The organism is Tenuifilum sp. (genome assembly GCF_037481895.1).
Classification (GTDB): domain Bacteria; phylum Bacteroidota; class Bacteroidia; order Bacteroidales; family Tenuifilaceae; genus Tenuifilum; species Tenuifilum osseticum.
This window is the reverse complement of record NZ_JBBFKU010000006.1, coordinates 1-57,671: the sequence shown is the minus strand read 5'-3', so window position 1 is coordinate 57,671 and position 57,671 is coordinate 1. Positions and strand designations below refer to the sequence as shown.

At 41.5% G+C, this 57,671-nt stretch carries 44 protein-coding genes, 1 tRNA gene and 1 riboswitch (1 of these 46 running past the window's edge); of the genes, 26 read left to right on the top strand and 19 right to left on the bottom strand.

What is annotated here, in order from left to right:
* From rpoC to WHS63_RS02945, 3 genes are all read left to right on the top strand, one after another.
* Nucleotides 1-859, top strand: partial view of a DNA-directed RNA polymerase subunit beta' gene (gene rpoC, locus WHS63_RS02955; protein WP_445203825.1) — the end only. Its footprint begins 3,416 nt before the window's first position; the window shows 859 of its 4,275 coding nt (coding positions 3,417-4,275); its start codon lies off the left edge, out of view; the stop codon is at nt 857-859.
* 114 nt (nt 860-973) lie between these two features.
* Entirely contained in the window at nt 974-1,291 is a 318-nt protein-coding gene (locus WHS63_RS02950) for a DUF3467 domain-containing protein (protein ID WP_369489636.1), read from the top strand.
* A gap of 15 nt (nt 1,292-1,306) precedes the next feature.
* A complete protein-coding gene (locus WHS63_RS02945; RefSeq protein WP_445203824.1) occupies nt 1,307-3,373 on the top strand; it encodes a glycoside hydrolase family 97 protein in 2,067 nt (688 codons plus the stop codon).
* Between the two features lie 36 nt (nt 3,374-3,409).
* Here the strand turns inward: WHS63_RS02945 and WHS63_RS02940 are convergent, their stop codons facing one another.
* Nucleotides 3,410-4,828, bottom strand: a complete 1,419-nt coding sequence (locus tag WHS63_RS02940) for a carbon starvation CstA family protein (RefSeq protein ID WP_445203823.1) — start codon at nt 4,826-4,828, stop codon at nt 3,410-3,412.
* 148 nt (nt 4,829-4,976) lie between these two features.
* A riboswitch (cobalamin riboswitch) is annotated at nt 4,977-5,160 on the top strand.
* 100 nt (nt 5,161-5,260) lie between these two features.
* Between WHS63_RS02940 and WHS63_RS02935 the strand changes: the two genes are divergently transcribed.
* Genes WHS63_RS02935 through WHS63_RS02925 form a run of 3 tightly spaced genes read left to right on the top strand, consistent with a single transcriptional unit; the run spans nt 5,261 to nt 9,681 of the window.
* Nucleotides 5,261-7,387 (top strand): ribonucleoside triphosphate reductase, encoded by a 2,127-nt coding sequence (locus WHS63_RS02935; RefSeq protein WP_445203822.1) that lies wholly within the window; start codon nt 5,261-5,263, stop codon nt 7,385-7,387.
* 9 nt (nt 7,388-7,396) lie between these two features.
* Nucleotides 7,397-8,017 (top strand): anaerobic ribonucleoside-triphosphate reductase activating protein, encoded by a 621-nt coding sequence (locus WHS63_RS02930; RefSeq protein ID WP_445203821.1) that lies wholly within the window; start codon nt 7,397-7,399, stop codon nt 8,015-8,017.
* 11 nt (nt 8,018-8,028) lie between these two features.
* Nucleotides 8,029-9,681: a putative transporter gene (locus WHS63_RS02925; protein ID WP_445203820.1), complete on the top strand. Its 1,653-nt coding sequence runs from the start codon at nt 8,029-8,031 to the stop codon at nt 9,679-9,681.
* A 45-nt stretch (nt 9,682-9,726) separates the two neighbouring features.
* Here the strand turns inward: WHS63_RS02925 and WHS63_RS02920 are convergent, their stop codons facing one another.
* On the bottom strand, nt 9,727-11,847 hold the full coding sequence (locus tag WHS63_RS02920; protein WP_445203819.1) for a M3 family metallopeptidase: 2,121 nt from the start codon (nt 11,845-11,847) through the stop codon (nt 9,727-9,729).
* 253 nt (nt 11,848-12,100) lie between these two features.
* On the opposite strand from WHS63_RS02920, the gene WHS63_RS02915 reads away from it, so the two are divergent.
* The 6 genes from WHS63_RS02915 (at nt 12,101) to trxB (ending at nt 17,687) form a co-directional block, all read left to right on the top strand.
* Nucleotides 12,101-13,447 (top strand): phosphomannomutase/phosphoglucomutase, encoded by a 1,347-nt coding sequence (locus WHS63_RS02915; protein WP_445203818.1) that lies wholly within the window; start codon nt 12,101-12,103, stop codon nt 13,445-13,447.
* Nucleotides 13,448-13,462: 15 nt separating this feature from the next.
* Complete coding sequence (locus tag WHS63_RS02910; RefSeq protein ID WP_445203817.1) at nt 13,463-14,374, top strand: serine/threonine protein kinase; 912 nt, start codon at nt 13,463-13,465, stop codon at nt 14,372-14,374.
* 74 nt (nt 14,375-14,448) lie between these two features.
* Nucleotides 14,449-14,525: transfer RNA gene (locus WHS63_RS02905), tRNA-Pro, on the top strand.
* A gap of 688 nt (nt 14,526-15,213) precedes the next feature.
* Entirely contained in the window at nt 15,214-15,825 is a 612-nt protein-coding gene (locus WHS63_RS02900) for a hypothetical protein (RefSeq protein ID WP_445203816.1), read from the top strand.
* Between the two features lie 348 nt (nt 15,826-16,173).
* Complete coding sequence (locus WHS63_RS02895) at nt 16,174-16,413, top strand: hypothetical protein (RefSeq protein WP_445203815.1); 240 nt, start codon at nt 16,174-16,176, stop codon at nt 16,411-16,413.
* 278 nt (nt 16,414-16,691) lie between these two features.
* Complete coding sequence (gene trxB / locus WHS63_RS02890; RefSeq protein WP_445203814.1) at nt 16,692-17,687, top strand: thioredoxin-disulfide reductase; 996 nt, start codon at nt 16,692-16,694, stop codon at nt 17,685-17,687.
* Between the two features lie 72 nt (nt 17,688-17,759).
* Here trxB and WHS63_RS02885 read toward each other — a convergent pair whose 3' ends face one another.
* A complete protein-coding gene (locus WHS63_RS02885) occupies nt 17,760-18,971 on the bottom strand; it encodes an aminotransferase class I/II-fold pyridoxal phosphate-dependent enzyme (RefSeq protein WP_445203856.1) in 1,212 nt (403 codons plus the stop codon).
* Between the two features lie 287 nt (nt 18,972-19,258).
* On the opposite strand from WHS63_RS02885, the gene WHS63_RS02880 reads away from it, so the two are divergent.
* Genes WHS63_RS02880 through WHS63_RS02855 form a run of 6 tightly spaced genes read left to right on the top strand, consistent with a single transcriptional unit; the run spans nt 19,259 to nt 25,124 of the window.
* Entirely contained in the window at nt 19,259-20,074 is an 816-nt protein-coding gene (locus WHS63_RS02880) for an outer membrane protein assembly factor BamD (protein WP_445203813.1), read from the top strand.
* 14 nt (nt 20,075-20,088) lie between these two features.
* A complete protein-coding gene (locus tag WHS63_RS02875; protein WP_445198629.1) occupies nt 20,089-20,427 on the top strand; it encodes a DNA-directed RNA polymerase subunit omega in 339 nt (112 codons plus the stop codon).
* Nucleotides 20,417-21,625 carry a bifunctional phosphopantothenoylcysteine decarboxylase/phosphopantothenate--cysteine ligase CoaBC gene (gene coaBC / locus WHS63_RS02870; RefSeq protein ID WP_445203812.1) on the top strand — a complete coding sequence of 403 codons (1,209 nt, stop codon included), beginning with the start codon at nt 20,417-20,419 and terminating at the stop codon, nt 21,623-21,625. Before WHS63_RS02875 ends, coaBC begins: the two co-directional genes overlap by 11 nt.
* Nucleotides 21,626-21,630: 5 nt before the next feature.
* Complete coding sequence (porD, locus tag WHS63_RS02865) at nt 21,631-22,542, top strand: type IX secretion system protein PorD (RefSeq protein WP_445203811.1); 912 nt, start codon at nt 21,631-21,633, stop codon at nt 22,540-22,542.
* Nucleotides 22,543-22,555: 13 nt separating this feature from the next.
* Nucleotides 22,556-24,226: a DNA repair protein RecN gene (gene recN, locus WHS63_RS02860; protein ID WP_445203810.1), complete on the top strand. Its 1,671-nt coding sequence runs from the start codon at nt 22,556-22,558 to the stop codon at nt 24,224-24,226.
* A 58-nt stretch (nt 24,227-24,284) separates the two neighbouring features.
* Nucleotides 24,285-25,124: an enoyl-ACP reductase FabI gene (locus WHS63_RS02855; RefSeq protein ID WP_445198625.1), complete on the top strand. Its 840-nt coding sequence runs from the start codon at nt 24,285-24,287 to the stop codon at nt 25,122-25,124.
* A 51-nt stretch (nt 25,125-25,175) separates the two neighbouring features.
* On the opposite strand, the gene WHS63_RS02850 is transcribed toward WHS63_RS02855, so the two are convergent.
* The 5 genes from WHS63_RS02850 to WHS63_RS02830 form a co-directional block, all read right to left on the bottom strand.
* Complete coding sequence (locus WHS63_RS02850; RefSeq protein WP_445198624.1) at nt 25,176-26,036, bottom strand: sigma-70 family RNA polymerase sigma factor; 861 nt, start codon at nt 26,034-26,036, stop codon at nt 25,176-25,178.
* A 157-nt stretch (nt 26,037-26,193) separates the two neighbouring features.
* Nucleotides 26,194-27,639, bottom strand: a complete 1,446-nt coding sequence (locus WHS63_RS02845) for a Do family serine endopeptidase (protein WP_445203809.1) — start codon at nt 27,637-27,639, stop codon at nt 26,194-26,196.
* A gap of 176 nt (nt 27,640-27,815) precedes the next feature.
* Nucleotides 27,816-28,190 carry a DUF1987 domain-containing protein gene (locus WHS63_RS02840; protein ID WP_445203808.1) on the bottom strand — a complete coding sequence of 125 codons (375 nt, stop codon included), beginning with the start codon at nt 28,188-28,190 and terminating at the stop codon, nt 27,816-27,818.
* A gap of 81 nt (nt 28,191-28,271) precedes the next feature.
* The gene (gene dapF, locus WHS63_RS02835; RefSeq protein WP_445203807.1) at nt 28,272-29,048 is read right to left on the bottom strand and encodes a diaminopimelate epimerase; all 777 of its coding nucleotides are present in this window, start codon (nt 29,046-29,048) and stop codon (nt 28,272-28,274) included.
* A gap of 89 nt (nt 29,049-29,137) precedes the next feature.
* Complete coding sequence (locus tag WHS63_RS02830; protein ID WP_445203806.1) at nt 29,138-31,006, bottom strand: tetratricopeptide repeat protein; 1,869 nt, start codon at nt 31,004-31,006, stop codon at nt 29,138-29,140.
* Nucleotides 31,007-31,292: 286 nt separating this feature from the next.
* Here WHS63_RS02830 and WHS63_RS02825 point away from each other — a divergent pair, with 286 nt between their 5' ends.
* Nucleotides 31,293-32,144 carry a hypothetical protein gene (locus WHS63_RS02825; RefSeq protein WP_445203805.1) on the top strand — a complete coding sequence of 284 codons (852 nt, stop codon included), beginning with the start codon at nt 31,293-31,295 and terminating at the stop codon, nt 32,142-32,144.
* Nucleotides 32,145-32,150: 6 nt separating this feature from the next.
* Nucleotides 32,151-33,314, top strand: a complete 1,164-nt coding sequence (locus WHS63_RS02820) for a toxin-antitoxin system YwqK family antitoxin (protein WP_445203804.1) — start codon at nt 32,151-32,153, stop codon at nt 33,312-33,314.
* A gap of 25 nt (nt 33,315-33,339) precedes the next feature.
* Here the strand turns inward: WHS63_RS02820 and gyrB are convergent, their stop codons facing one another.
* The 3 genes from gyrB to WHS63_RS02805 form a co-directional block, all read right to left on the bottom strand.
* Entirely contained in the window at nt 33,340-35,319 is a 1,980-nt protein-coding gene (gyrB, locus tag WHS63_RS02815; protein WP_445203803.1) for a DNA topoisomerase (ATP-hydrolyzing) subunit B, read from the bottom strand.
* 219 nt (nt 35,320-35,538) lie between these two features.
* Nucleotides 35,539-37,209: a hypothetical protein gene (locus WHS63_RS02810; protein ID WP_445203802.1), complete on the bottom strand. Its 1,671-nt coding sequence runs from the start codon at nt 37,207-37,209 to the stop codon at nt 35,539-35,541.
* A gap of 10 nt (nt 37,210-37,219) precedes the next feature.
* Nucleotides 37,220-40,267: a tetratricopeptide repeat protein gene (locus WHS63_RS02805; RefSeq protein ID WP_445203801.1), complete on the bottom strand. Its 3,048-nt coding sequence runs from the start codon at nt 40,265-40,267 to the stop codon at nt 37,220-37,222.
* A gap of 172 nt (nt 40,268-40,439) precedes the next feature.
* Between WHS63_RS02805 and WHS63_RS02800 the strand changes: the two genes are divergently transcribed.
* Entirely contained in the window at nt 40,440-41,282 is an 843-nt protein-coding gene (locus WHS63_RS02800) for a pirin family protein (RefSeq protein ID WP_445203800.1), read from the top strand.
* A 5-nt stretch (nt 41,283-41,287) separates the two neighbouring features.
* Nucleotides 41,288-41,830, top strand: a complete 543-nt coding sequence (gene idi, locus WHS63_RS02795) for an isopentenyl-diphosphate Delta-isomerase (protein ID WP_445203799.1) — start codon at nt 41,288-41,290, stop codon at nt 41,828-41,830.
* Here the strand turns inward: idi and WHS63_RS02790 are convergent.
* The 3 genes from WHS63_RS02790 to WHS63_RS02780 all read right to left on the bottom strand — a co-directional run bounded on the left by WHS63_RS02790 (nt 41,827) and on the right by WHS63_RS02780 (nt 45,282).
* Nucleotides 41,827-44,004 carry a heavy metal translocating P-type ATPase gene (locus WHS63_RS02790; RefSeq protein WP_445203798.1) on the bottom strand — a complete coding sequence of 726 codons (2,178 nt, stop codon included), beginning with the start codon at nt 44,002-44,004 and terminating at the stop codon, nt 41,827-41,829. The genes idi and WHS63_RS02790 overlap by 4 nt on opposite strands.
* A 397-nt stretch (nt 44,005-44,401) precedes the next feature.
* Complete coding sequence (locus tag WHS63_RS02785) at nt 44,402-44,689, bottom strand: GroES family chaperonin (RefSeq protein WP_445198612.1); 288 nt, start codon at nt 44,687-44,689, stop codon at nt 44,402-44,404.
* An 11-nt stretch (nt 44,690-44,700) separates the two neighbouring features.
* Entirely contained in the window at nt 44,701-45,282 is a 582-nt protein-coding gene (locus tag WHS63_RS02780) for a glutaredoxin domain-containing protein (RefSeq protein ID WP_445203797.1), read from the bottom strand.
* Nucleotides 45,283-45,538: 256 nt separating this feature from the next.
* Between WHS63_RS02780 and WHS63_RS02775 the strand changes: the two genes are divergently transcribed.
* A complete protein-coding gene (locus WHS63_RS02775; RefSeq protein WP_445203796.1) occupies nt 45,539-47,263 on the top strand; it encodes an ATP-binding protein in 1,725 nt (574 codons plus the stop codon).
* A 112-nt stretch (nt 47,264-47,375) separates the two neighbouring features.
* Nucleotides 47,376-48,071, top strand: coding sequence for a cytidylate kinase-like family protein (locus tag WHS63_RS02770; RefSeq protein ID WP_445203795.1), 696 nt, complete (start codon nt 47,376-47,378; stop codon nt 48,069-48,071).
* A gap of 8 nt (nt 48,072-48,079) precedes the next feature.
* Here the strand turns inward: WHS63_RS02770 and WHS63_RS02765 are convergent, their stop codons facing one another.
* The 4 genes from WHS63_RS02765 to WHS63_RS02750 form a co-directional block, all read right to left on the bottom strand.
* A complete protein-coding gene (locus tag WHS63_RS02765; RefSeq protein WP_445203794.1) occupies nt 48,080-48,637 on the bottom strand; it encodes a manganese efflux pump MntP in 558 nt (185 codons plus the stop codon).
* Nucleotides 48,638-48,884: 247 nt separating this feature from the next.
* Nucleotides 48,885-52,361, bottom strand: coding sequence for an OmpA family protein (locus tag WHS63_RS02760; RefSeq protein ID WP_445203793.1), 3,477 nt, complete (start codon nt 52,359-52,361; stop codon nt 48,885-48,887).
* 64 nt (nt 52,362-52,425) lie between these two features.
* Complete coding sequence (locus tag WHS63_RS02755) at nt 52,426-52,872, bottom strand: hypothetical protein (RefSeq protein WP_445203792.1); 447 nt, start codon at nt 52,870-52,872, stop codon at nt 52,426-52,428.
* A gap of 163 nt (nt 52,873-53,035) precedes the next feature.
* Nucleotides 53,036-53,629 carry a hypothetical protein gene (locus WHS63_RS02750; protein ID WP_445203791.1) on the bottom strand — a complete coding sequence of 198 codons (594 nt, stop codon included), beginning with the start codon at nt 53,627-53,629 and terminating at the stop codon, nt 53,036-53,038.
* Between the two features lie 797 nt (nt 53,630-54,426).
* On the opposite strand from WHS63_RS02750, the gene WHS63_RS02745 reads away from it, so the two are divergent.
* Nucleotides 54,427-54,609 (top strand): hypothetical protein, encoded by a 183-nt coding sequence (locus WHS63_RS02745; protein ID WP_445203790.1) that lies wholly within the window; start codon nt 54,427-54,429, stop codon nt 54,607-54,609.
* A 171-nt stretch (nt 54,610-54,780) separates the two neighbouring features.
* Here WHS63_RS02745 and uvrB read toward each other — a convergent pair whose 3' ends face one another.
* Complete coding sequence (gene uvrB, locus WHS63_RS02740; RefSeq protein ID WP_445203789.1) at nt 54,781-56,787, bottom strand: excinuclease ABC subunit UvrB; 2,007 nt, start codon at nt 56,785-56,787, stop codon at nt 54,781-54,783.
* A gap of 352 nt (nt 56,788-57,139) precedes the next feature.
* Here uvrB and WHS63_RS02735 point away from each other — a divergent pair, with 352 nt between their 5' ends.
* Nucleotides 57,140-57,304 carry a hypothetical protein gene (locus WHS63_RS02735; protein ID WP_445203788.1) on the top strand — a complete coding sequence of 55 codons (165 nt, stop codon included), beginning with the start codon at nt 57,140-57,142 and terminating at the stop codon, nt 57,302-57,304.
* The last annotated feature ends 367 nt before the right edge of the window (nt 57,305-57,671 follow it).

The window sequence follows — 57,671 nt, the reverse complement described above, 5'->3', positions numbered from 1 at the left end:
GGCTCGTAACCCATCGAACCCTGCAATTGTATCGGAAATCGACGGTGAAGTATCGTTTGGTAAGGTTAAGCGTGGTAATCGAGAAATTAAGGTTACCTCTAAGACCGGTGAGGTTAAGAACTACCTCGTGCCCCTTTCCAAGCAAATACTTGTTCAGGAAAACGATTACGTAAAGGCTGGTACACCCCTCTCGGACGGTGCAATTACCCCTACCGATATTCTTGCAATCAAGGGCCCTACCGAAGTGCAGGAGTACATTGTTAACGAGATTCAGGAAGTTTACCGCATGCAGGGTGTAAAGATCAACGATAAGCACTTTGAGGTTATCGTTCGCCAGATGATGCGTAAGGTTGAAATACTTGATCCGGGCGATACACGCTTCCTTGAAGGACAACTTGTTGACAAGTGGGAGTTCATTGAGGAGAATGATAATATCTTCGAAAAGAAGGTTGTTGTTGATGCTGGCGATGCAACCCACCTACGTCCAGGTATGATTATTACAGCCCGTCAACTTCGCGATGAGAACTCAAAGCTGAAACGTAAGGATATGAAGCTGGTTGAAGCTCGCGATGCAGTTCCTGCAACATCCAATCAGGTGCTTCAGGGTATTACCCGCGCTGCGCTGCAAACCAACAGCTTTATGTCGGCAGCATCGTTCCAGGAAACCACAAAGGTGCTTAACGAAGCAGCCATTTACGGCAAGGTTGACACCCTTGAGGGATTGAAAGAGAACGTTATTTGCGGTCACCTCATTCCAGCAGGTACTGGTCTCAGAGAGTTCGATAAGCTTGTTGTTTACTCAAAGGATGAACATCAGCTTATTGAAAAATCAAAGAGTTCAACAGCTACTGTTAAGTAAATCAGATAGATTATAAGAAGGAGCCGGTGAATGCCGGCTCTTTTTTTTGCTCATAATCGTTAATTAGCAAACAAATTCATAACTTAGCCGTGAAAACATTAAAACCGTCCAGTTATGAATGACAAAGTAAATCCAATCAATATTGAACTTAGCGACGAGGTAGCTCAGGGTATCTACAGCAATCTTGCCATTATTACCCATTCATCGTCGGAGTTTATCATTGATTTTGTGCGTATAATGCCCGGAATGCCCAAGGCACAGGTAAAAACCCGTGTTATTCTAACGCCCGACCATGCTAAAAGGCTCTTGTTAGCTTTACAGGATAATATGGCTAAGTTTGAGGCTAATATGGGTACAATAAAGTTACCCGAAGGAAGCGAGGGAATGCCTCCATTTCCCATGAATTTTGGCGGTAAAGGTGGTGAAGCGTAAAATACTTTTTTTGCCATGAACAGAGTTTTTACCATTACAATGGCTTTTGCTCTTGCCTTTGTTTCGTGCAACAAGAGCGATAGTTTAGTTGTTCTATCACCTTCAGGCATGGTGTCTATTACATTTCAGATAAATGGTAAAGGGCAACCCTCTTACAGCTTGCTTTTTGACCAAAAAACAATAGTTAAACCTTCAACGCTGGGTTTTGAGTTTAAGGATATGCCACCTTTATCGGATAATATTAAGGTTGACAGTTTCAAAACCAGATCATTTAGTGAGAAATGGGAAATGCCCTGGGGCGATCAGCGATGGGTTGATAATACCTACAATGAGCTTAAGGTTTTCCTATCGGAGCGAAAATCGCCTTACCGCAATTTTGCTGTTACTTTTAGGGCTTTTAACGATGGTGTAGGATTTCGCTACGAGTTCCCTGAGCAGCCCGGAATGGATAGCGTAATCATACTAGCCGAAAATACTAACTTCAACCTAACCGGTGACCACACTTGCTGGTGGCAGCCCGGCGACTGGGATATTTACGAGCATCTATACAGGACAACCCCATTAAGTAAGATTGATGCTGTAAATAGCCAGAGCAAGAACCCTTTGGCTCAAACCTATATCCCTGAGAATGCGGTAAATACCCCTGTTACCATGAAAACATCCGATGGGGTTTACCTATGCTTTCACGAGGCCGATGTAAATAACTATGCCGGTGCAACCCTAAGGGTCGATACGGTTAACCTATCGCTTCAAACAGCGCTTGTTGGAAACGATTCAGGCGTGAAGGTTAAAACTAAAGTCCCCTTTAACTCGCCCTGGCGAACCATAATAATTACCGATAAACCAGGCGATATTGTAACATCAAAGCTAGTGCTAAACCTTAACGAGCCCAATAGAATTGGCGATGTATCGTGGTTTAAACCCATGAAGTATGTGGGTATATGGTGGGAAATGCACCTTGGCAAGTCGTCGTGGGATATGGCCAGCGGTAAGCATGGAGCCACAACGGCAAACGCAAAGCGCTACATCGATTTTGCTGCGCGTAATGGCATAAAAGGTTTACTGGTTGAGGGTTGGAACACCGGCTGGGAGCATTGGATTGGTTTTGAAGAACGCGAAGGAATTTTCGATTTTGTTACTCCCTATCCTGACTATAATTTAAGAGAGGTTGTGCGCTATGCCAAGAGTAAGGGTATAAGCCTAATCATGCATCACGAGACATCGGCTGCACCCCGTACCTATGAACAGCAACTCGATTCTGCTTATAGATTGATGCAAAGCCTTGGCATACATTCAGTAAAGACTGGATATGTAGGAAAAATTATTCCCAAAGGTGAATACCACCAGGGGCAATGGATGGTTAACCACTATCGCAAGGTGATTGAAACGGCTGCCAGAAACCAAATTGCTGTTGATGCCCATGAGCCCTTTAAAGGTACTGGTGAGTGGCGAACCTATCCCAATGTTATTGCTCGCGAGAACTTTAGGGGACAGGAGTTTAATGCCTGGTCAGTTGATGGCGGAAATCCCCCGGAACACCTTACAATTCTACCCTTTACCGCACAGCTTGCTGGGCCAATGGATTACACTCCGGGCATTTTTAACATCAAGCTAAAACCCTATAAACCCGATAATCAGGTAAATTCAACCTTAGCTTACCAGCTTGCTCTTTACGTGGTGATATACAGCCCTATTCAAATGGCTGCCGATTTGCCTGAAAACTACGAAGGTCACCCTGCCTTCCAGTTTATGCGCGATGTTGGGGTTGACTGGGAGCAAACGGTGATATTGGATGCTGCCATAGGCGATTACATTGCCATTGCCCGCGAGGAGCGTGGTTCAGGACGATGGTTTATTGGAGCAATTACCGATGAGAACCCTCGAGACCTTAGCTTAAAACTTGATTTTCTGAAACCAAACGTTAAATACAAAGCAACTTTGTACCTTGATGGTCCTGATGCTCATTGGGATAAAAATCCTACATCGTATAGAATAGGGACCCGCGAGGTGGATAGCAACACTGTTATTGACCTTAAACTTGCCCCTGGCGGCGGCGCTGCTATTTCGCTTTTCCCATTGTAATAAATAGTTAAGGCTGCCATTTGGCAGCCTTTTTCGCTATCTTTTCAGGTATTTAGCAAATACGTATAAACAAACTGTTGGTGTTAAAACGCCAACAACGTAGCCAACCCAGTGTGAAAGTTTAAAACCCTCAGGAGCAATAATAATGTAGTTGCTAACAACTGCTGTCATAAATAAAGCTGGCAGCAGTGTTATAACGTAGGGTTTCTTTTCCTGTGCTAAATAAACAGTTATTGCCCACAGCACTACTGTGGCAAGCACCTGGTTACTCCAGAACATGTATCGCCAAATTATATCAAACTTTACCTGAGTAAGCGTAAATCCAATAATAAAAAGCGGTAAGCTCACCAAAACTCTATTCGATAGACTTTTCTGCGAGAACTTTAAAAAATCTGCAACAATTAGTCGTGCGCTCCTAAATGCAGTATCGCCAGTAGTTATTGGTGCGGCTACAACTCCCAGAATGGCAAGTATTCCGCCAATAGCGCCAAGTGTAGTATTGGAAATTTCCCTTACAATAATGGTGGCTTCACCATTGTAACCGGCAATGGCTGAGTTTAGCCCCTGCGCTCCCCCATAAAAACTCATTCCTATTGCAGCCCAAATCAGTGCAATAATACCTTCGGTTACCATTGCCCCATAGAATACCTTTCGTCCCTCCTTTTCGTTTTTTAGGCAGCGCGCCATCATGGGGCTTTGGGTGGAGTGGAAGCCGCTTATTGCTCCACAGGAGATTGTTACAAACAGCATTGGGAATAATGGGAACTTATCGGCATTGGCTTTCATGTTGTGCATGTTGTTCCATATTTCAGGAATATCGTAAAGGTAGCCACCAGTAAATATGGCAATGGTGATTCCAACAGCCATTATGATGAGGGCTAGACCAAAAATGGGGTAAAAACGACCAATTATCTTATCGATAGGAAGCAGCGTTGCCAGAATGTAGTATGTGAGAATAATAAACACCCAAACATTTTTGGTAAGATAGTCAGGGGTTAACGATGCCATAAGGGCTGCTGGGCCTGAAATGAATGCTGCACCAACAAGAATCATTAGTATTAGCGTAAATACTCGCATGAATTGTTTTACACTAATGCCGAGGTACTTCCCAATGATTTCAGGAATACTAAGCCCGCCCATGCGTATGGAAATCATTCCCGAGAAATAATCATGAACAGCTCCGGCCAGGATATTACCTAGTACTATCCATAAAAATGCCACTGGTCCGTAGGCTGCCCCAAGAACGGCACCTACAATGGGGCCAAGACCAGCAATATTAAGGAATTGAATAAGGAATGCTTTCCACCAGGGCATGGGAATATAGTCAACGCCATCCTGCATGGTGTAGGCGGGGGTTTGACTTTGGCTGTTTGCCCCAAATACCCTTTCAACAAACCTGCCATATAGGAAATAACCTAATAGTAAGCCCAAAACTGCTAGAATGAATGAGTACATTTTGTTTAAAATTTATTCAACTTCAAAATTATACATTTTGCCTCATCAATTTCTTAATCACATGACCATTTCTTCAGTGTTGATAAAAATAAGTCAGTTGTTAAAAAGATATCTCAATAAACTAAACAATCACTTTAACCATTCACTACATTTGTTGTCGCAAGCAGGCCCCTTTGGGTTAATAGGGAACCCGGTGAAAGTCCGGGGCTATCCCCGTAGCTGTAAGCTCATTAACATGATGCCCATTATTTATGCCACTGTAACATTTATGGTTATGGGAAGGCTATGGGCATTGAGTAAGCCAGAAGACCTACCTGCTTGATGTATTTCTTGTAGCCTTCGGGTGAAAGGCCAGAAGATATCGGTTATTAAACCCTCATCTTCAGTTTTTCTATTCCGGGCTACCATTTGTTAAACTTAAATTTCAATAAAATGAATGGTAGGCATTTCCCCAACGAAATTGAAAAGCGCGATGGTTCAATCGTTCCCTTTGAGCCAAGTAAAATCACATTTGCTATTTATCGAGCCCTTAAAGCAGTAGGAAAAGGCTCTTGGACTTATGCTGAAGAATTAACAGGCGAAGTTCTGCAAGAACTGGCAACGTTGAAGCATCGTCCCAAAGTGGAACAGGTACAGGATATTATTGAAAACCTGCTTATGCGGATACATTTAAATGATGTGGCCAAAGCATACATCCTGTACCGTAAACAACATGAGCACCTGCGTAACGAGAATTTACTTTTGAATAACTCCAAGTTAATTGATGATTACCTTGAATTTACCGATTGGCGCGTTAAGGAAAGCGCAAACTCTTCCTACTCCCTACAAGGTTTAAATCAACACATTGTAACCAAAATCTGCTCCAATTACTGGCTCGATAGAATTTACCCTACTGAAGTAACCCAGGCGTACAGGAATGGCGATATTCACATTCATGACCTTGGTTTCTTAAGTGTTTACTGTGTTGGCTGGGATTTACATGATTTACTCATTTCAGGCTTTCGGGGTGTTTCTGGAAAAGTGGAGAGTAAACCCGCTCGCCATTTACGTACTGCTTTGGGTCAAATTACAAACTTCTTTTATACGCTCCAGGGCGAGGCTGCAGGCGCTCAGGCTTTTGCCAATTTTGACACTTACCTGGCTCCTTTTATTTACTACGATAAACTGTCATATTCCGACGTTAAGCAGGCATTACAGGAGTTTCTTTTTAATTTAAATGTACCTACACGTGTGGGTTTTCAAACGCCTTTCACAAATATCACCCTTGATTTGAAAGTGCCTGATTTCATGAAGAACCAACCAGTAGTATATGCAGGTGAGTACCAAAACAAGCTATACGGAGAGTTTCAACATGAAATGGATATGTTCAACAGGGCATTTACCGAGGTAATGCTTGAGGGCGATGCTGCCGGACGCTTGTTTTCATTTCCCATTCCAACCTATAACGTTACTAATGATTTTGATTGGGAAAATCCCCTTTACGATGGTATTTGGGAGATGACTGCAAAGTACGGCGTACCCTATTTTAGCAATTTTATTAATTCAGACCTTCACCCCGATGATGTAAGGAGCATGTGCTGCAGGTTACGTATCGATAAACGTGAACTCTCGCGCCGCGGTGGTGGGCTTTTTGCTTCAAACCCATTAACTGGAAGCGTTGGGGTGGTTACAATTAACCTTCCTCGAATAGGTTACCTTGCAAAAAACGAAGATGAATTCATGGCAATGCTCTCACATCTGATCGATATTGCTGTAACAAGTCTCGAAGTAAAGAGGAAAGTGATTGAGAATCTAACAGAAAAAGGGTTATATCCATACTCCAAGTTCTACTTACGTGATATTAAAAAAAGGTTTGGAAAGTACTGGGCAAATCATTTTTCCACTATTGGCATAGTTGGGATGAATGAGTGCTGCTTGAATTTTTTGGATACCGATATTACACAACCCAAGGCTTACGAGTTTAGCTTAAAGGTGATGGATTATATTCGCCAAAAGCTTTCAGTTGTTCAGGAACAAACTGGAAATATCTATAACCTGGAGGCCACCCCTGCTGAAAGTACTTCATATAGGTTAGCACGGATCGACCGTGAACTATTCCCCGATATTAAAGTTGCAAATAACGATAAAATCCTTAAAGGTGCTAAACCATACTATACAAACTCAACACAGCTACCAGTTTCAAAAACAAGTGATTTGTTTCAAGCCCTGAAACACCAGGAAAGGCTTCAGGAAAAATACACCGGGGGTACTGTGTTTCATATCTTCCTTGGTGAGAAACAACCGGATCCAAAGCAGGTCAAAATGATGATAAAAAAAGTCATGAGCTCATTTAGGTTGCCCTACATTACTATTTCACCCACTTTTAGTATTTGCCCGTCGCATGGGTACCTTTTTGGGGAGCATGAAACGTGTCCTAAATGTATGGAGGTTGGGAAAACCAGCCATTGTGAAGTTTTTTCAAGGATTGTTGGTTACATTCGTCCTGTTGACCAATGGAACGATGGTAAACAATCGGAATTTGACGATAGAAAACTTTTTGATCATGCTTTTAATTGTTGATTGGTAGAAATGCAATTTGCCACAATTCAACATCAAAGTTTAATTGACTATCCTGGTAAAATCTCATGTGTTTTATTTACCGCCGGGTGTAATTTCCGTTGCTGGTATTGCCACAATTTTTGGCTAGTTCTACCCCATAAAACCAGAAAAATGGTTGATGAAGCAAACGCTTTATGTTTTCTGGAAGAACGAATAGGGTGGCTCGATGGAGTGGTAGTATCGGGTGGGGAGCCAACCATCCATCAAGATTTACCTGATTTTTTATTGAAGGTAAAAGCCCTTGGATACTCAGTCAAGTTAGATACCAATGGCTCAAATCCTGTGATGGTTGAGCATTTATTGAAAAATTCTTTGGTCGACTATATTGCACTTGATGTTAAAGCTATACCTGAACCCGGTTTTTATAGCAAAATAATTGGAATGCCTGATACAGAAATGGTTAAAAATGTAAATGAAACTATAAGCATTATTCTGAAGTCAGGCATTAATTATCAGTTCCGGATAACTTGGCTTCCTGATTATCACTCTAAGAAAGATATTGATATAATAAGAAATAGATTTCTTAGAGGTTCGGAGTTAGTAATAAATACTTTAAGAACTCAAAATGGGATACTTGCTAACTATATCTAAATTAATTGTTTATGTTAACTTTTTTTGAGGGATTACTTAATAGTTCTAGCATTATTGGCAGCTTAATAACCTTATCTGCTGCCGCTGCTTTGGGGATTTTAATTGGTAAAGTTGAGGTTAAAGGCGTAAAGCTTGGTAGTTCAGGTGCTCTTTTTGCAGGTTTGGTTGTTGCAAACCTTGGCATGGGTATGAACCATGAGATGTTGCATTTTGTAAAGGAGTTTGGGCTTATTCTATTTGTTTATGCCCTTGGAATAGATATTGGCCCCCGTTTTATTTCCACATTTCGGAGTAGCGGTTTAAAACTAAATATTTTGGCAACAAGCATAGTTTTTTTAGGTTTTTCTATTGCTTTAGTAGTAAAATATTTTGGTGGTGTATCTCCACAGCAGTCGGTTGGATTAATGAGTGGTGCTGTAACAAACACACCAGGACTTGGAGCAGCCCAACAAGTACTTAATGAGTTGGGCATTGCTTATGGTTCAAACGAAGCTGGTATGGCTTACGCTCTTACTTATCCCTTTGGGGTTATTGGGTTAATTCTTGGAATTACCCTATTACGCTTTCTTTATAAGGTCAACTTAAGTGTGGAAAGCGAAAAGTATGCTGCTAAGCACAAGATCAGCAATAAACGAATAATGAGCATTAAGGTTGAAGTTGCCAATGAAAACATTGCGGGCAAAACTATCGGGTTTATTAAACAGAAACTACACGGGGAAATGGTTATTTCACGTCTTGGACGGAACGCTGATATGATGATTGCATCCGATAGGCTGGTTATTGAAAAGGGTGATATTATTTATGGTGCAGCACCTGAAACTTTTTTCGATGATATTGAACTCAAAGTTGGAAAAGTATCGCTACAAGAAAAGAGAAGTCTCCCCGGAAACCTTGCTATGTTTCACGTACTATTCACTAACCGGAAATTAGCTGGTAAAACAATTGAGCAGATTGGAATATACCGCCGTTATGAGGCAAACATCACCCGCATTTTTCGCTCAGGTATTGAAATTCTACCAACACCTGATACTGTGGTTGAAATGGGCGATTTGTTAAGAATTGTTGGTAAGCGCGATTTGCTTGAAGAGATTCGTAGTGAACTTGGGAATTCAGTCCGTGAGCTTACTACACCAAATACATTCCCTATCTTTTTAGGCATTTTGTTAGGTGTTTTAGTGGGTAGCATACCCATATTTATACCTGGCCTACCTTCGCCTGCTAAACTAGGTCTTGCAGGTGGGCCTTTGCTTATAGCAATCTTTTTTGGGTATAAGGGACGTATCTGGAGGCTACATACCTACATAAGCCCAGGAGCAAACGCTTTTCTCCGAGAATTTGGCATTATACTTTTCCTTGCTTGCGTGGGAATTGGATCTGGCGCAGGCTTTGTTGATGCTTTTATGGCAGGGGGATTAAGGATTATGGGTTATGGAGTGTTAATCACTATTATCCCAGTATTACTTGTTGGGAGTATTGCAAGGATGATAGGAATTAATTTTTTGGAAATAATGGGAGCCCTTGCCGGTTCTATGACCGATCCTCCAGCATTGGAGTTTGCTAACGGAATGTACCCTTCCAATGCACAATCAGCAGCTTATGCTACTGTTTACCCCCTTACTATGATTTTGCGAATTGTGCTGGCGCAGGTTTTAATCTTCCTATAACAAAAAAGCAGCCATTCACGGCTGCTTTTTCTCATTTATCACAGTTTACTTTAAACCCCTATTCTTAAGAAGAGGTTCAATGCTAGGCTCTTTACCACGGAAATCCTTATACAGCTCCATGGCATCCTTTGAACCACCCTTTTCAAGAACGCAAGTGCGGAACTTGCCAGCAATTTCTTTGTTGAAAATATCGCCGCTTTCAACAAATGCTTCAAAAGCATCGCTATCGAGTACCTCAGCCCAAATGTATGAGTAGTAACCGCTTGAGTAACCCATAACATCGCTAAATATATGTGCAAAGTATGTGCTGCGGTAACGGGGCCATATCTCTGGTATCAGCCCGATCTTGTCCATAGAGGCTTTTTCAAAGGCTACTACATCTTCAATCTTTGCCTTATCAGCCGTTAGGGTGTGGTAATCCATGTCGAGGATCGATGCTGCTAAATACTCGGTTGTGGCAAAACCCTGGTTAAAATGTCCGCTAGCTTCAATCTTATTGATTAGCTCATCGGGCATGGGCTCTCCGGTTTGGTAGTGGCGTGCATACTCTTTCAGGTATTGTTTATGGCCAGCCCAATGTTCCATGATCTGGCTAGGTAACTCAACAAAATCGCGGGGCACGTTGCGTAGGCCAGGGTACTGCACCTTACTAAAAAGCGCATGTAATGCATGCCCAAACTCATGGTAGAAGGTTTCAGCTTCGTCATAGCTGAGGAGTGCTGGTGTGTTTCCTGTTGGTTTGCTAAAGTTACATACTATCGATACTACCGGTGAAATAAACTTACCATCGGGCATTATACGTTGGCTGCGGTACTCGGTACACCAAGCTCCAACCGATTTGCTTTCACGGGGGAAGAAGTCGAGGTATAGTATGCCAACATGCTTACCATCGGCTTCCTGAACCTCGTAAACCTCGCATTCAGGGTGATATACTGGTAGGTCGGTACGCTTTACATACTTCAAGCCGTAAAGTTTTTCAGTGAGGTTGAAAATCCCTGAACGAACAGCATCGAGCGATAGGTATGGGCGGAGCATTTCTTCGTCCAAATCATATTTTGCCTTACGCACCTTTTCGGCATAGTACCACCAATCGGCAGGACCAATTTTAAATTTTGCACCTTCGGCTTTGGCTAGTTTCTGCATATCGTCACGCTCAGCTTTAGCTCTTTTAAGTGCTGGTTCCCAGAGTTTGTTCAAGAGGTTATAAACATTTTCAGGTACTTTGGCCATGTTAACATCTAAAACGTAGTGAGCATGGGTAGGGTAACCTAAAAGTTCTGCTTTTTTCTGGCGTAACTCCACTATTTGCTTTATTATATTCTTATTATCGTGAGCATTGTTGTTGTTACCACGCATGTAATAGCCATAGTACAGCTTATCCCTTAACTCTTTGCTCTGTGCATAGGTTAGGAAAGGTATCATGCTGGGTTTGTAAATGGTATAAACCCATTTGCCTTCCATTCCCCTCGATTTGGCTTCCTCTGCACCCATCGCTTTTACCGATTCGGGTAATCCAGCCAAATCCTCTTCCTTATCAATCACAATAAAGTAATCATTGTTTTCTGCTAAAAGGTTCTCATTGAACTGAAGGGCAAGCAGTGAGAGCTTCTGGTTAATATCACGGAGTTCGGCTTGCTTAGCTGAATCAAGGTTTGCACCACCTCGAACAAACGATTTGTAAGTTTTTTCAATCAGCAACTTTTGTTCAGGGGTGTAATTGTTTTGGGCCATGTTCTCGTAAACGACTTTAACCCTTTCAAATAGCTTGGGATTCATGCTGATATCATCCCGATGTTTCGAAAGCATGGGCGATACCTTTTTAAGAACCTCCTGTAGTTCATCGCTGGTATTGGCAGAGTTGATATTTTCCATGGTTAAAACCACTCGTTCAAGCAGTTCTCCGCTGTAATCAAGCGGTATGATGGTATTTTCAAAGGTAGGAGCTTCAGCGTTAGCTGTTATTGCATCAATTTCGCTCAGCTGCTGCTTAATGCCCTCAGCAATAGCAGGCTCATAGTGTTCTACTTTAATTTTATCGAATGGCGGAACACCAAAGGGGGTTTTGTACTCGTCAAGGAAAGGATTCTCTGGACCTTTCTTTCCGGTGCATGCCATTATTGTTCCCATTAAACCAATGGTTAGAATTAGTAAACCTTTTCTTTTCATCGTTAAAAAGTTTAAGTATTGATAGTCAGATTTTTAGGTTTGATTTTAATTTCCCGAAAGTTAGCAATAATGATTATATTTTTATCAACCCAGGTAATGTTTCGATTTAATATCACCCATAAAGTTTACTTTGTCTCTAATTTTTTAATTTTTGGGTTGATGATAGTTGATACTATTTTTATGAATTGGTTTAGAATATTATTTTACTTTTGCACTCTGTGAATAGATGTTTAACAGGTAAAAATGATGTATTATGGGAGCATTTCATGCCTACGACATTAGAGGCATATACAACAAGGATTTTAATAAAGACGATGCCTATAAGGTTGGATTCTTTTTGGTTGACCTGCTAAAAACTAACCGTGTACTGGTTGGTCGCGATGCACGCGAATCGTCCGATGAAATATTCGAGTACCTCACCCGTGGTATCACCGATGCAGGAGCCGATGTATACGATCTTGGCTTGGCAACAACACCTATGGTTTACTATGCCACTGCAAAGGGTAATTTTAATGCATCGGTGCAGATTACTGCCTCGCACAATCCCCGCGAGTATAATGGAATGAAGGTTTCCCGGGAGAATGCTGAACCTGTTGGATACGATACCGGCCTTAAGGTAATTGAGGAAAAGATTAAAAACGGTGAGCCTATTGTTCCTGCTTCAAGCAAAGGGAAGGTTATTGAGCATAACATTAGAGCAGAGTATATCCAATTCCTAAACGGCTTTAAACGCGATTATTCCAACCTCAAAATCGGGATTGATTGCTCCAATGGAATGGCTGCACTTATCATTAAGGATATTCTTGGCACAAGCCCAATTTACCTGTACGATGAGCTCGATGGCACTTTCCCTAATCACGAGGCCAACCCCCTAATCCCAGAGAATGTGGTTGACCTGCAGAATTTGGTTAAGGCTAATGGTTGCGATGTGGGTATCATTTTCGACGGCGATGCCGACCGTGTTATGTTTGTTGACGAGAATGGTCGCTTTATTTCTCCCGACCTCATGATAGGCGTATTAGGGCACTACTTTCTGGAGGAGAAAGGACTAAAGGGTAATGTTTTACAGGATATACGCACCTCCAAGGCTGTGGGCGAGTATTTATCACCAATAGGTGCAACAATGCATACCTGGAGGGTAGGACGTGCTTTTGCCGCTAAAAAGCTACGCGAGATTGATGGAATTTATGGTGGCGAGCTTGCAGGGCACTACTATTTCCGCGATTTCTTCTATTCCGATTCCGGCATGCTGGCTTGCATACTCATACTAAACGTTGTGAGCAAGATGAAAGCTATGGGGATATCGCTATCGCAGCTCATATCACGAATCGAAACCTATGCAAATTCCGGCGAAATCAATTTTAAGCTTGAGCGCAAGCGCGAAGCAATGGATGCTGTTCGCGAGTATTTTACCTCTGTGGAGCAACCTACTGCTTCGTTCGATTTTGATGGTTACCGTGTGGAGTTCCCCGATTGGTGGTTTAACATTCGTCCTTCAAATACTGAACCCTATCTACGGTTTATAGCTGAAGCTAAAACCCACAAAATGCTTGAGGAAAAGGTTGCTAAGGTGCGCGAAATTATTGCCAAATTCAGCTAATACATTTATATAAATATGAATCGGCTGGAAATAAAAGGTAAACATGGAATTTACCTGGTAAATCTGGCCGATTCTGCATCTGTTTTAAAGCCAAGCGGCGAAATTTGCTCTACCTATATTGGCTCCGAAAAACAATCGGGTAGGAGAGTTGTTGTAAAACGGTATCACCCTTGGGTTAACTCCGCTTCCGCTTACTTTTGGCGCATTGAGCGCGAGGCTCAAGCAACCTCTGCATGCTCGGGCTTATCCTCCGAGTTGATACTATTGGAGGGCATTTACTACTTGATTACCGATTACATAGAAGGTGTTAGTTTTAAGGAACTTACCCGCTGGCGATACCATCGTAAGTTAAATTACTACCATCTCTTACATCTTGCTTTCAAAGCATTAGGTGCATTGCAAGAGATCCATGATTCGGGTTTTATTCATTGCGATATTAAACCATCGAATATCATTGTAACTGATCCCAAAAATATTGCAAACTCCGATGTTAGAATAATCGATTATGGTTTAGCACGCAAACCTGCTGAGCCATTACATAGCAATGAAAAAGCTCTTGCTTTTGGTTTAATATATTCCGCTCCTGAGCAGGTGCTCAATTTTTGGGATTTAATCGACGTTCAAACCGATATTTACTCAATGGGAGTTACGCTTTGGACACTATTTTCGCGTAGCGAGCCTTGGGTGGCGAGTAACCCTCTAAAAACTATTCATGTTCAGTTAACCCAACCCTTACCAAGGAACCGAAGGGTTGCTGATGATTTAATGAGCATATTGTTAAAATCAACATCAAAGGCTCAATTACCCAAGCCACCGCACTATTACACCCGCACCCAGTTAAGAACCTTATTGCAACAGGCCAAAAGTATTAGGTATGCTAGTGCTTTAGAGATGTTAAATCATATTGAACAACTGGGAAAGAGTTAGCCAAAATGTTAAAAAAGTTTTGCTGCTGTATTGTAATTTAAAAAAATCAGTATCTTTGCACCGCAAAACAATGGCGGGGTGTGGCGCAGTTGGCTAGCGCACTTGCATGGGGTGCAAGTGGTCGTCCGTTCGAGTCGGATCACCCCGACCAAGAAGAAAAAGGAGGCAGTCATGCCTCCTTTTTTCATTTCCTGCAGTTGGCTAGCGCATCCCGACGTGGGTCGGGATGGTCGTGGAGTTCGAGTCGGATCACCCCGACCAAGAAGAAAAAGGAGGCAGTCATGCCTCCTTTTTCTTTTCCATGCAGTCTTTTTACACATCGTTTAGGGTGAACCATAATGGATGTTTGCCAAATATCTTCCCTCGCTATTTTCAGGACGGGTCAAATTTCAGCCATCAACTATCAACTATCAACGAACAACGAAATTGTTCGAGTCGGATCACCCCGACCAAGAAGAAAAAGGAGGTAGTCTAGCCTCCTTTTTCTTTTATGAGTTTTTCTCCCTCATTCATTTCAGCCAAATCAAGCATTGCAGCTCCCTTAAGCGTTGTCTTTTCCCTCTCTCTTCAACCAACAACCATCAACAATCAACCATCAACCATCAACTATCAACGAACAACCAACAACGAACAACTAATATTTTTGGATTTGGATATTTTTGAAAAAGAAATACATTTGTATAACCAGATAGGCGTATTGTTCAACTAGAGTTATGTCGATTTTGAAATCAAAATCGTTTTATACTATTTTATTATTGAGATTGATAAACGCATAAGCATAAAATACTGAATTTTTTATTTGTTAAAATTAATTGCTTGTAAAACAAAAATTTAGATCTATGAAGAAGTTATTCATTTCTGTAATCCTATGTGCTTTCGCATTTTCTAGCGTAAAGGCTCAAAACATAACTGGAATGTATGCTAACCTGGGGAATGGTTACATGTTTAACTCCAGCCAGCCCGATTTTTATAAAAACTCCATTGGAAAGTCCTTTAGCTTTGGCCTTTTTAATAGGTTTTCCATAAAAGGTGCTCAAAGTAGGCTTAACTACGATTTCTCACTCTGCAATTTTCACTACCAAAACGATACCGTAAGTGCCGTTGCCCTTCAAAACTTGCTTGGGGTTGATTTTTTGATTAATCCCTTTAGTAAGGGTATCAATGATCAGGTAAACCTATTTATTGGCGTAGGAATTTATGGTCTTTTTCAGACTCGTTCCTTTGAGCCGGAATCGGGTATTGAGACTATAAACGATGGTTACGCAGGATATGCGGGTCTGGGTTTTAAGGTTAACTATGTTATCCCAATTCAAGACACTGAAAAGTCTGAATCGGCCTTTACCCTTGGTTTTGCCTTTCGGCCTAAAACCCTTTTGCTAAGTAAGGATGATATACCCACCTTTTCAACGGCATCGTTTACTTTAGGTTTTGAGTTTGGCAGAAAACGATAGAATGGATTAACAAGGTGTATCACTGGTTTTCACCTCTGTTTTTTGTATCTAAGTATAATTATAGCTGATAGGCAGCTTGTCAGCTTTTTTGTTACGCATATTTCAATATCGTTTAGTTAAGGTAATTTGTCATCCTGAGCGTAGCGAAGGATCTTTAATCGACCCCATGGGATGTTTCGCTTGCGCTCAACATGACATCCTTCTCATGAAACGAGCAACAGCAAGTATCACAGAGTTACACAATGTAACACGGTGTTACACAGAGCGTGTGACGTGATATTCAAGATCAACGATTCACGAATATCGAACAACGCTTCCCGCCCCGTAGGGGCGTAATATTTGTAAAACATGAGTATTCTTAAATGTGTAGCGATGCACGCAATGTATTTTCCAAAGAGCAAAGGTGAAGCTTTGCATCGCAACAGAAAAGCACTGCAAAATGCGATTCCCAAAAAAACAACAAGGGTTAAAGGTAAAGAGATGCTTCGGCTAGCTCAGCATGACAAAGGAGCAGAAGGGAAGGTAGGGTTTTTGTCACCCCAAGCAAAGTCGAGGGTTCTCTTCAAAGGATTGAAGAAAAATGAGTAATGAGATGCTTCGGCAAAGTCTATCCCTATAAATCGGGACTCAGCACGACAGCGTAATGTTACGCTTGAACCCAACATGACAAATAACCATTACTAAACGACATTGATATATATTTTTAAAATCCTTTATACTCTAAAGTTCATAGCCAAAAAATAATAACTATCTTTATTCATCAAAAAATATTGTTTAAAATCAATTTAAATAATTGTTTAGGCATTGCAAATTATTAGTATTTTTGCATCAAATTGAAATATCTAAATTAATAAATATATATAGCTATGGCGATATTTAAATCACTAAGCACCGATGATGCTAAGGAATCAGCAGGCAAGGAACTGCCTGTTGAGAAAGTGCGGGTTCTGATTCTTGGTTCAGGGCCTGCAGGCTATACTGCTGCAATATATGCAGCAAGAGCCAACCTCAAGCCTGTTCTATACGAGGGTATCCAGCCCGGCGGACAGCTAACTACCACAACGGAAATTGAGAATTTTCCCGGTTACCCCGAGGGTATTACTGGTACCGAAATGATGGAAGACCTCAAAAAACAGGCAATGCGTTTTGGTACCGATGTGAGGTTTGGTATAGCAACTTCCACCGATCTATCCAAGCAACCCTACAGGGTTGTTATAGATGATGAGAAGGTAATTGAAACCGATGCTCTAATCATTGCAACAGGAGCAACAGCAAAGTACCTTGGTCTTGAATCGGAAGAAAAGTTCAAGGGCATGGGGGTTTCGGCTTGTGCCACATGCGATGGGTTCTTTTACCGTGGAAAGGACGTTGCTGTAGTTGGGGGTGGCGATACGGCCTGTGAAGAGGCTACCTACCTGGCTGGACTGTGCAACAAGGTTTACATGATTGTCCGTAAACCCTTCCTAAGAGCATCAAAGGCAATGCAGGATAGGGTTTTCAACACACCCAACATCACCGTTATGTTTGAGCACGTAACAAAAGAGATTGTGGGTGACCAAAGTGGGGTAAACGGAGTAATACTTACCAACACAAAGACCGGCGAGGATGTTAAAATTGATATTTCCGGATTTTTCTTGGCCATTGGCCATCACCCTAACTCCGATATCTTCAAACCCTGGATTGAAACCGATGAGGTGGGATATATAAAAACTATACCTGGAAGTACCAAAACAAATCTTCCTGGTGTATTCGCCTGCGGCGATGTTCAGGATCCGCATTACCGTCAAGCAATTACTGCTGCCGGTTCGGGTTGCATGGCTGCCATTGATGCTGAACGGTATCTTGGGGAGCGAAACTTTTAATGCCTCTATGATTTCAATAAAACAAAAACCCCGTTTTAAACGGGGTTTTATTTTAAATTACTGTAATTACTATTATATCTGAGCAATCTTTTCCTTATCGTACTTTCCTGCCAGCAGTTTTTCCCTTACGGCTGCGAAGGCGTTTATAGTTTCCTTAACATCGTCCAGGGTATGAACGGCAGTAGGTATAAGTCGGAGCAGGATTTGTCCTTTTGGAATCACAGGGTAAACCACCATGGAGCAGAAAATGCCATAGTTTTCACGCAAATCGAAAACCATGTTTGCTGCTTCGGGTATTCCACCCTTCATGTAAACGGGGGTTACTGGCGATTCAGTTTTACCTATATCAAATCCCATTTCCTTTAATCCCGTTTGAAGCGCATTGACAACCTTCCAAAGGTTTTCCTTGAGCTCTGGTTGGGTTTGTAGCAGTTCCAAACGCTTAAGTGCACCAAATACCATAGGCATGGGTAACGACTTGGCAAAGATTTGCGAACGCATGTTGTAGGCTAGGTAGCGTATAACTTTTTCGTTCGATGCTACAAAACCGCCAATGCCTGCCATGCTCTTGGCAAAAGTTGCAAAGTAAAGGTCAATTTCGTTCTGTACGCCAAAGTGTTCAGGAGTACCGGCACCGGTTTTACCCATGGTTCCAAAGCCATGCGCATCGTCAACCAGAATGCGGAAGTTAAACTCCTTCTTCATGTCAACAATAGCCTTAAGGTTACCTAGGTCGCCGGCCATGCCAAATACGCCCTCAGTAATCAGGAGAATTCCGCCACCGGTTTTCTCAGCGGTTTTGGTTGCATGCTGCAACATTTTGCGGCAGCTATCCATGTCGTTATGTTGGAATACAAACCGTTTACCTGGGAAAAGGCGAAGTCCATCAATAATACAAGCATGCGACTCGGAATCGTATACAACCACATCGTTACGGTTAAGCATGGTATCAATAATGGAAACCATACCCTGGTAGCCGTAGTTTAGCAGGTAAGCTGATTCCTTGCCTACAAACTTTGCAAGTTTTTGCTCAAGTTCCTCGTGCTTGGTGGTTTGACCGCTCATCATGCGGGCTCCCATCGGGTACGCCATGCCATACTTTGCGGCAGCTTCAGCATCGGCTTTGCGAACTTCAGGATGGTTGGCTAAACCCAAGTAGTTGTTTAAGCTCCATGTTAAAACCTCTTTCCCGCGGAAAATCATGCGGGGTTTAATTTCGCCCTCAAGTTTTGGAAATGAAAAATAGCCATGGCTATACTGCTGCCATTGGCCTATTGGGCCCATGTTGTTAATCTTATCAAAAATATCCACGGTTATAAAAAATTTTGGTTAGTAATTCGTTACCTCAAATTCTCAGCAAATCTATACTAAATTTGCTATCAATGCGTTTGTTGGTAATAAAATTTATTCACATAATTTGCTAATCATCTGTAATACTGTGTATTAACAAATTTTATGATCGAATGGCATCAATTTTTTGGTCATGTAATTCCAAAAACATTAATTTTCACAAAGATTTTGAATAAATTTGCCTGCTTAAAACAAAGCATTAAATAATAATTGGTTTGGTTATGAAAATTCAGGGCCTTTTTAAGTTTGAAAGAATTGTATTGCTTTCCTTTATTATTGTTCTTTTATCGTCGTGTAGTGGATTTGAGAAGGTTCTTAAGAGTAAGGACTATGAGTATAAATACAAGATGGCCTTGGAGTACTACAAAAAGAAAGATCATTACCGTTATGTAACCCTACTTGAGCAGCTTCAAAGCGTGTATAAGGGTACATTCCGGGCCGACACCATTGATTTTTATTTGGCTCAAGGTTACTACCACCAGGGCGACTACCTGCTTGCAGGTCATCAGTTCGATATGTTTCGTAAAAACTATCAGCGCAGCGTTTTTACCGAGGAGGCTGAATTCATGTATGCCTACTGTTTCTACATGTCGTCGCCAAGGCCTGAACTGGATCAATCCAATACCCTTGCGGCCATTGAGGCTTTTACTGAATTTATCAATCGTTACCCCAATACCTCCCATAAGGCCGAGGTGAATAAGATAATGGTTGAATTGCGCGATAAGCTGGTTGAAAAATCGTACCTTAGTGCAATGCTTTACTACAAGATTGGCGATTACAAGGCAGCTATTGTAGCAATTCGAAATAGCATAAGGGACTACCCTGAAAGTAAGCACCGCGAGGAGCTAATGTTTCATCTACTTAAAGCATCGTACCTTTTAGCCGATAATAGTATTGAGAGCAAGCGAAGGGAACGTTTTCAGAATGCGCTTGATGAGTACTACTCCTTTATCAGTGAATACCCTAGCTCAAAGTACTCGAGCGAGGCAAAAAAAATGTACGATGCTACTATGAAAGTGTTGCAAAATTTAAACTAAGTATAAATATCGCTATGGACATCAAGAAAATCAATGCACCAGTTAACACAGTAACCCGCGATTTGGATAAGTTGGATAGGGAAACAGGCAATATCTACCAATCGGTTCGGATAATTGCCAAACGTGCCAATAAGATTAGCATTGATATGAAGCAGGAGCTTAACCGTAAGCTCGAGGAATTTGCTTACTATACCGATAACCTTGAAGAGGTTTTTGAAAACCGTGAGCAAATTGAGATTTCAAAGTTCTATGAGCGTCTTCCCAAACCTACACTCATAGCAGCACAAGAGTTTCTGGATGGAAAGCTGCACTATGAGTTTAAGGAAGATCAAACTTCCGAGAGTGAGGCTTAAAGGAAAACATATTCTAATCGGTGTTACCGGAAGCATTGCAGCCTATAAGGCTGCAACGCTTATTCGTTTGCTTGTAAAGGAGGGTGCCGAGGTTAAAGTGTTAATGACACCCCTGGCCAAGGAGTTTATTACTCCTCTTACGTTGGCAACCCTCTCTAAAAATCCTATTCTGGTTGATTTTTTCAATCCTGAAAATGGCGATTGGAATAGTCATGTGGATTTAGGCCTTTGGTCCGATTTATATATCATTGCGCCAGCTTCGGCCAATACCATAGCTAAAATGGCTACCGGAGTAGCCGATAATCTGTTGCTTACAACTTATCTTTCGGCCCGTTGCCCGGTTATGGTAGCTCCCGCAATGGATTTGGATATGTATAGGCACCCAGCAACTCAACAGAATATCTCAACGCTTCAGTCTCGAGGGAATATTATTATTGAAGCGGCAACAGGAGAGCTTGCTAGCGGCCTGAGTGGGAAAGGCAGAATGGAAGAACCCGAGAATATTCTTAAGCAGGTTGTAAGTTTTTTTTTAACCAGTCAGCGCCTTAGTGGAGTTCGGGTATTAGTAACTTCAGGGCCAACCTACGAGCATATTGATCCCGTTCGGTTTATTGGTAACCACTCCAGTGGCAAGATGGGTAATGCCATTGCCCTTGAGTTGGCTCGCCAGGGTGCTATTGTTGATTTTGTAAGCGGACCTGTTTCGCAATACCCCAACCACCCCAATATCAACATACACAGGGTAACTAGTGCAGCAGAAATGTACAAGGCAGCTACCACCCTTTTTGGCGAGGCTAAGGTTGCCATTCTTGCTGCTGCCGTAGCCGATTTCACATTTGAAAATGTTGCCAATCAAAAAATTAAGCGCGAAGCCGATGACCTTGTTCTTAGGCTTAAACCCACCAACGATATTGCTGCTCACCTTGGTAAAGCAAAGAAGAGCTATCAACTCCTGGTTGGTTTTGCACTGGAAACTGCTAACGAGATTGAGAATGCAAAGGCAAAGCTGGAACGGAAAAATCTTGATATGATTGTTCTAAACTCCATGAACGACCCTGGTGCAGGTTTTGGAACCGATACCAATAAGGTAACCTTTATCATGCGCAGTGGTCAGGTAGTTCCCTTTGAAACAAAGCCCAAGGATATGGTTGCAATCGATATTGTTAATGCAGTATACGAAATGTTGAATAAAGGCTGATTTGCATGAATAGGTTTGTTGGCTTACTTTTAGTATTAGTACCATTTGTGGCAAACTCGCAGGAACTGCGATGCAATGTCTCCGTAAACTCTCAAAGGATTCAGGGTACCAACAGGCTGCTATTCCAGAACATGCAAACTGCCATTTACGAGTTCATGAACAACACTCCGTGGACCAACCATGTTTACGGATTTGATGAGCGTATTGAGTGTAGCATCATGCTCAACATAACCGAGCAGTTAGGCTCCGATGAGTTTAAGGGAACCATTCAGGTACAATCACGTCGACCGGTATTTAATACATCGTACAACACTACGATGCTCAATTTTCAGGATAATAACCTTCACTTTCGGTATCGCGAGTACGAGAAGCTAGAGTTTTCAGAATCATCACACCTCAGCAACTTAACTTCCATCCTTGCGTTTTACGCATATATCATTATAGGACTGGACTACGATTCATTTTCAAAACTAGGAGGAACAGAGTACTTTCAGAAAGCCGAACGCATTGTAAATAATGCTCAAAATGCTGTTGAACGAGGTTGGAAAGCCTATGAGGGAAACAGAAAGAATAGGTACTGGATGATTGAGAATCTCCTAAACCCAAAGTATCAACCCTTGCGCGAAGCCCTTTATCGCTACCACCGCCTGGGATTAGATGTAATGAGCGAAAAGGCAGCTGAGGGAAGAGCTGAGATTGCCGAATCGCTTGCTTTGCTTCAGCGAGTTTACCGCGAGAAACCCGATCCCTATCTTTTCGCCCTGCAGCTGTTTTTTGATGCTAAAAACGAGGAGCTTGTCAATATTTTTTCAGAATCGTACCCAACCGAAAAAGCTCGTGTGGTAAATATCCTTACAGAAATTGACAACCCCAACGCTGCAAAGTATAAGCGTATAATAGAACAGAATACACAGTAACACCGCTAATAGCATGATTCGTAAACTCTACATACAGAACTATGCTATAATTGATGAGCTTGAAATTGAGTTCAAGCAAGGGTTAAATATTATTACCGGTGAAACCGGTGCCGGTAAATCGATATTGTTAGGTGCACTTTCCTTGATTCAGGGCCAGCGAGCCGATACATCGGTACTCAAACATAACGATAGGTCGTGCATTGTTGAGGTTGAGTTTGACATTTCAGACTATAACCTAAATGAATTTTTTGAGGCAAACGATATTGATTATGATGATATTACCACCATTCGTCGCCAGATAAGTGAGAATGGTAAATCACGTGCATTTATCAACGAGATTCCGGTTAATCTTAACCAGCTCAAGGAACTTACCGAAAAGCTCATCGATATCCACTCCCAGCATCAGAACCTTTTACTGGGTAACACACGTTTTCAGCTCGATGTACTTGATGCCTTTGCTGTATCAAGGGATTTACTTACCGATTACCGTCAGCTGTACGATGAGTTTCGAAAGCTTAAAACTGAGCTCGATAGGTTAGAGGCTAACGCTGAAAATGCAAAGCGCGATTTCGATTACCTATCCCATCAGCTCAATGAGCTAAATGCTGCTAACCTGCGTAGCGGCGAACTCGATGAGCTGGAAGCACTTCAGAAACAGCTTACGCATGCATCGGAAATTAAAACAGCTCTTGAGTTCTCCTATGGAACCCTTAATGCCGACGAACTTGCAGTATTGTCAAAAGTAAAGGAGATTGAATCAAACCTGCGGCGCATTGAATCTGTATTCTCCCAGGCTGGTAACCTAATATCTCGGATTGAGAGTTGCCGTATAGAGCTTAAGGATATTGCCGATGAAATTGACTTGCTCAACTCAAAGGTTGAAGTTGACGATGAACAGTTGCATACCGTAACCCAACGTATCGATCTTATTTACTCTTTACTTAACAAGCACCGTTTGGCTAACTTTGATGAGCTAGTTGAATTCCGAAATCAGCTTGAAAATAGAGTAAATGAAATTGCACAAATTGACTTCAATCTGGATGAAAAGAGAAAATCGCTCAGGATCTTAGAGCAAAAGCTTCAGGAAAAGTCAAAGAACCTTAGTCAGATTAGAACAAGCTCTGCGCCTAAGGTTGAGCAGTTCGTAACAGAATTGCTTCAGCAGTTGGGAATCAAACACGCTGTTTTTAGGATTCGTATCGAAAAACTGGAAGAGTTCCAACCCTGGGGTACCGATAGGGTCACCTTTTACTTTTCAGCCAATAAGCAAATCGAGCCCCAGGAACTTTCTAGGGTTGCATCGGGTGGCGAGCTTTCCAGGTTAATGCTTAGCCTAAAATCGTTACTGGTAAAATCAACCGGTTTACCAACCATAATTTTTGATGAGATTGATACAGGCGTTTCTGGCGAGATAGCTGATAGGATGGGAACCATCATATACGAGTTGGCTAAAGGTATGCAGGTAATCAATATCACCCACTTACCGCAAATAGCTGCAAAGGGCAGCAACCACTTCTTGGTTTACAAGTCGGTAACCAACAGCCAAAGCTCTACAGGTATAAAGCTTCTTACTCCCGATGAAAGGGTAGTGGAAATAGCTAAAATGCTAAGCGGGGAGAAGGTTACCGATGCTGCACTCATGAATGCAAAGGAACTGCTTAAATCAAACGTTAGTTTAAGTTAATTGAACCAATTTCCGGTTTCTTTGTTTATCTTTGTTAGTTCAATTAAACGATGTATTTATGGCTTACAATTTACTAAAAGGTAAGAAGGGACTTATTTTTGGTGCCCTAAACGAAAAATCCATTGCGTGGAAAGTGGCAGAACGCGCATTTGAGGAGGGTGCTGAGGTTGTTTTAACCAATACCCCAGTAGCACTTCGCTTTGGCAATGTATATGAGCTTGCTGAGCGAATGAACACGGTTGTTATTCCCGCCGATGCCACTAACATTCAAGACCTGGAGAACCTTATTGACCAAACCATGGAGCGTTTTGGGGGTAAAATTGATTTTGTGCTCCATTCCATCGGAATGTCGCCTAACGTTAGGAAGGGCAGAACTTATGACGATTTGGATTACGAATTTTTCCTTAAGACACTCGATATTTCAGCCATTTCATTCCATAAAATTTTGCAAACCTGTTGGAAAAAGGATGCTATTACCCATGGCGGTTCGGTAGTAGCCCTTTCCTATATCGCAGCTCAACGTACACTTTACGGTTACAACGATATGGCCGATGCAAAAGCCCTGCTTGAGTCTATAGCACGGAGCTTTGGGTATATCTATGGCCGGGAACGAGGTGTTCGTATCAACACGGTATCGCAGTCACCAACTGAAACCACCGCAGGTGGTGGAGTAATGGGTTTTGATGCCCTGCTCGATTTCTCTGATCGTATGTCGCCCTTGGGTAATGCCAGTGCGCTCGATTGTGCCGATTTTTGTATAACCCTATTCAGCGATTTAACCCGCAAAATCACCATGCAAAACATTTATAACGATGGAGGATTCTCTAGCATGGGTATGAGCAACAGGGCCATGGCTGTTTACAACCGAAACCTTGAGGAGTGCAAGGACTGTAAGTAATGTATTTGGATAAATAATTGAAAAGCCCGCCAATTGGCGGGCTTTTTTTTGTTAACCAAGATACGATTTTAGTAATTTACTACGCGAAGTGTGGCGCAAACGGCGGATAGCCTTTTCTTTTATCTGACGTACACGTTCACGGGTTAAGCCAAATTTTTCGCCAATTTCTTCAAGGGTCATCTCCTGGCAGCCTATCCCGAAGAAAAGTTTAATGATGTCCCTTTCTCGCTCTGTGAGTGTGGCAAGAGCGCGTTCTATTTCGCGGCTTAACGATTCGTTTATTAAACCACGGTCGGCGCTTGGCGAATCGTTGTTGACAAGAACGTCCAAAAGGCTATTGTCCTCACCATCAACAAAGGGAGCGTCAACCGATACGTGGCGGCCACTTACGCGGAGCGTATCATTTACCTTTTCCTTGGGTAGTTCAAGTAAATCAGCTAACTCCTCGGGCGAAGGTGTACGCTCAAACTCCTGCTCAAACTTTGAGAATGCTTTGTTAATTTTGTTTAGCGATCCTACCTGGTTAAGCGGTAGGCGAACAATGCGCGATTGTTCCGCTAATGCTTGCAGAATGGACTGACGAATCCACCAAACAGCATAAGAAATGAATTTGAAACCACGGGTTTCATCAAATTTTTCAGCAGCTTTAATAAGCCCTAGGTTGCCCTCGTTAATTAGGTCGGGTAGGCTAAGTCCCTGGTTTTGGTACTGCTTGGCTACCGAAACCACAAAACGCAAATTGGCACGTGTCAATTTCTCCAGCGCTGCCTGATCGCCTTTGCGAATACGCTGGGCAAGCTCAACTTCCTCTTCTACAGTGATAAGGTCTTCCTTACCAATCTCTTGTAAATACTTATCGAGCGATGCGCTCTCCCTGTTAGTGATTGATTTTGTGATCTTTAATTGTCTCATCCGACCCGTATATTTAGTGCAAAATTACTACAAACACTAGTTAATATCAAGAAAAAAAATATGTTAAACAAAATAAACAAGCAACGTTCTAACGTGTTAAGTTAAAACGTTGCTATTTTTAAAAAGTTTCATTTAATATGTCAAAATCTCATAATTTTTAGTTTACGCCAATTGCATAGTAGGCAACCACACCATTGGGGTAAACCCCCTCAATTAAAACACCACCCGATGAAATGCTTAGCACACGCTTTAAGTCATCGATATTGCGAATTGGTGTCCGGTTCATACGGGTAATAATGTATCCTTTCTTAATTCCACCTTCCTTAAGTTTACCATCCTGGAGTTCAACTATTTGCAAACCGTAATTAATTCCAAGTTCTTGCTTTTGCTTATCGGTGATTTCTTTAAACTCTGCCCCTAAGCTGCTTAACGTATCATCGGTTTTTACTACACCCAAACCACCTTTAAGGTTGCGGAGTGTTACATTGAATCGCTTTCTTGAATTATCACGGTTTACCACAATGTCAACTTGCTGGTTAGGACGGTAACGGCTGATTTGTTCCTGTAGCTGAGCAGTGCTGTTAACATCAACGCCATTAACCGAGAGGATTACATCGCCGGGTTTAATACCAGCAGCATCAGCAGCGCCACCTTTTTCAACATCAAATATGTAAACTCCTTTAATTTCCTTTATCCCTTTTTCCTTGGCTAGCTCTGCGGTAAGTTCTTGGATTCTAACACCCAGAATGGCCCGTTGTACCTCACCAAATTCAATGATATCGGTCACAACCTTTTTAACAATGTTTGAGGGTATTGCAAATGCATAACCAGTAAATGAACCCGTTCTTGATGCAATGGCTGTATTAATACCAATGAGTTCACCCCTAAGGTTAATTAAAGCACCACCGCTATTTCCGGGGTTAACGGCAGCATCGGTTTGAATAAACGATTCAATTGCGAATTCGCGTCCGCTAAGTATGTTGATATTTCGTGCTTTGGCACTTACAATTCCGGCGGTAACCGTTGATGTTAGGTTAAAGGGATTTCCAATGGCTAATACCCATTCGCCAATTTTAATGTTATCGGAGTTGCCAAAGGATAGGAAGGGCAGATCGGTAGCATCTATCTTTAGAAGCGCAATATCGGTACTTGGATCAGTACCCACTAGTTTTGCAGTAAACTTGCGCTTGTCGTTCAGCACTACAGTAATTTCATCGGCATTTTCAATCACATGGTTATTGGTAACAATGAAACCATCGTGGGTTAAAATAACTCCAGAGCCAGAGCTCTGAACCTTTTGGCGAGGCATATAGTCGCGTGGCCCAAAAAAGAAGTCAAATAAAGGATTCCCGAACGAGTAGTCAACAGATTGGGTGAACTCTGTTGTTACGTGTACCACCGCATCAACCGATTGCTCTGCAGCCCAGGTAAAGTCAGTAGATGAGGAATCGGGTGTAAACGCTCTAACAACTTGAGCGGGAGTTTTTTGGGTGACAACTCCCTCATTATTATTCGAACTCAATACATGGTTGCTTAAAATGATGGCCAGCATGCCACCAAGAGTGGCATAAATTACTGGTAGTATAAATTTCTGTGCTTTCATAGTCTAACTTATTTTATGGTTTCTGCTAATTTAGGTAACAAAAAAAATACCTTGTGCAGCTGATTAACAAATGTTAACCAGAGGTATGTCAATTTTTCATGTTTTTAAAATAAAGCCACGACAAAATTAAATGTGAGCTAAATCACATTCTGAACTTTTGGCATCATGCGAAATACTTAGTACGGGTAAAAGTTAAAGGGTATATGAATTATTTCCGAGAAGGTTTCACCAACCTCAAGCATATCCTCATCAATACTTTTGTAATACCAGTTTACCTGTACGGCTTTATTTTCTTTTTTAATATTTTGTAGTAATGAGAGAATTTCAATAATCTTTTTAGAGGCAGCAGTGTTAAAGTAGTCGAGCTTGAAAACCAGATTAGTTTCTTGATTAGGCTCCTTTATATACTCATGAAACCATTCAATTATAGGCTCAAAGAACTCCTTGGGGTTCTCGGGCATAATTTTTCCATAAAACTCAAAACGGCCCCTCTCCTTATCCAGTGTGACCTCTGGGGTATCGCTGGTTTCCAACAACTTTAATGGGTTCATCTTTTTCAACTTTTAGTAAAGTAACTCAAAGCAAGGAATGTTAACAAAATTAAGAAAAAATGAAATTAATGCAATTTTGTTTTAGTAATTAATTTTGCCCTCAAAAACTTCTTCGGCAGGCCCTTCGAGCCAAACGTTCAGGTATTTTTCTTCAATTTGATCAAAATAGACCTTGAGTAAACCGCCAAGGGCTTCAACCTCAATTGGGGTTTGGTTGATATCGAAATAGTGAGAGTATGCTATGGCTGATGCTGTTGCACCAGTTCCGCAGGCTAGGGTTTCAGCCTCTACACCCCGCTCGTAGGTTCGGATTTTTATTCTACCAGGAGCTACTTCCTGAATAAAATTCACATTGGTTCCTCCATTGTTGAAATTCACGCTTTGCCTTATGAGGCGGCCCTCGCGGTCCACATCAACGCCATTAACATCCCTAACCATGGTCACATAGTGCGGGGAACCTGTATTGATAAAGTAACAGTCGTCAATTATTTCTAGGGTATCTACATCAATCATTTTGAGCTTTACTGTGCCATCGGTATTGAAAATTGCCGAGTGCATCCCATCAATTCCTTGAAAGTCGAACGATAATCCGTTGGCCAGCCCAATTTTCTTGGCAAAAGTGGCAAAGCATCTTCCCCCGTTTCCGCACATGGTCGACTCGTTACCATCGCAATTAAAGTAACGCATGAATGGCATACCATTCTGGGTTTCGAGCAATATCAGACCGTCGGCTCCAATTCCATAATGCCTGTCGCAAAGGTGTTTAACACCTTGAACCGTTGGGGTAAAAGCTTGGTCACGATTGTCAATCATTATAAAGTCATTACCAGCACCATGGTATTTAAAAAACTGTAGCATCATAAATCATGTAATAGTACCCTACAATATTCGGGAAAATTAACGAAGAACCCAATAAAATTGGAAATTAATAGGAGAAAAATTAAAAATTATTTAGGATCGATTTTAAAACCAACCACTAGGATATCGTCAACCTGCGGATATTTTGTTCCCAACCAATCCTTTAATGTGTTTTTAAGAATCTCGCGCTGCTGATCGGGGGGCAGAATGGATATGCCAGCCAGAAGGTCAATAAAATTTTTAATCATATATTTTCGTCCATCGGGGCCCCCAAATTGATCGATAAACCCATCGGAGAACATGTAGAACCATGTTGGGCTTTCAACCTTAATTACGTGGGTGGTGAACTCATCGTTACGGTAATCCATTCCGCCTCCAATTGATTCTTTATCGCCTCTAATGCGGTTCACCTCGTTGTTAGCCACATAAACCAAGGGGTTTTTAGCTCCAGAGAATTCAACAATGTTAGTTTTGGTATCAACAACGCAAAGGGCCATATCCATACCATCACGGTTATCGGTTTCATCCTGCCTAAGGGTTCTTCGGATACCATTGTTGAGTTCCATAAGGATTGCTCCTGGTTTATGAATACCACGGAATACAATATCATCGAGTAGGTTGTAACCAATCATGGACAGGAACGCACCGGGTACACCGTGCCCAGTACAGTCAATTGCCGAAACGGCAACTTTACCCGTTTTTTCATTGGATCCGTATCCGGTGGTTAACTCCTTGAACCAGTAGTAGTCGCCACTCACCACATCGCGTGGACGGAAAAATATGAACGATTCAGGGAAAATAGCCTGAAGGTTGGATTGTGGAGGGAGTAAGGCCCTTTGAATGCCTTGTGCGTAGTTAATACTCTTACTTATGTTCTCGTTCTGTTTCTGGATTTGGTCGCGTTGCTGTTGTATTTCAATATTTTGCAGGTTAAGCAGTTCGTTCGCTTTCTTTTTGTCTGTGTAATTCTTGTAGATGGCAACCGATGAGATAATCAGTACTAAAACAAATATTGCACCGGCCAAAATGATTATCCTTTGAACTCTGGATTGAGCCTCTCGCTCCCTCAACTGCGCCTCCTTGAGCATTCTATCGGTATTAAGCAGATCAATTTCGGTTTGCTTGCGTTGGGCTTCCTCCTCTGCCTTGCGAAGGCTATCCTGCTTACGTAGAACTACAAAGTTAAGGGAGTCCTGCATAGCTTTTGATTGCAACTCGCGCAAACTCATAAGGAGTTCCTGTTGAGTGCGCTGCATGCGTTCCCTTTCTGCTTCGGCCTGCGATTTTACAACCTTTGTCTCGTATTCAGTTTTTATTTGCTGGGTGGCAAGTTGTTGTTCATAGGCGTTAGCCATACCGCCATACTCAGTTGCTTTGGCCTTGTTTCCTAAGTTATCGTAGTTTTGGGCAAGCAGTTTAAGCGAGTTAAGAATTAAGCGGGGATTGTTTACCTCCCTGGAAAGTTCAAGTGCCTCCTCAAGCAGTTGAATGGCTTTTTCGGATTGGTTAAGGGCTGTGTGAATGTATGCAACATCAATTAAACCGGCAGCAACCTCTCCTTTATTATTAAGTTTTCTGCGGGCTTCAAGGCTCTTGTAAAAGTACTCAAGGGTAAGATCGAGCCTGTCCATGTCAGAGTATATAAGAGCTATGTTGCTGTAAACAGCCTTAATATCGTTATAGTTTCCAACCTTTTCGTTGAGCGGAATGGTTTCAAGAAAGTAGTTAATAGCCTCCTTGGGATTACCAAACTCCCAGTAAATAAATGCTATTTTATTCAGATAAAATGCCGCTTGCTGTGAGTTGTTTGCCTGCTTATATCGAACTACTAACTCTTTGTATCTATCAATATCGTCCTGCTTTTCTTTTGGGATAGTAACAATCTCCTGCTGACCAACTGCATGAATAGCAGTGGCCATCACATAAAATAGTAAAAAAATCAGTTTAATCTGTTTCAACCTAAACTTATATTTTACTCAAACATACTTAATTTTTTTCATTGTTCAAAAAACAACCCTGTATTTTATTTATTTCAAACCTGAATTATCTAAGCTACTAATCAGCCTTAAGCCATAATAACTTTTTTTTTGCCCTTTGCTATACTTTATCTGTATAGCCATTCAATTGGATTTTTTTAAATACGTTTACCTTCTATTTGTCGATATTTTTAATATTTTTATGGAAAATATTTTGCTTTTATCATTTATTTTTGAAAATTGGAAAATATTTAAAAGGTTAAAAAGTATGCTTAAACGAAACCTGTTTTACATTATTGGCGGGTTACTATTTTCTAATCTTGCCTTAGGACAAGATTTTGAGGTTGCGCCGGTGCGTTTGGAGTTTGATGCAGAGCCCGCTACAAGTCAGATGAAAACTATAACCGTAAAGAATCATAGCAGTAGGAGAGTATCATATACCGTTTCGTTCGCTGATTTTCTTCCAACAACAAGCGGTGAGCGGAAAATACTACCTCCTAATTCAACCAAGCGCACCTGCGCAAACTGGATTAACGTTAACCCGGCTTTTTTTGAGTTGAATCCGGGCGAGGATATTCAGATTCAGGTTAATATGCTAGTTCCTGGCGAGGAATACGGAACTGCATGGTGTATGCTTTTTATACAACCAACCCGTGAGCAAACCAGTTGGAGTGCCGATAAGCAGCTTGCTGCAGGAATAACTGTTAGCGGAAGAATTGGTGTATTGGTTTACCAGTCGCCTAAGTCAAACCAAAACTACTCCATTAAGGTTAGCAACTTTCAAGAAGTAACTAAGCCAGGCGACCCTCAAAGAAAATTTTCTGCAGTAATTGAAAACCTTGGCGATAAGGTTGCTCACTGTAAGGTTTTCCTTTTGGCATCGAATATGCTAACCGCTGAGGAAAAACAATTTCCTCCAAAGGATTTTGAAATTTTTCCTAAGCTTACTAGAACAGTGGAAATGGAGTTGCCAAATGATTTACCAGCGGGAAAGTACGCCTTGGCTATAATTGTTGACTATGGTCCAAAATACCCACTGGAAGGATCGCAGCTTGTTATTGATATAGCTGGCGAGATACCTAAAGCAGATAAAGCTGATAGTACAAAAGTAAATCCATAATTACCCTTGAGGTTAAAAGCCATTCTATTTGTAGGATTATTTCAGCTGGCGGGCTATTTATTTGCCCAGTCAACGTTTGTTTTTGTTGAAAGGCAAGCTCCAAATGGGATGGTTAAAGAAAAGTTTCAGGGAGTTGTAGTTAATGGCGATACCTTACGACAAGGCCGTTACCTTTACTTTTTTGATAACGGAGTTTTAAATCAAGAGGGTTTCTATACAAACGGAAAACCCGATAGTGTTTGGATTACTTACTATCCAAGTGGTGCTAGGTTAAGCCTATTCCATTATAACAGTGGCAAAAAGGATGGCCCTTTCCTCTTCTGGAATGCCGATGGTACGCTTTACCAGCAGGGGTACTACAAGAATGACCTTTTGGATGGAGTGCTTGAGACTTACTATCCTAACGGAAAGCTTAGCGCAAAATCAGAATATAGTAAGGGTAGCCTAAATGGGATAAGTGAGGTTTTCGACGAGTCCGGATTACTCCGTCTGCGTAGTGGATATAAAAACGATACCCTTAACGGACTCTGGGAAACCTATTACGATACTGGCGAGCTTAACTATAAGGGCACTAAATGTTTGGGTAATTACTGCGATACGCTTTACGCATACTATAAAAATGGAGTACTAATGCGAAAGGCCTACTATAGTAATGGAAGGATAGATGGCGTTTTGATATCGAATTATGAGAATGGTGTATTGCAGCTTAAGGCAGAGTATCGAAATGGTTCTCAGGATGGGAATTATACAGAGTATTACTCCGATGGTAGTATAAAAGAAACCGGAAACTATTTAATGAACCAAAAGGTTGGATGGTGGACAAGCTACTATCAGGGTGGACAAAAGCATGGCCAAGGCAATTTTTCAAAAGGGGTTTTAGATGGCGAATGGATTTTTTGGTGGCCAAACGGAAATGTGAAACAGCATGGTAGTTACTGTAAGGGGAAGGCTTGCGGTAGGTGGAAATATTTTAACAGTATGGGAGCGCTTATTATTGATGGGAATTACATAGATGATAAAGAAAATGGGGTTTGGACAACATTCTATCCCAATGGAGCAATTGCCGGTAGGATATGGTATTTGAGGGGGAAACCGGTATCGGTAAAGTGGCTTTACGATGGCCAAGGTTTGCTGCAGAAACGATTTAGCCTTGAAGGGCTAGAAAAATAAAAGGCCGGATTTCCGGCCTTTTCTACTACGCATCGATATTTGCATATTTGGCATGACGTTCAATAAACTCCCTCCTAGGGGGAACCTCATCGCCCATGAGCATGGAGAAAATCCTATCAGCTTCAGCGGCACTTTCAATGGTTACCTGACGGAGTATTCGGGTTTCAGGGTTCATGGTTGTAGTCCAAAGCTGTTCGGCATTCATCTCGCCCAAACCTTTATAGCGTTGAACATGCACTGATCCATCCTTCCCCTTACCAAGTTCTTCAACTGCTTTCAGCCGTTCCTCTTCGTTCCAGCAATAACGCTCTTCCTTACCCTTCTTAACCAGGTATAGAGGAGGTGTTGCAATATAGAGGTGACCCTTGTTTATCAAATCGGTCATATAGCGGAAAAAGAAAGTCATAATGAGTGTTGCAATGTGGCTACCATCAACATCGGCATCGGTCATGATAATAATCTTGTTGTACCGTAACCCTGTAAGGTTAATGGCCTTACTATCCTCCTCGGTTCCAATTGACACACCTAATGCAGTAAAAATATTCTTAATTTCTTCGTTTTCGAATATTTTGTGTTGCATGGCTTTTTCCACGTTCAGGATTTTACCACGTAGCGGTAGAATTGCCTGGAAACGCCTATCGCGCCCTTGTTTTGCTGTACCTCCTGCCGAATCACCCTCAACAAGGAAAATCTCTGATACAGCAGGGTCCTTATCGGAGCAGTCGGCAAGTTTACCCGGAAGGCCAGATCCTGAAAGAACGGTTTTACGCTGAACCAGCTCACGTGCTTTACGTGCTGCATGACGAGCCTGAGCGGCGAGAATTACCTTTTGAACAATGTTCCTTGCGTCCTTAGGGTTTTCCTCCAGGTAGTTGGCTAAGGCTTCGCTTACCGCCTGGTCAACCGCTATTCGAACCTCGGGGTTTCCCAGCTTGGTTTTTGTTTGACCTTCAAATTGGGGTTCGGCCACCTTAACAGAGATAACGGCGGTTAATCCCTCGCGAAAATCGTCGCCGCTGATGTCGAATTTGAGCTTGCTCAGCATTCCTGAGTCATCGGCATATTTTTTCAGTGTGCGGGTAAGTGCACTTCTGAACCCCGTAAGGTGGGTGCCACCTTCAATTGTGTTTATGTTGTTTACGTATGAGTGGACGTTCTCGGAGAATGAAGTGTTGTATTGCATGGCAACCTCAACAGGAACTTCACTTTTGTCGTTCTCAATGTAAATAATATTTTCAATTAAAGGCTCACGGTTTAGGTCTAAAAATTTGATGAATTCCTTTAAACCATCCTGTGAGTAGAATTCAGCGTAACGGTAACTACGGGTACCGTTTTCAATTATCTCGCGTTTATCGGTAAGAGTTAGCTTAATGCCTTTATTTAGGAATGCTAGTTCTCTTAGTCGCGATTCCAGAATTTCAAAGTTAAACACAGTGGTTTGAGTGAATATCTGGCTATCGGGCATGAATGTTATGGTTGTACCGGTTTCCTCAGTGCTTCCAATAACCTTAAGCTCTGTTGTTGGCTTACCGCGGGAATACTCCTGCCTGTATATCTTTCCATCGCGCTTAACCTCGGCAATTAGGGTTACTGAGAGTGCATTAACGCATGATACACCCACACCATGCAACCCACCGGAAACCTTGTATGAGTCCTTATCGAACTTACCACCGGCATGGAGAACCGTAAGCACCACTTCCAGTGCCGATTTCTTTTCCTTTTCGTGGAAGTCAACCGGTATTCCACGTCCGTTATCGGAAATAGTTATTGACCCATCTTCGTTAATAACTAAATCGATTCGATTACAGTAGCCCGCAAGTGCTTCGTCAATAGAGTTGTCAACCACCTCGTAAACCAAGTGGTGTAATCCTTTATTTCCTGTGTCGCCAATATACATGGCTGGGCGCATGCGCACAGCCTCTAACCCCTCCAGAACTTGAATGCTACTGGCTGAGTAGCTAGCACTTCCATTTTCACCCTTTAATTCTTTTTCCTTATCGCTCATAGCAGAATAGCACTAAATCAACTTTAAAATTAACCTTCAAAGATAACCAAAATATTTGGTTTATCTTAATGGTTTTGTATCTTTTTTATTTGAACAACTAATTGACATTTAATTAATTACACATGATGTTGATATTTTTTAAAATTGATATCAAACCCTACATTTTTGGATATTAGCAGAAGATTTCTTTTTGATTATTCTGGATAATTAGCAATATCCCTAGAATTTGTAACTCACTCCAGCCAGCACGTTAAACCTTTGGCTTGGGTACAGATACCATAGCTGGTATTTTGCCCCAGTTATATTATTTGCGCAAACAAAAATCGACATTCTTTTATTGTAGATGTACTCAGCACCAAGGTTTATGTCTACGTATTCTTTAAGCCTGATTGGGCTATCGTTAGGATCCTTTGCCCATCGCTTGCCTATAGCAAATACCTCAGCATTCAGTTTCAGCTTATTCCGGAATGCATACTGGATAAAACCGGTTATTTCATAATCGGGCAAGTGCCAGGGGTGTGATATCTTTTGCGTTTTGTACTGGTAAAATGCTCCATTAAGTTTTACTAGAAACGATTTTGATGGTTCAAAGGCTATTTCTCCTTTAACCGTAGTTCGCTCCGTATTTTCGTATAATAAGCTGAATCGGTTAAATAAGGGGTTATTGTTATCGGAGTTGGTGTTAACCATTAGTCCCAAACTATCAATAATGGAGTAGTTAGCATTAACATGATACGAAATGGTAGGGCTGAATTTACCCTTAACCCCTCCGCCTACAATGAGCTTATATACTGTATTCCATGTATCAATGCTTGAGGTCAACCATGGGTTTTGTTTTAGAAGATGAGAGTATGAGTTCTCCTGAACATAGCCATCGATTTCAACGTAGGGTATAATGTAATGGCTAACAATATCGTACGAGAGGTAAGCGCGAGGGAAGAAGTAGGTGTTGTTTACATTTCCATTGGCATCGTAAATAATGTTTAAACCGGCATAGGCATGCCATTGGTCGCCAAAGAAATGGGCCCAGGGTTTAATCTGCAAAAGTGCGTTATTCTTTGAACCTGTTGGATTGGAGCGACCGTAATGGGTAAACGAAATTTCGCCGCCAAACTGTTCCTGTCCAAAGTATTTGTTGAGGTTAAAGAGTCCAGTAACCATTGTTTCCTGAAGGTCGTACCTATCGGTTAAATGGTAGAAGTTGGTTTGAGCATGGTAATTTATGCTAGCTGAATCTTTGTTTGTGGTTTTAAATTCAAGATTTGCAGCAAACCTATTTATGCTTTGCTTGTCGTTGGAAGGTGTAAGTGCAGGATTTTCAAAAAAGTAACCATAGTAAGTTCGGTTATTTTGGGTAAAACCGATGTCGCCCAGTAAAATTTTTTGGTTAAACATTCTCTTACCAAATGCCATGATATCGATATTTGATGCAGGGGCTTTAACCTTTAGGTTGTTGGTAAGTTCAAGTTTGGAGCTAGTATTAAAAAATTTTACCCAAGCACCGTAAAGGTAATCCTTGTTTCGGTTACTGCTGAGGTAGGCCTCAGCATAGGGGAGGGCTGTGTTCCCTAAACCTACACGCATGTAACTCATATGTAAATCGGGCAATGGTTCGGAAACCATTCGGGCAGCCGATAGGGGAGTAGGAGTAAAGTAGGTTTCAATGGGCCGTTGGACTATGGAATAGGTAAAGTTGGGGTTCACCTTTATGGTGTCAACAATCTTAGGTTGAAGGTTGATCTTGTTTGCATCGGAAATAGATGGTTCGTAGGGTCTAACAACTTGTACTTCCTTTTTCAACTCGTTGGTTTGCGCAGCGGTATGGCTGCCTGCCATTAAAAACATTGCTACACTTAGGGTTATTGTTATGTATTTTATTTCGCTTCTCATTGCTGTGAAATTAATCTTGTTTTACAGATTGACGTTCCTTTTCCGATTTTACAAGTTGGTTTAACTTTGTGGTAGCCTCGTCGATAATTCCATCGGTAGTGTTCGAGTAGCCATCTAAAACGCTTTGTAGGGTAGCTTTGGCCTGGAAGAAGTCGTTTTGAGCGGCATATGAATCGGCAAGCAAAATGAAGCTTTTAGCTAACCAGTACTGGTGGGGAGTATTGTTCTCTGCAAATGAGAAAACTTCGTTTTCAGTTCTATTATACTCGCCGCGTTCAAAGTAAATTAGAGCCTTCATGTACTTGGATTCAGCACCTTCAATAGTCTTGAGGTTCTGTGCAACCTTTGAGAACTCAATAAGGGCATCGTCGTACTTTTTGGAACGGTAGTTGGCTTTGGCTAGCTTAAAACGGGTTTCACGCTCGAGTTCAGGCGATAGCTTTTCGGTACTCAAAATACTTGCCGCAATCACGGGCATTTGGTCGTCGCGTTGCAGTTCAAATGCACAGCGTAACTTGCCTAGACGGGCATCGAGCAACATGCTCTTAACTTCAGCTATCGACTCCAAGTTGTCAAGGTAGGTGTAAGCTTTTTCGTACTGTTTTTGGTTAAGGTAGATATTGCTAATCCTTAGTAAGCTTTGTTCAGTGAAACTGTTACGGGGTCTATTAATAATATTTTCAAAGTATTCAACTGCCTTATCAACATTGTTGTTCCGGATATTACAGTCGGCAATGTAGTACATTGCATTTACTGCAAAGTTACCTTGAGGGTTTTCGCTGAGGTAGTCCTCAAATGCAAGTATTGATTTTTCACAGTTACCTGTAAGGTAAACTTTCTCCGCGGCCATGTAGCTTAGCGAATCTTTCTCGGAAGCACTTATATTGGCAATAGATCCAAGCTTGGATGCATAGTTAAAATAGGTTGCTGCATCGCCTTTATCTATATAAATGTTTCTAATACCAATTAGGGCATTTTTGGCTTCAGGCGAATTCGGATAATTTTCCACAACTCTCTTGTAGTATGCGAGTGAGTTTTCCAAATCGCTTGAGTTGTAGTATAGCAGTCCAATTTGAACCAAAGCTTTTGAGTAGTAGCTGCTGTTGGGGAATTCCGACTCAACTCGCTTATAGAAATCAATGGCCTGGCTTGTATTTTCCAGAATGTTATATGCCTCAGCTATCTCAAAAATTGCATCGTCGGTGTAGCTTGATGTTGGGTATTTGCTAAGAAGCCCCTTTAATGTTTCTATCTTTTTTTCCGGACGGCTAACCAAACCCAATGAAAAACCTCTTTGGAATAGGGCGTAGTCGGCATCGAGAACATCAAGGTTGGCGGCTTTTTCATAGTAATCAATTGCAGCCCAATAGCGTCGTTGGATAAAGAAACAGTCACCAATCCTGTTGTAAGCGTCGGCAACCGTATTTACTCGTGAATCGTTCAGTAAGCTATTATACTTACGGAACCAAGTAATGGCTGTATCGTACTGTTTAATTTTAAAGTAAGCATAGCCCAGGTTATAATGGGCAATAAGATACTCCTCCAGGCCAAAAGATCCAGGGGTAACTATAAACCTTTCAAGGTCGTTGGCTGCGTTTTCGTAGTTTGATAGGCGGTAGTGCGATTCAGCTCTCCAGAATAGCGCTTGTGCTGCAATTTGTTGATTATAACCGGCATACTCAAGCGATTTTGTAAACATTTGTATTGCATCGGTATAGTTAAGATTTTGGAAAAGTTCCAGTCCCCGGAAGTATGCTGCACGCTGTAAAGCGGTATTAATAGTTGCGTCTTTCTTAGTGATTTTCTCCAACGATTCCACTGCCTCCTTGTAGTTTCTTGAACTTAAGTAGGCAAGTGTTAAGTAGTTGTATGCCTCATCAATTCTGGGTGAATTGGGATACTCTTTGATGTATGCCTTAAAGGCATCGATTGCTTCATTGAAAGGCGCATAAAGCTGTTCATAAGTTAGCTTGGCGAAGTTGAATAGAGCATCCTCCTTGATAATTTTATCAAAATCAAGTCTTGAGGCAAGTCCAAATGCTTGGCGAGCCTTATTCTTATCGTCAAGCTTAAGGTAGCAGTCGGCTAGGTGGTAGTTAGCGTTTTGGCTAAGCGAGTCGTCAACGGTGGAAATACGTTCCAGGTACTTTGCTGCCTCGGAATACTTGGTATTTTTGTAGTAGGCAAATCCCAAAAGGTAAATATCCTCACGTGAGAGTTGCTGTTTGTTTTTTTCCTCGTAAATCCTAAGGTAGGTTAGTGAGCTATCGTACTGTTTAAGCTTGAAAAAGGCATCACCAACAATTTTGGCAATTTCAGGTGCACGTTTGTTTTTATTATCCCTAGCTAAAGGAGGGGAGTAGGAGGTTACCTTTTTATATTCACCCTGTAGGTAGTATATGTGAGTAATGTAGTAAGGAACAAGAGGAGCAAAAAGCTCATCGTTCTGAAGTTTCTCAAAACCTTTTAGGGCAGTAGCGTATTTCTTTTGAATGTAAGCAATGTGCGAGTAATAATAGGTTGCTGGCGCTGCAAACTTATTATCGATGTCTTTTACCTGGAATAGCCATTTATTGGCCGATTCGTAATCGTTAGTCATGAAATAACAGTATCCTAGCATGAACTGCCACTCAAAACGCGTGTCTTTTTCCAATCCGTTCTTATCAACTTTTGAAAGCCAATATACCGCTTGGGAATACTTTTTTTGCTGGTACTGCATTTTCCCCATGGCAAAGTATGCCTGATCAATAAGTTGACTTTCAGGGTAGTTTTGAATAAATTGACCGATAAGATATTCAGCATCATCGTTATTCAGAAAAATTGCACACATTGCCCTGTAGAACTCAGCTGAAACCCTTTGCTGGTAGTAACCTTTAGGCAAGCTTGCAATGTATTGCTCAAATGTTTTTTGAGCATCGGCATACATTTCCTTTTGGTATAGGTCAAGTCCTTTTTCATAAGCAATGTTCAGGGAGTTGAACCTACTGCTCTCCTGCGCTGTAAGCGCGATTTGAAAAAAGAAAACGAAGAGGTAAACTAGGAATAATAACCTTTTCATCATTCAATATTATATTTATCAGGCCTAAAAATAGTAACTATTAAACTAAACATTTATTGTTGAGCCAACTTTTAATCAACAATTAAAATAATTTATTAAAAGCAGGGTAAACGATTAAACAACAGTTTGCGAAAATTTGTTATATTTACAGATGTAACAACCAATTCATATAATGGTAACTGTAAAAGCCATCTACAATCCCAAACGAATGACCGAGGGAGCAGGGGTAAGTATTCAAAGGGTTTTGGGTTTTGAAACCCGATACGAGTGCGATCCCTTTCTACTGCTCGACTATTTTGGTTCCAGTTCGGAATCGGAATATATGGCAGGCTTTCCTGAGCATCCCCATAGGGGGTTTGAAACCATAACGTACATGCTTGAAGGCCAAGTAAAGCATACCGATAGTACTGGAAGTAGCGGAATAATTGGCCCAGGTGAGGTTCAGTGGATGACTGCCGGAAGTGGTATAATACATAGCGAGATGCCCTTAAGTGATAGTGGAAAGATGTATGGCATCCAGCTTTGGCTCAATCTGCCACAGGAATATAAGATGGTTAAACCGGTTTACCGTGAATTAAAAAGGGAGGATATACCAGTTGTTGAAACAACCTCTTCGCAGGTTAAGGTTATTTCCGGGAAGTATCGTAAACGCGATGGTGGGATGCAGGGCCTTTACAAGCCAGTTGATATTTTTGACGTAAAACTATGGCCTGATTCTGTATTCGATGAAGTTATTACTCCCGAGTTTTGGAGTTATAAGTACTTTCTGTTTATTTATGAGGGTAAGGTTACAGTTGCAAATGACCCAAAGCCAATTAAGGCACCTTGTGGTGTTGCACTATCGCAGGGCTCAATTATTCAAATTAGGGCTGGTGAAAGCGGAGCAAACTTTCTGTTCTTTGGCGCTGAGCCTAATAATGAGCCCATTGCCTGGCATGGCCCCATTGTAATGAATACCGACGCCGAAATACGAAAAGCCTTAGAGGAACTCAGTAACGGAAATTTCTTGAAATAGCATTTATGGCAGAACCATTAATTGCATTAGTAGATTCCAATGACAATATTATTGGGTATGGTGAGAAACAGCAAGTTCATATCGATGGAATTCTACACAGAGCATTTTCTATTCTAATTTGCAACAGCAAGGGTGATATGCTTATTCACCAAAGGGCGTACGAGAAATACCATTCACCAGGATTGTGGACAAATGCTTGCTGCAGCCATCTAACCGAAAGTGAACAGATGGAAACAGTTATTAATGAACGTTTAATGCATGAAATGGGCTTTTCGTGCCCTCTAAAGCATCTATTCACTTTTCATTACAGGGTGGAATTCGATAACGGTTTAGTTGAGAACGAGATTGATTGGGTTTATTTGGGACGGTTCGACGGCACTCCAAATCCGAACCCTAATGAAGTAGCAGGATGGAAATGGGTTAACATTGAATTTTTGGTTAACGATATTGAGAAAAACCCCGATCAATACACCTACTGGTTTAGGCATATCATGCAAGAGTACAAGCACAAGGTGCTTGAGGCCTTTCACAAGTGTAGGGTTGCTTAATCAATTCGCTTGGCTTTTAGTATTAGGCTGTTAGTAACAACCGAAACAGAACTAAATGCCATGGCTAGGGCTGCAATCATAGGATCGAGTAGTAATCCGGTAAATGGGTATAGAACCCCTGCGGCTATAGGAATACTGAGCAGGTTATAAATAGATGCCCAAAAAAGGTTTTGCCTAATTGTTTTTACAGTTTGTCGCGAAATTGCTATTAGCTCTGGGATTGCATTTAGGTCGGTCTTAAGGATTGTTACCTGTGAAGCATCAATCGCAATGTCCGATCCCTTGCCCATAGCAATGCTAACATCAGCTATGCTTAGCGCTTCGGTATCGTTTATTCCATCGCCAACCATGGCTACCATTTTGCCTTGGGCTTTTAGATTTTCAATGTAAGTTTTTTTACCGGCAGGTAGCATTCCCCTTTCGAACCTTTCAATGCCAACCTCGCTTGCAATTTTTTCAACACTCTTTGAGCTATCGCCCGACAGTATGATTGGCTCAATGCCAATATTCCTTAGCTTAGCAATTGCTGATGGGGCTGTATCCCTTATTTTATCCGTAATAGCTACAGTGGCTAACAACCGGTTTTCTTCAGCAAACCCAATAAGCGTGCCACTGATGCCGGTTTGGCTCGGCTTAACATCAATTATCCCAGATTGGTTCAAGAACTCCAAGCTACCAACGCGATAAATTTTACCATCAACTACTGCCTTCACTCCTTTTCCAGTTTCTTCGGAAAAAGATTCAATGGTAAACATTCTACTGCTTGCACCAATGAACTCAACAATTGATTTTGCAAGGGGATGATTGGAATGCTGCTCAATAATGCCAAGTATGCCAGGGTACTTATCATCGTGGTGGAACCAATTAATTGATTCAACTGTAGGCCTACCTTCGGTAAGCGTGCCTGTTTTATCGAATATTATCGTATCAATTTTGCACGCATGCTCAAGGCTTTCGGCATCGCGAACCAGTATGTTTTTTTGGGCAGCCTTGCCAATACCAACCATTATTGCTGTTGGAGTTGCCAATCCAAGTGCACAGGGGCATGCTATTGCCAAAACCGAAATGGCGGCAATAATACCATGGCTGAACGCTAAACCTGGAGCAATTACTAACCAAGCAGTAAATGTAAGAATGCTTATTGCGATGATAATAGGCACAAAAATTCCTGCAACTCTATCGGCTAGTTTCTGAACAGGGGCTTTTGAATTTTGAGCATTAGTAACGGTTTCGATGATTTTGCCCAAAACCGACTCTGAACCTATCTGTTCGGCCCTAACGTATAACAAACCGTTTAGATTAATTGTTCCAGCCCAAACTTTTTGGTTGATGCTTTTTTCGGCAGGTATTGGTTCACCAGTAATTGTGCTCTCATCTACCCAGCTATGACCTTCAGTTACTGTACCATCAACCGGAATACGCTCACCGGGCTTAACCATTACATTCATTCCTTTTCTTACCTCGGACAATGGAACCTCTTCAATACTTTCGTTTTGCTTTACCCATACCATTTGGGGCTGCAGCCCCATGATCTTTTTAATAGCTGAAGCCGTTTTACCTTTTGCTCTCTCTTCAAGCCATTTCCCCAGTAGAACAAAGGTAATTATCATGGCTGCCGATTCAAAGTAAAGGTGTGGCGTTATACCCCTGTATTGTAAATTATCTCTTAAGAGAATTGCTGCAATGCTATACAAATATGCAACTGTTGAACTAATGGAAATGAGGCTATCCATGTTCGCTTTAAAAAGCTTAAGCTGCTTGTAAGCATTTATGTGAAATTGCCTTCCAAACCAAAAAATTACAGGAGTTGAGAGTATCAATGCTATTATTGGGGTGTAACTCCAATGCATGAAAAACATTTGCACAACCATTAAGGGAATCGAAAGTAATAGTGAATAAATAAATCGGTTCCTAAGGGTATTGATGTGCAGTTTTTTTTCTGCATCAATATCGTAATTGTTGCTATCAATAACCAAGTCGTAACCAATTGAGCGAACAGCATTGCGAAGATTCTCCGGGGATGTAATATTGCTGTCAAAGTTTACCCAAACCGTGCTGCTGGCAAAATTAACCCCAGCATCCAAAACTCCCGGTTGGCTTTTAAGGATAGTTTCCACGCTAATTGCACAACCAGCACACGACATGCCTGTAACCTGAAATATTTTGCTTTCCATATTAGTAAAAAATAAATATGTAAAAGTATGTGAGTAAACTCTCAAAAAATGGTTTACTGCTATTGATAAAAAACAACTCTCATATTGAATAGGTTTAACCGAAGTGATATGAATTTATAGGAATGAGTCGGAATGAGTCGGAATGAGTCGGAATGAATCGGAATGAGACGGAATGAGTCGGAATGTGAGGAAGTTAGAAGAAGTTAGAAGAAGTTAGAAGAAGTTAGAAGAAGTTAGAAGAAGTTAGAGGAAGTTAGAGGAAGTTAGAGGAAGTTAGAGGAATAGTGAGAAAAACGATTAATTCATAGTACTTGGGTTTAAAGCAGAGCATTTTAAAAAAGTAAAAAGCACGCCAAGCGGTGGCGTGCAAAAACTTAGGAAAGTCAGAATACGAGAGTTAAATTGATTCAGTTTCCACAACCTTTGCCAGCAAATCGGCGTAAGGTATTAGGAGGTAAGTTTTTCCTTCGAATTCAACCTCGGTTCCTGAATACTTCTTAAAAACCACCAGATCGTTAATAGCAATTTCGGAGTTCTCGATGTTGCCTACGGCAACTACCCTTGCCCACGATGGTTTTTCCTTGGCTGTATCGGGAATAATGATACCCGATGATGTAACCTGTTCAGTGTTATCGTCGCTCAGGTCGAGCACAACATGCTGGTTAACTGGTACTAATTCCTTCATATCGAACAAATTTATTGGGTTTGAATATTAAGTAGTCGTTTAATTTTTTGCTGGTCGAAGCCTACCACCCATTCACCGCCAATGTTGGCTTGAGGAACACCCTGTTGGCCTGTTGCTGAAACCATTTGGCGAGCAGCCTCATGGTCGCGCGAAACGTCGATATCAGTAAAAACTATACCATTCTTACGCAGGAAGCTTTTGAGGGTGTTGCACCATGGGCAGGTTGGTGTAGAATAAACAGTCACACTCTTTTGTTGATTTGAGTTTTGGGCTTTTTGCTGGTAAACAGCATTCTCAAAAAGTTGCCTGTAGAACTGTGCATCGTGGCAGCCCTTTACCATATCTTTAAGTTGACCCTTTTCAAAAACCAGAAGCGAGGGAGCACTGGTTACTCCGAAGTGCTTGTGTATTTCAGGGTAGGTTGGGGCATCAACATAAAATACATTATCCATTTTTGTAGTGTTAACAGCTTCGTTAACTGCACTGAACGCACAGTCACTAACCCCTGTTCCCTTTTTAAATACTAAGAGGTAAGCCCTTTCCTTTCCCTTAATTTGTTCAGTGAATTCTGTTAGTTTGGTTATCTCGCGCATAGCTATCAATTTTTAAAAGTCATAATCAAATTTTAAACCAAATATACAATAATGTAAATATGTCAATGCAAAATATGACAAGTTTGCTGATTTTGAAAATTTGTCATTATTTTGAAACTTAAATTTACAACACAAAAAAAGCCATTTGCCTACACGTAAGTTCCATTCACAGAAAAAATGGAGTAAAACGTATCGATAAAAGATTAGTCCACGTATGATTCAGTAAAAAATTGCAGTTGGTTTAAAAGGAAAAACTATGATTAAATCATTTTTCTGGAAAAATTCACTACTAATATTATTTTTCTCCTTGTCCTATTCCGGTTTTGCGGTAATACCTTCACAGGAACCTCAAGGTGTTGATGATTTTATTAAACTGGCCAGGGAATACGAAAATGCCGGGAATGCAAATCAGGCTGTTTACTACTACGATAAGGCAGCAAATTCCTACTGGCGAGCAAATGACTACCAAAACGCAATAGTTTATTTTGAGAAAGCCCTTGAGAATATTACTAAAGTTGGGAATAAGAATGGCGAAAAGCTTTTATATGTAAATCTTGGTTTAGTTTATTCTGAAATTTCAGACTATACCCATGCTCAAAAATGTTTTGAGAGTGCGCTTAACATTTCCACTTCAAGCGGGAAAAAAGGGGACGTTGGTCAAATACTTTATAATATTTCAACGGTTCAGATTGAGCAGGGTAACTATCAGGGCGCATTGTCAAATCTTACTAAAACAGAAGCTATAGCACAGGAGGTTGGCGATCAGAAATTGCTACGTAATGTATACTACAATTACAACAGGGCTTATGAGGGTTTGAAGAATACTGAAAAAGCTGCAGAATATTTTAGCCTGTATGCCATGCTAACCAAGAAAATACAGGCCGAGGAAATCAGGAAGAAAGAATTGCAGGCAAAAGCCATGGTTGATAGCGCAGGTAGGGTTGTGCAGCAGGTATCACAGGAAAAGGAGCATACTGAAAAGAGACTTGTTGAAACAAGTAAGGAATTGAAGGAAAAAGAGCAAACCCTCAAAGAGGTTGAAGAGTTAACCCGTGAGCAGCAAATGCAGATAGAGCTTTTAAACGCTGAGATGAAGTTACGCGACGCAGTAATTCAACATCAAAAGTTGCTTCAGAAGGTTTACATTGGTTTAATACTATTCTCGTTGGCATTTGCAGCAGCACTTTACTACGCATACGTTCAGAAACGCAGGGCAAACAGATTACTAAAAGAGAAAAACGATGAGATTTCCAGACAGCGCGATGCTATTAGCCGTCAGGCCGATGAGTTACGTGAGTTGAATGCTCTCAAAGATAAGCTGTTCTCAATAATTGCCCATGACCTTAGGAGTCCGCTTTTTTCATTAATTACCATGCTCAACATTGCAAAGGAAGGTCATTTTACTCCTGAAAATTTCAAGGAGATACTCGATGAGCTCTCGGTTAACGTTAACCATACTACAGCACTACTTGAGAATCTGTTAACCTGGGCTAAAACCCAAATGCATGGGGTAAAGGTTAATCCTCAGAACTTCGACTTAAATCAGTTGGTGAATTCTCGTATTCAGCTATTGAACGAGGCTGCTGAAAATAAGGAGATCAAGTTAAAGAACAGTATTCCGGATGGTACCTTTGTTTTTGCCGATACCGATATGAGTGATATTGTAATTCGTAATCTGATTTCCAATGCCATAAAATTCTGTAATGCTGGCGATAGGATCACAATATGGAGTACTACCTGTGCGGATAGGGTAACTGTATGTGTTGAGGATACCGGTAGGGGTATGACACCCGATGTACTTCAAAAGCTATTTGGTACCCAAATTACCTCCACGCCTGGAACCAAGAATGAAAAGGGTACGGGATTGGGACTGATTCTATGTAAAGAGTTTGTTCAAATGAATGGTGGTGAGATCTGGGCCGAAAGCCAACCCGATAAGGGTAGCAAGTTCTTCTTTACATTGCCAAAAGCCAGTGTTTAAAGGTTGTTCAATTTCTATTTTGGCCAAATCATTTGGGGTTAAGTTTTTCTAACCCCTTTTTTATTGACTTGAAATCTTAAATTTTATATCTTTAGAACAAATAGAAAATTCTATGAGTATAGCCCTTATAAAATATTTATCGGAATGGGGAAAACGACCTAGCGATATGTACAAGGAGCCAGGGCCGGTTGTAACCATTTCGCGCGAAATGGGGTGCCCGGGTAAACAGGTTTCTTCAACACTAATTGAGGAATTAAATAAAAGGTACAGGTTGAAAAATGAGTTAGCCTGGCGTTGGTTGGCAAAGGAAGAGATTCTCCACATTGCATCTGCTAAACTTGGTTTACCTAAGGAGGATATTGACTATGTGTTTGAAGCAAAGCGCAAGGGAATAATGCAGGAGATACTAGAGTCAATGTCAACAAAATACTATAAAAGCGATAAACACATTCAGAATACAGTAAAAAACATTATTCGATCCGAAGCCTCAAAAGGGCATGTTGTTATTCTGGGAAGAGGCGGTGTAGCAATAACCCGTGATATTCCTCGTTCAATTCATATACACCTTGAAGCCCCTTTTGAATGGCGAGTGTTGCGGGTTGAGGAAATGTACCATTTTGAACCCAGGGAGGCTGAACTGTATGTCCGTGAAATTGACCGTAAGCGCGAAGAGATTAGGGTTTATTTTGGCGGGAAGGACACTGATTATACCCGCTTTGATATCACCTTTAATGCCATGACCCTATCGGTGCAGGAGATTGTTGATATTATAATCCATGCCATGGAGGTGCGTAACCTTATCGTTTAATAAAGTCCTTAGCTAACGTGTTCAATAACGATCTTTACTCCCAGCCCAATTAGTATAAGCCCACCTATTATCTCCATTCTTTTACCCAACACGCTGCCAATACTTTTTCCGAAAAGCATACCAAGCATGGCTACCAAAAAAGTAACGGAGCCAATTATAAGGTATGCATGCAGCATGTTTACATTTACCGCTACAAACCCTATCCCTACTGCAAAAGCATCGATACTGGTTGCTAATGCAAGGGTAAAAAGTACTTTTGGGTTTAGTGGATCAAGAGTGCTTTTGTTCTCCTCCCTTCCAAATGCCTCAACAATCATTTTTATGCCTATAAGGCAAAGCAATGCCAGCGCTAACCAGTGATCAATAGGCTCAATAACCGATTTTATAGCTAACCCGAAACCCCAGCCCAAAAGCGGCATTGTTGACTGAAAAAAAGCAAATACTGCTGCAACCCTAAAGGCCTCCCAAAATACAATATGTTTCCGGGCTATTCCGCACGTGATTGATACTGCAAAGGTATCGAAGGAAAGACCTATTGCTAGAAGAGTAATGGTAAAAAAAGACATGATAATTCAAAATTTTGACAAAGATAAAGATAATAGGGGAGAAGTTGGATTTTGGGGGATTAGGAAGTTCGTTAAACGTGAGCCGTGAACCGTGAACCGTGAGACATGAAACGTGATATTTGAGCCGTGAACCGTAAACCGTGAAACGTGAAAGGTAAAGCGTGAGCCATGAAACGTAAAAAGTATACCATAAACTGTTTAACGTTTAACGAATAACGTTTAACGATTATCCTTTACCCTTCCTCACCTACTTCCCTATAACCTCAATTTCAACCCTACGGTTAAGTGCACGGTTTTCTTCGGTATCGTTAGGTGCTATTGGAACTGTATTACCAAAGCCACGAACCTGCAGATTGCTAAAGCCATTCTCAATCAGGTACTGGGCAACCCGTTTAGCGCGATCCTCTGCAATCTTCTGATTGTTAATTGCTTCAAGGTCATCGGAGTGTCCCTGAACCTCAACCTTAATGCCAGGATTTTGGCGCAGAATACTGATCAAGCGGTTAAGCTCAGCAACTGTTTCGGGGCCAAGGTCAGCTTTGTTGATATCGAATCGGATGTTGAGTTCAAGCTTTGAGCCTATTGCTATAGGTTTAAGCAGTACATCGCGGGTAACATTCATAAACGTGGTAACCTGGTTCAGGTTAAGATTTTCGGCATAGTACCAGTAATCGTCGGCAACAACCTCAAGGGCATAAATATCATCGGCTGCAAACGATATGGCATAATCGCCTGTTTGCGGGTTGGAGTAAACGGATCCCACAATGCTATTGTTCTTGGTGTTAACCAGGTTAACGCGTGCCCTTAGTGGCTTGAGCGATAGCGCATCCTTAACTGTACCCCTTAGGTTTGTTCGACGGATTTGTGTAACTCCCTCGGCAGCTAGGTCCTGAGCCGATGGGCTAAAGTTGATACGGCGTATCTTTTCATCAAATACAAAGTTTACCTCAAACTGCTTGTAGCCATTGAACTGAACCCGGAAGTTGTTCTGGCGTAGGTCAAAGTCCTGGTAATAAATGTTGTTAATATTAACAATGTACTCATCGGTAACGGGAGCATAAATAACAAACTCGCCATTCTTATCGGTAAGTGTGGAGTAAGTATTTCCTCGGCTATCGGTAGCGGTTACCCTTACATTTGAAACATCAACTTTCCCTAATCCTGATAATTTACTACGATTTAGAATAACTCGACCAAAAACTTTGTTTTTTTCAACAAAAGGGATATACAGAGTCATATCCTTATTAAGTGTAAAATTGATGTCTATATCAGCTTTAGAGAATGTTCCAGCTTCATTACCAACAGGGTTATATGATAGTTCATAAATTCCTGCAGGAATATTTTCATAAACCACTTCGCCATATTGGTTTGAAAGTAATTCGCCGGAAGTAAAGTCAGCATATTCCATGGCCTCGCTATCAACCCTTTGAATATTTACCAGAACATTTTTAATTCCCGGTTCATTCTCATTCATTATCCTGTTACCGTTGAAATCCTTGAAAAATACTAGTTTCAAGGTGTGGAATTTCAGGTAGGGTTGTTGAATGCCAAACTCCTTACGCACACTAGCTTCGAAGTACATATTCTGAAAACGCTCGACTGCTTCGGTTGGCGTTACCCTGGATTGTATGGTGTAAACATTTAAAAATCGTAGTTGCCAATCTTTGGGTAGATACCAATAAATTTGAGAGGTTATGTTGGAATAGCTTGATTTAGAAACTAAATCGTTAGAGTATGAGATATTTACCTGCAAGCGCAGCATTTCTTTATAGATAAAGGAATCAAAGTAAGGCATAACCCTTAAAAGGCGGTTTGGCCTGGAAGCATAATACCAGCTAAACTGCTCGTATACCGAACGTGGGCCATTGGTATACATGGCTTGAAAGCCCCAGCGTGGTTGTCGCAAATTGAGTGAGAAATACTGATAATTAAATTTAGCACGTGTAGGGGGTATGGAAAAGGTTGAATCAACAAAATAAATGGGTTTATGGATTACATTTACAAATCCAGTAAATACTTGTGCAGTTAAAGAACTACCGGGTTTCTCGCCTTTAAAACGGAAACCAACATTGTAATTATAAACTAATGTTGAAAAATAATCTTGACCCCTTCTAATAACAGGGAAGATATCTGATGAATTAACTTCAAAACCTGGCCCAGTAAAAAAGTGTATCCTGTTATTTGGAAAGTACCCCCACGTAACCAACTGCTTATGGAAATTAGTAAATGGCTGTTTTACTAAGTTGTAGGTACGGTAATCGCCTGGGCTATTCCGGTTGTCAATTGCGTAGTATTGTATATAATTTTTATCATTAAGGGTATAAACAAATTGCGACATCAATTCGGACCGACCATTAAAACTTGAGTTTAGAAAAGGTTGACCAGATTTAAAACGAACTGATGCATTAAGTTTTCTGGTATTGAAGTTTACATAGGCTGTATGGCCTAAAGCAACTTTATTAAAAACAGTATCATTTGGCCTTCCAAATTTTACTTGATTGTAAGCAATATCGTAACCTAATCTTAGTCTTTTTATTGGTGCAAGCCTAAAACCAGTTAAACCAATAGTAGAGGTGAAATTCTCGTTAAGCGATTCTGTATAAACACCCCCTAGTTTAAAACCATAGTTTTGAGAGGGAGAAAATTCAAGTTCTGCTCCAAAATTATTTTGTGGATTTATAACTCTTTGAGTTGCAATGGCTTCAAACCTGAATTTTTTTATACTAATTCCAGCACTTCCGCCTCGTCCGTAAAGACTACTTTCAATGCTCTTATTAATATCACCTGCCTGAATAAAATATTTACCGTTTCTATAACCAACCCACATTCTGTTATAGCGATAAAGATTTTCAGTTGGTGTTGTATTATCGTTGTTATAAAAAAAGTAAATCTCCCTTTGTTTACGAAATAAAATATTACCTTGTATTATTGATGCATATGCAGGTTTTGCATAGTTTGAGAATAGCCCTCGGGCAAAAAGCTCCGCAATTAGAACCCTACGGGATTCGGGTATGTAATTTGTATATGAATATGATAAATTTTTAAGCCAGCTGGTTGCGCGGAATATGCTATCGATAGTTTTAGCTTGTATATTCAACTTAAATAAATCGCGGCTAGTTTGAATTTCTTTGTCCAAGTAAACGTCAAAAATAACAGTTGAATCGGTGTAAGGAGCTATATTAACATCCTGGATATAATTTTTTAACCGGGCAGTTCCAATGCCTAAGTAGTTATCGGTTTCCAGGTTAATACTTACAAGTTCCTCCCTATTACCCCTATTTTCAATTTTTACTTTAATGGGAGCATATCCCGTTTGTTGGTCCAAATACTCAAATCGGGTAAGAAATTTCACCTTAAGGTCAACCTCGCGGGGTACCTTTACAAAACTGTACTCATTCTTAATAAGATTACCTCGAGAGTCCGAAATTGCTGCAATTATTGAGTACCCAATATCACCTCGAACATTTTCACCAACTGCTACCCTAACGGGTATTAGAGTTGAGTCGAGCGGGGGAAGTGTTAACTCTTGCTTCTCATAACCCAATACTTGCCAACCTGAAGGTACAGTAAGCTGAAAAGTAAAGGTTTGTGGTTGTGAGGATTGATTTATTACTTTAACAACGTTGAAAATTGTTTTTCCTTTGCTTGCTTCAACGCTATGCTTTACAAATTTAATATCAATTTTTTGTGGTTCGAAAGTATTAAAAAATAAATATTGGCCCATTAAATTATGGGCAATAAAAAATAATGGTAATAATACTATTCTTTTGTAACTCACTTTCAAAACATCAGGGGTTAATTTCCACCAATGTAAAAATTAGATCAACAAAGTAATAATCGGGCCGCCTACCCAATAAAGGGGTAGCGGGAGGTGTACCGCATTCATAAGTAATCACAATTTCGCCTGTTACAGGTGATGCACCCGGATCGCCACCTTCCACAATAATTTGATTAGCACTGGATAGTGTAATATCGGTTGTTGTAGTACCGGGAATTGTTGTATTTGGTTTTACTTGTATTGCAGTAAGGGGAATATCAGGTGCAGCGCCATCCGATTGTATGGTGGCTGAACCAGCTCTTACCAATAGTCTCCAACCTATACTAGTCCCATCGCCTCCGGCATTTGAGGTATCCCTATAGTGAATATTTAATCGGGTCCAATTGTTTAATACTTTCCCTGATGAATACTCAGTAAGGGATTTAAAGCTAAATGCAACCGACCCTCCGGAAGTCACCCAGATCCTTTTAGTAATATTCTGGGCTCTTACTTTACCATTAAAAGGTAAGGTAAATACTAGTAATGTTAGGAAATATAAAATAAATACCTTACTACACAACCTACTACAGGCCATTACCGTTATGATTAATGCGAAAGGATAGGGCCTAAGCCCTATCCTGCTATTTAGGAACAAGCTCTAAAAATACATTGGTAATGTACCTATCGGGGGTTAAACTTTGCGCAAGTAGTGAACTTGCATTCATTGCTCCTTCAGAGGTGCCAAGTCTCCAACGAATAGTAAAATTATTCTTGTCGGCTCCACCGGCAGCCGCTCCGGCTACACCGGTTACAATATTCTGTGCCCCATTGGTCAATGCTAATACCGCTGCAGGCAAAGCCCAGTTAGCTGGATCGTTACCAGAACCTGATTCTGAAAGATCGAGACCTACATTGTTTAGAGGCATGGTATTAGCTGCATTGTCTTGCCCTAAAAAGTTAGCATCCTCAGCTCTAATTGTAACATTAAAGTCCTGAGAAGCTGAAACTGTAAAATTTGTTTGGTAACGAGCATCACCACCCCCAGTATTTATACCAGAAGTGTATTGATCTATTGTGTTTACAACAAAATCAATGTTACCACCCGATACAACCGTTAAGCGTAAAATTGAGTTCAGTGTAACCGACACAGGAATAATGGCCTGGTCGTTTACTGCCTGCCCAAAGCCAGCCTGGCTAAGGAGCAACATGGCTGCTGCAAAAAATAGTTTTCTCATAGCTGTAAGTGTTAAGTTAATAAATAGTGTTTAGAGAATTTAGTTCCAGTTAATTGAAATATTTTTTAAAAATAATATATTTTTTTTTTCACATGCAAATTTTGTTGATAAAATCTTTGTTTTTGGAGATAAAAGGTTGTTAGGCTTGGGGAAAGGGGGATGGGGAAAGTTAAAAGTTAAAAGTTAAAAGTGAAAAGAGGTTTGTGAGCCGTGAACCGTGAGCCGTGAACCGTGAATCGTGAACCGTTAAACGGTATCGATTAACCATCAACTGTCAACTCCGCTTGTCATCCTGAGCGAAGCGAAGGATCTATTGAATAGTGTGCAGTGTACAGTGTGCAGTGTATAGGGGTTTTTAGTGTTTGGTGTTTAGTGAAAGGCTTTTTTTCACTATCAACTATCAACCATCAACTGTCAACTCACCATGTCATCCTGAGCGAAGCGAAGGAACTCTAATCGACCCCAATAAGTTGTTTCGCTAACGCTCAACATGACAATAGTCTTGTGAGCTGTAAAAAACAAGTAACACAGAGTTACACAATGTAATACAGCGTTTCACAGAGTGAATGACATGACATTCACGAACAACGACCAATGCTTCCAGCCCCGTAGGGGCGTAATATTTGTAACTCCATGAAACTTCCGTATGTACAGCGATGCACGCAATACATAATCCAAAGAGCAAGGGTTAACCGTTGCATCGCAAAGGAAAAGCATTGCAAAAAGCTATAACACGTTCTTTCTTGTCTTGATACAAGAAAGAACCAAAGAAGATCAAGGCTGAAAAGCCCAACCCGATGGGTGCCCCGTGGGTGGAACTGCCACGCGATACTATTCGCCACGCCTGCGGCGTGACTCATGTGGTATCGCTTACTATACCCACCGCCACGTTCCGCCCCCGACCTATTGCCGGGTCAGGCTTTTATGCCATTGCTTGCCTCTTCCGCTCCACTCCCTCTCAGGAAGAAGGGCTGGGTTGAAGATGTTTCCTATATTCAACCTAGATGACCCCTCTAAATCTCCCCTGAGAGGGGAGACTTTAGCCCTGCAATCAGGCCTCCTAATTGCTTCACCCCTCTCCTGTCAGGAGAGGGGAGGGGGTGAGGTCGTTTTTTACGAACAACGAGCAACGAATAACGAGCAACTACCCTCTACCTCTTGCTTTCAAGCATTTTTTGTAGAGCGTACATTTCGTCGCGGTAGCGGGCGGCTTCAATAAAGTTAAGTTGTTTGGCTTCAGCCTCCATGGCCTGACGTGCATGCTCGATGGCTTGGATGAGTTCATCGCGGGTCATGTACTTAACAACAGGATCGGCAGCATAGTCAACCTTTTCGGGTTCCACATATACCTTAGCAGCCGATTGCATGCTGCCCATTATTGGCTTATGGGCTTTGACTATCTGGGTAGGTGTGATGCCATGTTTCTCGTTGTAACGTAGCTGTTTTTCACGACGACGATTGGTTTCCTCAATGGTAATGCGCATGGAGTCGGTAATCTTATCGGCATACATAATTACCCTACCATTAATGTTTCGCGCTGCTCTACCAGCGGTTTGGGTAAGTGAACGCGCGGAGCGCAAAAATCCCTCCTTATCGGCATCGAGTATGGCAACGAGCGAAACCTCAGGCAGATCGAGCCCCTCACGCAGCAGGTTAACACCAACCAGAACATCGAAGAGCCCTTTCCGCAAATCCTCCATGATTTGCACGCGCTCAAGGGTATCGACATCGGAGTGAATATACCTGCACCGGATATCGAGGCGGGTTAAATATTTTGTTAGTTCCTCGGCCATGCGTTTGGTGAGGGTGGTCACCAGTACTCGCTCATCGCGGGTAACGCATTGGTTTATTTCCCCAATTAAATCATCAACCTGGGTTTGGCATGGCCGAACAATAATTGGGGGATCGAGTAGGCCGGTGGGTCTAACCACCTGATCAACCACAATGCCCTGGCATTTTGTAAGCTCATAATCGGCAGGAGTTGCACTAACAAAAATGGTTTGCCCAACCAGCTGTTCAAACTCCTCGAACCTAAGGGGGCGGTTATCGATTGCTGCGGGCAGCCTAAAACCATACTCTACCAGCGTTTGCTTGCGGGAGTTGTCGCCACCATACATGGCCCTTATCTGGGGTATGGTAACATGGCTTTCGTCAATAACAGTTATAAAATCGTCGGGAAAGTAGTCGAGCAGGCAGAACGGGCGCATGCCCGGAGGGCGACCATCAAAGTAACGCGAGTAGTTCTCTATACCCGGGCAGTATCCAAGTTCGCGAATCATTTCCAGGTCGTACTCCACTCGCTCTTTAATGCGTTTGGCTTCCAGTAAACGCCCTTGGCTCTGGAAGAATTCAACCTGTTTAACTAAATCATCCTGAATTTGTCTGATAGCCTCGTTGATACGCTCCTTCCCAGCAATAAAAATATTTGCCGGGTAAATAACAGTATCGTCTAACGTTTCAATGAAACGCCCAGAAACAGGGTCGAACTCCTCAATGGTTTCAATTTCATCGCCCCAAAAAATGATACGAATACCTTTATCGCCGTATGCAAGGTAAACATCAACGCTATCGCCTTTAACCCTAAAGGTACCACGCTTAAACTCCACCTCGTTCCTTGAGTAAAGACTATCAACTAGCTGGCGTAGTAAATGGTTGCGAGTAATTTTTTGTCCAACCCTAAGGTTTATCTTGCTGTTGTAGAAATCCTGTGGGTTTCCAATACCGTAAAGGCACGATACTGAGGAAACAACAACAACGTCGCGCCTTCCTGATAGCAATGAGGAAGTGGCGCTAAGCCTTAACTTTTCAATTTCGTCGTTAATGGAAAGATCTTTCTCAATGTAAGTATCGGTTACGGGTAGGTAAGCTTCCGGCTGGTAGTAGTCATAGTATGAAACAAAGTACTCAACGGCATTTTCGGGGAAAAAGGCTTTAAACTCTCCGTAAAGTTGAGCGGCCAGAGTTTTATTGTGGCTAAGCACCAAAACGGGTCTATTAAGGTTGGCAATAACGTTAGCAATGGTAAATGTTTTACCCGAGCCGGTTACCCCGAGCAGGGTCTGGTACCTATCGCCACGTATCAATCCTTCGGTTAGCTGGTTTATTGCTTCAGGCTGATCACCTGCTGGTTTAAAATCCGATATTAGCTTGAATTCCATATTCCACAAATGTAGTAAAAATAGTGTAAAAGTGTGCTGCGAACAAGATAATGAGACTAAGCCACAAAGCGGGATTCAAAGTTCAAGGTTTAGGAGTTTGTATTGCAAAGCGGGATTCAATATTAAGTTCAACGTTTCCAGCCCCGTAGGGCAAATCAACTGAGCCCAGGGTTTTAACCCTGGGTATTGTGGGATTCAAAATTATAGGCGATGCATACAATACTTTTTCCAAAGAGCAAGGAGGAAGCGTTGCATCGCAACAGAAAAGTAATGCAAAGAGCCATTCACATGTTCTTTCTTGTCTTGATACAAGAAAGAACCAAAGAAAATCAAGGCTGAAAAGCCCGACCCGATGGGTGCCCCGTGGGTGGAACTGCCGCGCGATACTATTCGTCACGCCTGCGGCGTGACTCATGTGGTATCGCTTACAAAGCCCACCGCCACGTTCCACCCCCGACCCATTGCCGGGTCGGGCTTTTATGCCTCTGCTTGCTTCTTCCGCTCCATCCCCTCTTAGGAAAAGGGTTTGGGTGAGGTAATATTCCACGAACAACTTACACGAATAACTTCATTTGTCATCCTGAGCGTAGCGAAGGATCTCTAATTGACCCATTGAGATGTTTCGCTTGCGCTCAACATGACAATAGTTTCAAGAACAACGAACAACGCTTCCAGCCCCGTAGGGGCGAAACATTTGTAACTCCATGGCCGCACCCACATGTATTGCGATGCACGCTGTGGTATTCCAAAGAGTAAGAGTGAAGCGTTGCATCGCAACCTAAAAGTATGGCAAAGAGCGATTTACACGTTCTTTCTTGTCTTGATACAAGAAAGAACCAAAGAAGATCAAGGCTGAAAAGCCCGACCCGATGGGTGCCCCGTGG

What these genes read in the sequence shown, in the direction of transcription:
- WHS63_RS02950 (WP_369489636.1), top strand. Translation starts at nt 974, where the DNA reads ATGAATGACAAAGTAAATCCAATCAATATTGAACTTAGCGACGAGGTA.
- WHS63_RS02945 (WP_445203824.1), top strand. Translation starts at nt 1,307, where the DNA reads ATGAACAGAGTTTTTACCATTACAATGGCTTTTGCTCTTGCCTTTGTT.
- WHS63_RS02940 (WP_445203823.1), bottom strand. Translation starts at nt 4,828, where the DNA reads ATGTACTCATTCATTCTAGCAGTTTTGGGCTTACTATTAGGTTATTTC.
- WHS63_RS02935 (WP_445203822.1), top strand. Translation starts at nt 5,261, where the DNA reads ATGAATGGTAGGCATTTCCCCAACGAAATTGAAAAGCGCGATGGTTCA.
- WHS63_RS02930 (WP_445203821.1), top strand. Translation starts at nt 7,397, where the DNA reads ATGCAATTTGCCACAATTCAACATCAAAGTTTAATTGACTATCCTGGT.
- WHS63_RS02925 (WP_445203820.1), top strand. Translation starts at nt 8,029, where the DNA reads ATGTTAACTTTTTTTGAGGGATTACTTAATAGTTCTAGCATTATTGGC.
- WHS63_RS02920 (WP_445203819.1), bottom strand. Translation starts at nt 11,847, where the DNA reads ATGAAAAGAAAAGGTTTACTAATTCTAACCATTGGTTTAATGGGAACA.
- WHS63_RS02915 (WP_445203818.1), top strand. Translation starts at nt 12,101, where the DNA reads ATGGGAGCATTTCATGCCTACGACATTAGAGGCATATACAACAAGGAT.
- WHS63_RS02910 (WP_445203817.1), top strand. Translation starts at nt 13,463, where the DNA reads ATGAATCGGCTGGAAATAAAAGGTAAACATGGAATTTACCTGGTAAAT.
- WHS63_RS02900 (WP_445203816.1), top strand. Translation starts at nt 15,214, where the DNA reads ATGAAGAAGTTATTCATTTCTGTAATCCTATGTGCTTTCGCATTTTCT.
- WHS63_RS02895 (WP_445203815.1), top strand. Translation starts at nt 16,174, where the DNA reads ATGAGTATTCTTAAATGTGTAGCGATGCACGCAATGTATTTTCCAAAG.
- trxB (WP_445203814.1), top strand. Translation starts at nt 16,692, where the DNA reads ATGGCGATATTTAAATCACTAAGCACCGATGATGCTAAGGAATCAGCA.
- WHS63_RS02885 (WP_445203856.1), bottom strand. Translation starts at nt 18,971, where the DNA reads ATGGGCCCAATAGGCCAATGGCAGCAGTATAGCCATGGCTATTTTTCA.
- WHS63_RS02880 (WP_445203813.1), top strand. Translation starts at nt 19,259, where the DNA reads ATGAAAATTCAGGGCCTTTTTAAGTTTGAAAGAATTGTATTGCTTTCC.
- WHS63_RS02875 (WP_445198629.1), top strand. Translation starts at nt 20,089, where the DNA reads ATGGACATCAAGAAAATCAATGCACCAGTTAACACAGTAACCCGCGAT.
- porD (WP_445203811.1), top strand. Translation starts at nt 21,631, where the DNA reads ATGAATAGGTTTGTTGGCTTACTTTTAGTATTAGTACCATTTGTGGCA.
- recN (WP_445203810.1), top strand. Translation starts at nt 22,556, where the DNA reads ATGATTCGTAAACTCTACATACAGAACTATGCTATAATTGATGAGCTT.
- WHS63_RS02855 (WP_445198625.1), top strand. Translation starts at nt 24,285, where the DNA reads ATGGCTTACAATTTACTAAAAGGTAAGAAGGGACTTATTTTTGGTGCC.
- WHS63_RS02850 (WP_445198624.1), bottom strand. Translation starts at nt 26,036, where the DNA reads ATGAGACAATTAAAGATCACAAAATCAATCACTAACAGGGAGAGCGCA.
- WHS63_RS02845 (WP_445203809.1), bottom strand. Translation starts at nt 27,639, where the DNA reads ATGAAAGCACAGAAATTTATACTACCAGTAATTTATGCCACTCTTGGT.
- WHS63_RS02840 (WP_445203808.1), bottom strand. Translation starts at nt 28,190, where the DNA reads ATGAACCCATTAAAGTTGTTGGAAACCAGCGATACCCCAGAGGTCACA.
- dapF (WP_445203807.1), bottom strand. Translation starts at nt 29,048, where the DNA reads ATGCTACAGTTTTTTAAATACCATGGTGCTGGTAATGACTTTATAATG.
- WHS63_RS02825 (WP_445203805.1), top strand. Translation starts at nt 31,293, where the DNA reads ATGCTTAAACGAAACCTGTTTTACATTATTGGCGGGTTACTATTTTCT.
- gyrB (WP_445203803.1), bottom strand. Translation starts at nt 35,319, where the DNA reads ATGAGCGATAAGGAAAAAGAATTAAAGGGTGAAAATGGAAGTGCTAGC.
- WHS63_RS02810 (WP_445203802.1), bottom strand. Translation starts at nt 37,209, where the DNA reads ATGAGAAGCGAAATAAAATACATAACAATAACCCTAAGTGTAGCAATG.
- WHS63_RS02805 (WP_445203801.1), bottom strand. Translation starts at nt 40,267, where the DNA reads ATGAAAAGGTTATTATTCCTAGTTTACCTCTTCGTTTTCTTTTTTCAA.
- WHS63_RS02800 (WP_445203800.1), top strand. Translation starts at nt 40,440, where the DNA reads ATGGTAACTGTAAAAGCCATCTACAATCCCAAACGAATGACCGAGGGA.
- idi (WP_445203799.1), top strand. Translation starts at nt 41,288, where the DNA reads ATGGCAGAACCATTAATTGCATTAGTAGATTCCAATGACAATATTATT.
- WHS63_RS02790 (WP_445203798.1), bottom strand. Translation starts at nt 44,004, where the DNA reads ATGGAAAGCAAAATATTTCAGGTTACAGGCATGTCGTGTGCTGGTTGT.
- WHS63_RS02785 (WP_445198612.1), bottom strand. Translation starts at nt 44,689, where the DNA reads ATGAAGGAATTAGTACCAGTTAACCAGCATGTTGTGCTCGACCTGAGC.
- WHS63_RS02780 (WP_445203797.1), bottom strand. Translation starts at nt 45,282, where the DNA reads ATGCGCGAGATAACCAAACTAACAGAATTCACTGAACAAATTAAGGGA.
- WHS63_RS02775 (WP_445203796.1), top strand. Translation starts at nt 45,539, where the DNA reads ATGATTAAATCATTTTTCTGGAAAAATTCACTACTAATATTATTTTTC.
- WHS63_RS02770 (WP_445203795.1), top strand. Translation starts at nt 47,376, where the DNA reads ATGAGTATAGCCCTTATAAAATATTTATCGGAATGGGGAAAACGACCT.
- WHS63_RS02765 (WP_445203794.1), bottom strand. Translation starts at nt 48,637, where the DNA reads ATGTCTTTTTTTACCATTACTCTTCTAGCAATAGGTCTTTCCTTCGAT.
- WHS63_RS02760 (WP_445203793.1), bottom strand. Translation starts at nt 52,361, where the DNA reads ATGGGCCAATATTTATTTTTTAATACTTTCGAACCACAAAAAATTGAT.
- WHS63_RS02750 (WP_445203791.1), bottom strand. Translation starts at nt 53,629, where the DNA reads ATGAGAAAACTATTTTTTGCAGCAGCCATGTTGCTCCTTAGCCAGGCT.
- WHS63_RS02745 (WP_445203790.1), top strand. Translation starts at nt 54,427, where the DNA reads ATGGGTGCCCCGTGGGTGGAACTGCCACGCGATACTATTCGCCACGCC.
- uvrB (WP_445203789.1), bottom strand. Translation starts at nt 56,787, where the DNA reads ATGGAATTCAAGCTAATATCGGATTTTAAACCAGCAGGTGATCAGCCT.
- WHS63_RS02735 (WP_445203788.1), top strand. Translation starts at nt 57,140, where the DNA reads ATGGGTGCCCCGTGGGTGGAACTGCCGCGCGATACTATTCGTCACGCC.